The organism is Anaerotignum sp., assembly GCF_040307045.1.
Lineage (GTDB): Bacteria > Bacillota > Clostridia > Lachnospirales > Anaerotignaceae > Chakrabartyella.
This window is the reverse complement of the sequence record NZ_JAWRKF010000013.1, coordinates 1-48266: the sequence shown is the minus strand read 5'-3', so window position 1 is coordinate 48266 and position 48266 is coordinate 1. Positions and strand designations below refer to the sequence as shown.

Below are 48266 nucleotides of genomic sequence, written 5' to 3'. Positions count from 1 at the left end.
CCCCACACAGGTTGCAGCACCACCAAAGGGTTCGATTTCTGTGGGATGATTATGGGTTTCGTTTTTAAATAACAATAACCACTTCTCTGTTTTACCTTCAACATTCACATCTATTTTTACAGTACAAGCATTAATTTCCTCAGATTCGTCCAGTTTACTTAACTTGCCCTCTTGTTTTAAGAATTTAGCCACAATAGTACCCATATCCATAAGGTTAATTGGTTTTGTTCGACCAATCGCCTCCCTTGTTTTAAGGTATTCATTATAAGCAGACTGTAACAAGTTATCTTCAAACTTGATACTGTCAATCGTTGTTAAGAAAGTTGTATGACGGCAATGATCAGACCAATAAGTATCAATCATTTTGATTTCTGTGATAGTTGGATCCCTATCCTCTTCCTTAAAGTAAGCCTGACAAACCTTAATATCATCTAAATCCATAGCCAAGCCCATGTGCTTAACAAAAGCGTCTAAACCATCCTGGTCTAACGCAAGGAACCCATCAACTGTTTCTACCTCAGTGGGGATTGCATATTGTACCGCCAATGTATCAAAAGTATCAAGGCTTGCCTCCCTTGCTTCCACAGGGTTAATTAAATATTTTTTGATAGCGAATATTTCGTCTTCTGTTAATTTACCATATAATAAGTAAACCTTTGCAGTACGAACCAAGGGTCTTTCCTGTTTCGAGATAATCTGGATGCACTCGGCAGCAGAGTTTGCCCGTTGGTCAAACTGTCCAGGCAAATATTCCACCGCAAATACACTAGCTCCATCCTGTGGCAATTTATCATGTAAATGATCCAACTGCGGCTCGGAAAAAACAGTAGTTTTGCAAGCTTCGAATAACTCCTTTTCAATGTTCTCCACATCATAACGGTTGAAAAGGCGTAAATCTGTCAAATTATTAATATCCAACAAATTGACAATATCATGACGCAAGGAATCCGCCTCCGCTGTAAGCCCTTGTTTCTTCTCCACATATATTCTGTAAACCATGCTTACACCTCCGCTGCTAACGCTTTTTTACCAATATCATTTCGATAGTATGCATTTTCAAAATTAACAGTTTTCACTGTTTCATATGCCTTAGCGATGGCTTCTTCCAAAGAATCTGCAACCTCGCTAACACCTAATACGCGGCCGCCACCTGTTACCATAACGCCGTTCTTGTTTTTTGCCCCAGCAACATAAATCTGATTATTGTTCTCAGGCAATGTGATAGGGAAGCCTGTTTCATATTTTCCAGGGTATCCTGCTGATGCCATAATAACGCAACAGGCTGCTTTGTCACCAAATTTCACTTCTGCCTCTGCCAATGTGCCTTTTGCAATATGTTGCATAATCATCAAAAGGTCGCTTTCCAAAAGAGGCAATACCACCTGGGTTTCAGGGTCTCCAAATCGGCAGTTATATTCAATGACTTTGGGGCCATTGGCTGTAAGCATTAAACCGAAGTATAAGCAGCCTTTGAAGGTTCTATCCTCTTTGTTCATTGCATCCATCGTAGGCAAGAATATAGTTTCCATACATTCTTGGGCGATTTTTTCTGTATAATAAGGGTTTGGAGCAATGGTTCCCATACCCCCTGTATTCAAGCCCTTATCTCCATCAAGAGCTCTCTTATGATCCATAGAGGAAACCATGGGAATCATAGTTTTGCCATCAGTAAAGGCTAAAACAGAAACCTCAGGGCCTGTTAGGAACTCTTCAATTACGATATGGTCACCACTAGCGCCAAAAATTTTGTCTTCCATCATGGAACGAACGGCATCTTTTGCCTGTTCCCTTGTTTCTGCAATTACAACACCTTTGCCAAGAGCCAAACCATCCGCCTTAACAACGGTTGGGATTGGCGCTGTTTCTAGGTACTCCAAAGCCTTAGCCATATCATCAAAAACTTCATACTGTGCAGTAGGAATGTTATATTTTTTCATCAAGTCTTTTGAAAAAACTTTGCTGCCTTCCAAAATAGCCGCTCTTTTATTGGGTCCGAAACAAGGAACCCCAACTTCCTCCAATGCATCCACAACACCTATTACCAAAGGATCATCAGGTGCTACCACTGCAAATTCTATTTTATTTTCAACGGCAAAATTTACGATTTTTTCAATGTCTTTCGCACCAATTTCCACACACGTAGCATCCTGAGCGATGCCGCCATTACCGGGCAAAACAAAAAGTTCTTTTACATCAGGATTTTCTTTTATTTTTTTCACAATGGCATGTTCTCTGCCGCCACCACCAATTACCATAACCTTCATTCTTCATACCCTCCCGCTTCTTAATGGTGGAATAAACGCATTCCAGTAAACGCCATAACCATTTCATATTTATTGCAGGTTTCAATAACATTGTCGTCACGGATAGAACCGCCTGGCTGTGCAATATAAGTAACTCCACTTTTTGCCGCTCTTTCAATATTATCACCAAAGGGGAAGAACGCATCGCTGCCTAGAGCCACACCTGAAATTGTAGAAAGGTAGGCCTTCTTTTCTTCTGTTGTCAAAGGTTCTGGTTTCACAGAAAAGATTTCTTGCCAAACGCCATCTGCCAATACATCTTCATAATCGTCAGAAATATAAACGTCAATGGCGTTATCTCTATTGGGACGGCTCACCGTTGGTAAGAAAGGTAGATTCAAAACTTTTTCGCATTGACGCAAATGCCATATATCAGCTTTGCTACCTGCAAGACGGGTGCAATGGATACGGGACTGCTGACCGGCACCAACGCCAATAGCCTGTCCATCCTTTGCAAAACAAACGGAATTAGATTGGGTGTATTTCAAAGTAATAAGGGCTACAATTAAGTCTCTTTTTCCCTCTTCGGACAAGTTCTTATTTTCAGTCACGATATTTTCCAAAAGGGCTTTATCAATTTTGAAGTTATTTCTGCCCTGTTCAAAGGTAACACCAAAAACTTGTTTTAACTCTTTTTCATCGGGAACAAAGTGTGCATCAATTTCAACAACATTATAGTTGCCATTTCTCTTGCTTTTTAAAATTTCTAAAGCCTCTGCTGTATAACCAGGTGCAATGATACCATCGGATACTTCTCTTTTGATAAGGTTAGCTGTTACCTCATCACAAATGTCACTTAATGCAATCCAATCGCCAAAAGAACACATACGGTCTGTTCCTCTTGCTCTTGCATAAGCCAATGCAATGGGTGACTCGTCCAAACCTTCCATATCATCCACAAAGCAAGCTTTTTTTAAATCTGCACTCATAGGCGTCCCTACGGATGCAGAAGTAGGGCTAACGTGCTTAAAGGATGTTGCCGCAGGCATACCCAAAGCCTCCTTCAACTCTTTTACCAACTGCCAGCTGTTAAAAGCATCTAAAAAATTGATATAACCAGGCTTGCCGTTTAAAATACGGATAGGCAATTCACAGCCATCAGCCATATAAATTCTTGCTGGTTTTTGATTGGGATTACAGCCATACTTTAATTCAAATTCTTTCATTTTCTAAATCCCCCCGTCAAAGATTCACATTTATAAATAAAGGAAAAAACCTCGGGAAGCTGCCCCCGAACCCCTGCAAGGATTGGCCCTTGACCCACTTAAAACCCCCACTACCATGGGGTTTTGGAAACAAATTTGGATACATCATACATTTTCAAAGTCTTAGCACAAGTAGATAAACCAAAGGGTAACTCATCCTAAAGAAAATAAAGTTCCAATAAAGTTCTTTGGCCAACTTTCTTGAAAGAAAGTTGGTGGGTTTGGGCAACGCTCAAGGTCTTAGCTATCATACTTTTAATTCCGCTTGAATTTCACCTTCATACCATTTTGCAATAATAGGCTCAGCCACTTCTTTTACAAATTCATCAACTTGAGATGCACTTCTACCGATATACAAAGATGGGTCTAATTCTGCTTTGATTTCCTCTAACGATAAGGGGAATGCATCATCGCCAGCAATTCTTTCGATTAAGTCATTCTGTCCGCCTTCCAGTTTCACTTTCGCTGCTGCAGCATGGGAATGGGTGCGCAGTCTTTCATGCAATTCCTGTCTGTTGCCACCTTTTTTTACAGATTTCATCATGATATTTTCTGTTGCCATAAAAGGCAGTTTTTCCATCACACGACGTTCCACAACCTTATTGTATACAACCAAACCTGCTGTTACGTTCATATAAATATTTAAAATAGAATCCACTGCCAAAAAAGCTTCGGCAACGGAGATACGTTTATTTGCAGAGTCATCCAAGGTTCTTTCAAACCACTGGGTACCAGCTGTTAATGCTGGATTTAAGGAATCTACGATTACATATCGCGCTAGAGCAGAAATTCTTTCGCTTCTCATGGGGTTTCTCTTATAGGGCATTGCAGAAGAACCAATCTGATTTTTTTCAAAGGGCTCTTCCATTTCTTCAAAGGACTGCAAAATACGCATATCATTGGAAAATTTGTATGCACTTTGAGCAAAGCCTGAGAGTACAGATAAGAAGTAGGCATCAACCTTACGGGAATATGTCTGTCCAGACACAGGAACACAGCCTCTAAAGCCCATATCCTCTGCAATCATGGCTTCCATCTTCTTAATTTTATCCTCATCACCCTCAAACAACTCCATAAAGCTTGCCTGTGTGCCTGTTGTACCCTTAGAGCCTAATAAAAGCAATTCTTCCAAGCGATGTTCTAGCTCTTGAATATCCTGACACAATTCATAAATCCAAAGTGTTGCTCTTTTACCCACCGTTGTTAACTGAGCAGGCTGAAGATGGGTGTATGCTAAGCAAGGAAGACTCTTATATTCCACTGCAAAAGCAGAAAGGTTTTTCACCACCTGGGCTGCCTTTTGCAAAATAATGTGAGATGCTTCTTTCAGAATAATTACATCTGTATTATCCCCAACATAGCAAGACGTTGCGCCTAAGTGAATAATAGGCTCAGCTTTAGGGCATTGCTTGCCATAAGCATAAACATGGCTCATTACATCGTGACGAACGACTTTTTCTCTTTCCTCGGCCACTTCAAAGTTAATTTCATCCTTAAAAGCTTCCAATTCAGCAATCTGCTCATCACTAATTTCTAGGCCTAGTGCCTTTTCTGCTTTTGCCAAGGCAATCCATAGCTTACGCCAAGTACGGAACTTGAAGTCCTCGGAAAATACAGCCTGCATCTCTTTGCTAGCGTATCTTGTGGAAAATGGGGAAAGATAAATCTCCTTTGTACTATTCATATTTCAATCTCCTTACTTGTTTTTATTCATCATACGATTTTCAATATTACCTGTTTTCAAGTCAATATATCTAACGTAAAGAGAAATTTTATTCTCCTCATTCAGGTTTTCCCAAATATCCTGAACCAAATCATCAATTTGATCAGGAACTGCCACTCTTTCTGGCTCACCTTGGAATGTAGGCAATGGATTACCATCGCAAGCGTAAGTATGAATAAAGTGACCCAAGCCTTTTACAGCGGAATATGCAAAAGTGTAGCGGCTACAAGCACTACCCTCAGCGTCTGCACTTTTTAAAATACTCATTTTATAAGTAAAATCTGCCTCACCAAATGTTAACATACCACTGATTCTTGGTGTAAAGTTTGGAGCATCTGGTTCAAACTGTCTTGTTTCCAAACCTCCTTCAAAAGTTTTACCTATCTTAATATAGTCAAAAATAGTATCTGTCTGATCACCATTTGTTACAATCAACTTGTTTTCAAATTTCTTGATGGGTGAATAGATAATCAAAGATGGATCCTCTACTTTAGATTCATCAAAAGGCTTGATAATTACCTCATCGCCATTTTCAATAAAAATGCGGTTGCGGCTGTTTTCACTACGTCCCATAATGAAGTAGGCAACAGCAGCCTTACTTCCATCTGCCGTTTTACCGATTACAATACCTCTACCTACATAAGCATTTTCTCTTATTAACTCCCCCATGGGGTCCATTTTATAGATATTCATATCAGTTTCCTTTCTTTAATGTTTGGGCTACCATTTCTACAGCCTTGGGTAACAGCACCCATTCCGCTTCTTCCATCACTCGTCTTTGTAACGCTTCAGGAGTATCTCCCTCCAAAATATCCACTGCCTTTTGTAAAATAATTTCGCCACCATCAGGAATTTCATTTACATAATGTACCGTTGCACCGGTTACCTTTACGCCGTATTCCAGCGCTGCCTCGTGCACATGCAAACCATAAAACCCTTTGCCACAGAAAGAGGGAATGAGAGATGGATGGATATTCACAATTCTCTTGGGGTATGCAAAAGTAAAGTCTTCACTTAACAAAGACATAAATCCTGCCAAAACAATCATTTCAATTCCGTTTTTCATCAAGACCTGTTTCATCTTTGTTTCATAAAGCTCTTGTGAGGGGAATTCTTTTCTTTTGACAACCACGCTTTTGATGCCATTTTGGGCAGCTCTAGTTAATGCATAGGCCTTATCGTTGCTAGCCAAAACCAAAGTTATTTCGCCACTGGGAATCTCCCCTCGTTTTTCAGCATCAATCAACGCCTGCAAATTTGTGCCACCACCAGAAACAAAAACTGCAATTTTTGTTTTTAGCATATTACTACGCCCTCCTCGGAGGCAACAATTTCGCCCATAACATATGCATCTTCGCCATTTGTTTTTAAAATTTCTAATGTTTTTTCAACATCTTCTTTTGCAACAACAACACTCATGCCAACGCCCATGTTAAAGGTATTAAACATATCTCTTTCAGGAATATTTCCTTTTTTTCCAATCAAATCAAAGATAGGCAAAATTCGCAATGCACTTTTGTCAATCTTTGCCCCAAAACCTTTGGGGATGCTTCTCGGGATGTTTTCATAGAAACCACCACCTGTAATATGCGAAACAGCTTTTACTGTCACTTCTTCAAAAACAGCAAGCATTGGCTTCACATAAATTTTTGTAGGTGTCAACAATGTTTCACCCAAAGATTTACCTCCCAGTTCTTCCACTGGAGCCATCATATCTATATTTTCTACATCAAACACACGGCGAACCAAGGAGAAACCATTGGAATGAACACCGCTGGAAGGCAATGCAATGATTGCATCCCCTGCTCTGATGGTTGTGTTATCTAAAATCTTTGCTTTATCCACAACGCCAACGGAAAAACCAGCCAAATCGTATTCATGTTCGGGATAGAACCCTGGCATTTCTGCTGTTTCGCCGCCAATTAAGGATGCGCCAGATTGAACACAACCTTCAGCTACACCAGATACGATTGATGCAATTTTTTCTGGGAAGTTTTTTCCCACTGCAATATAGTCCAAAAAGAATAAAGGTTTTGCGCCAACACAGATAATATCATTCACGCACATAGCGACACAATCGATACCAACGGTATCATGCTGATCCATCAAAAAAGCCAACTTCAGCTTTGTACCCACGCCATCAGTGCCACTTACCAAAACAGGCTTGGTAATCCCTGTCATATCCAATTCAAACAAACCGCCAAAACCACCAATATCGGACATTGCTCCCCCAGTTATTGTTTTAGCAATATGCTGTTTCATCAGCTCAACCGCTTGATAACCCGCTACAATATCAACACCTGCTGCTTTATAGCTCTCACTGTGACTCTTCATCTTTATTTTTTCTCCTCTCGCTGAGCTTATATTCAAATCTGTTTTTATCGGATTCCGTTGGTGTTTCTGTTGGATACTTTCCGTCGAAACATGATGCGCAATAACCTTCACCGTTAGGAGTCCCAATCAGCATACTTAAGTGGTCCAGGCTTAAATAACCCAAACTATCAACACCAATAATATCTCTGATTTCTTCTATGGTATGGTTACAAGCAATGAGATTTTCCTGTGAGTCTACGTCAGTGCCGTAGAAACAAGGATACAAGAATGGAGGTGCAGAAGAACGCATATGTACTTCTGTTGCTCCAGCATCACGCAAAAGCTTTACAATTCTCGCAGAGGTTGTTCCTCTTACAATAGAATCATCAACCAATACCACTCTTTTGCCTCTCACTGTATCAGCAATAACATTTAGCTTGATTTTAACCTTATCTTCACGCACCTGTTGTCCTGGTGCAATAAAAGTACGGCCAATATATTTATTTTTGATAAACCCAATGCCATAGGGAATACCCGACTGCCTTGCATAACCAATGGCAGCATCCAAGCCAGAGTCTGGAACACCAATTACAACATCAGCCTGAACGGGGTGCTCCATTGCTAAGCAAGCACCTGCCTTCACTCTTGCGTCATGAACACTTCTGCCTTCTACGCGAGAGTCAGGTCTGGAGAAATAAATGTATTCAAAAATACAAATTGTAGGTTTCACTTTTTCACAATGATCTGTAATAGTACGAATACCATCCTGATCAAAAACAACAATTTCACCAGGGCGAATATCACGAATGAAACTCGCTCCCACTGCATCCAGTGCACAGCTTTCCGATGCTACAACATAGCTGCCATCGGCAGTTTGTCCATAGCATAAGGGCCTAAAGCCATTTTCATCTCTTGCAGCTATCATTTTAGATGCAGACATCACCACTAAGGAGTATGCCCCCTTAATGCGATTCATTGCACGGTTAACCGCATCTTCAATAGAGGACGCGTGGAGCCTTTCCTTTGTAATTACATAAGAAATAACCTCAGTATCGCTGGTTGTGTGGAAAATAGAACCCTGCATTTCTAGCTCCTGGCGTAATTCAAAAGAATTTACTAGGTTTCCATTATGAGCCAGGGCTAATTTGCCCTTAATATGGTTTACTACGATTGGCTGGGCATTTGAACGATCATTCACACCTGTTGTGCCATAGCGAACATGACCAATTGCCATGTTGCCCTCTCCCAATGAAGCCATAACCTGAGGCGTAAAAACATCATTAACCAAACCTGGGTCCTTATGAAAACGAAACACGCCATCGTCGTTTACAACAATGCCACAGCTTTCCTGACCTCTATGCTGCAAAGCAAACAGGCCATAATAGGTGGTTGCTGCAACTGTGGCTGTTTCTTTCCCAAAAACGCCGAATACACCACATTCTTCATGAATTTCATTCATACACATTTTAGCACCTCTTCTATTCGCTTCCCAATTGTGATGTGAATTATTCGCCCATTAAACGTTTCAAAACTTCCTGATACGCATCTTCAACGTTGCCTAAATCACGACGGAATCTGTCTTTATCAAGCTTTTCACCTGTTACAGTATCCCAGAAGCGGCAAGTATCGGGAGAAATTTCATCTGCCAATACAATCTGACCATCCGCTGTTTTACCGAATTCCAGCTTAAAGTCAATTAGTTCAATATTTACATCTTTCAAATAGCTACCCAAAATTTCATTGACCTTGAAGGAGTAATTTGAAATCAATTCCAGTTCTTCCTTGGTTGCAAATTCCATTGCCAGAATATGATATTCATTTATCATAGGATCGCCCAAGGCATCATCTTTGTAACAGAATTCAAGAACGGTACGTTTCATTTTTGTGCCTTCTTCTAAACCAAGGCGTTTCGCCAAAGAGCCCGCTGCAATATTTCTAACAATGACTTCCAGAGGAACAATAGTAACTTTTTTTACCACGGTTTCTCTATCTGAAAGTTCTTCTACAAAGTGAGTAGGCACTCCATTGTTTTCCAAAAGCTTCATCAGGTGGTTCGTTACACGGTTGTTGATGGCACCTTTACCCATAATTGTGCCTTTTTTCAGACCATTGAACGCAGTTGCATCATCTTTGTAGGATACGATGCAGTAGTTTTCGTCGTTGGTTGCAAATACCTTCTTCGCCTTGCCTTCATACATCTGAATTGTTTTTTCCATGATACTTAATTCCTCCTAAGAATAATCTTTTCGCCTTTTGGGCTTTTTGGGTTAATTGATAAAATGGTGATTAAATCTATTCTCTGAAAAGGCTTTTTCTGCTCTTTTCTTATTTCCAATTGTGACTAATACCAAAGATACTTTGCTTTAACCAATGGTTTTATCTCATTACTTGTTATATTTGTCTGCAATCATGCGGTCTTTTTCCAACACTTTTTTTGCATTTTCAACTCGTGCAGCATTTAATTTTTCTGCCAATGCTTCATCCGCCACAGCCAAAATTTGAATTGCCAGCAAAGCCGCATTTTCTGCTCCATCAATAGCAACTGTTGCCACAGGCAACCCTCCGGGCATCTGCACTGTGGAGAGGAGGGCATCCAAACCGTCTAAGGTTGAAGACTTAATGGGGATGCCAATTACAGGCAATGTAGTATTTGCCGCCATAGCCCCCGCCAAATGAGCCGCTTTTCCAGCTGCTGCAATGATTGCACCAAATCCATTTTCTCTGGCATTCATTGCAAAAGTTCTTGCTTCCTCTGGTGTTCTGTGAGCGGAATAAACGTGAACCTCAAAAGGAACTTGGTACTTGTCCAATGTTGTTAATGCTTTTTCTACAACGGGAAAATCACTGTCACTGCCCATAAGAATTGCGATTTTTTTCATGGATAACCTCCTGATAAATGTAAAGAATTAATTTGAACACAAAAAAGGGCATTCCTATTCCTTTGTCAGAAATAGGACTGCCCAGACGGTCGACAAAAGCAGTATCTTTCTCCTGACACAAAATCACTAATCAGGCTCAGCTAAAAGGACGCTGATTGTTTCCCCACTGCTTAATTCCAGACTTTCTACTCCCTTGTGGTCTCCCACTTATCCGTCAGTTATAAAAAGCCTCTTAAATTTACACACTCAGTCTAACACATTAAATTTGATTCTGTCAATTCATGCCTTGTCAAAAAAGCTCTAAATATTTTCTTGACACATTAAAAACCGTATGCTATACTACTGACAATTTGTAAAGAAATACTCACCACCCACTAGCGAATTGAAAGGAGCTGAATCACTTGAACTACATTTTACCTAATGTTAACGTATTTGTTCAGGGCAGATTTGTCAAATCCAACGTATTTGTTATGGATGGTCTCATTTCCGAAATTTCTACAACAAAGCCTTCCTCCTCTTGTGAGAATATTCTCTCTGATCTGGAAGGTTGTTTTGTGTTTCCCGGTTTTATTGATGTTCACGTACATCTAAGAGAACCGGGCTTTTTTTATAAAGAGACCATTGAAACAGGCACAAAGGCAGCGGCCCACGGTGGTTATACCACAGTTTGCACTATGCCAAACCTGAATCCTACCCCGGATTCTTGGGAAAACTTAGCACCCCAATTAGAAATTATCAAAAAAAATGCTTGCATTCATGTCCACCCCTACGGTACAATCACTGTCGGCCAAAAAGGGCAGGAGTTAGCATTTTATGATGAGATCGTACAGGATGTATGTGCCTTTACCGACGATGGTCGAGGTGTACAAAATGACGACTTGATGCGGGATGCAATGAAAAAAATCAGTCAATACGGTAAAATCATTGCAGCCCATTGCGAAGACAATACATTGCTTCATGGGGGCTATATCCACCATGGAGAGTATGCCGCCCTCAACGGACATAAAGGCATCTGCTCCGAAAGCGAATGGAAACAAGTGGAACGAGATTTAGCCTTGGTAAAAGAAACAGGCTGTAAATATCACGTTTGCCATATCTCCACAAAGGAAACGGTAGCCCTTATCCGCAAGGCAAAAGCCCAAGGGATTGACGTTACTTGTGAAACAGGGCCTCACTACTTGGTCATGAACGATATGATGCTTGAAGATGATGGTCGATTTAAAATGAATCCACCCATCCGTAGTGAGGCTGACAGACTAGCCCTAATAGAAGGTATTCAGGATGGCACAATAGATATGATTGCCACCGACCACGCCCCCCATTCTGCCGAAGAAAAATCAAGGGGATTGGCAGGGAGTATGATGGGTATTGTCGGATTGGAAACTGCTTTCCCAGTCCTGTACACCGAGTTGGTACAAACAGGAATTATCTCTCTAGAAAAATTGATTGACTTGCTTCATACCAACCCTAGAAAGCGATTTGGCATCGGCACACCCTTCGAAGTTGGACAAAAGGCAGATTTCACTGTATTTGATCTCAGCAAAAGGTACACAATAAACTCAGAAGACTTTCTCTCTATGGGAAAAAGCACCCCCTTTACAGGCAAAATAGTTACCGGTGCTTGCCAGCTAACTTTATGTGGCGGCAAAATTGCTTACCAACGAGAAGATAAGTAGCAATAAAAGAAACACCTATGAAATTTGATAACACATTTACTTTTATATATATTTAAGGAGGATATTCAATGCCAAAAAGAACAGATCTCAAAAAAATCCTTATCATCGGTTCCGGCCCCATTGTCATCGGACAGGCTGCAGAATTTGATTATGCAGGTACACAGGCTTGCCTTGCTTTAAAAGAGGAAGGCTACGAAGTCGTTTTGGTTAACTCTAACCCCGCTACCATCATGACTGATACCACCATTGCTGATAAGGTTTATATGGAACCTTTGACATTAGAATATATTGCAAAAATTCTGAGATACGAACGTCCCGATGCCATCGTTCCTGGTATCGGCGGACAGACAGGCCTAAACCTAGCAATGCAGTTAGAAAAGAAAGGCATCTTGAAAGAATGCCAAGTTGAACTTTTAGGCACTAGCTGCGAAAGCATTGAAAGGGCAGAAGATAGAGAATTGTTTAAGGAGCTTTGCCAGGAAATCGGTGAGCCTGTTATTCCCTCTATCATTACTTATTCCATAGAAGAAGCAATCGTAGCCGCAAAAGAAATCGGCTATCCTGTGGTATTACGTCCAGCATTTACATTGGGCGGCACTGGGGGTGGATTTGCTGGAAACGAAGCAGAGTTGAAAACAATTATGAAAAATGCCCTTAGGCTTTCTCCTACCCATCAGGTATTGGTAGAAAAAAGTGTTAAGGGTTTCAAAGAAATCGAATTTGAAGTAATGAGAGATAAAACCGACAGAGCAATCACCATCTGCGGCATGGAAAATATTGACCCTGTTGGCGTTCATACAGGCGACTCCATCGTGGTTGCGCCAATCCTAACATTAAGTGATGATGACTTTACAATGCTTCGTGACAGTGCACTGAAAATCATCCGTGCATTAAAAATTGAAGGTGGCTGTAATGTTCAGTTTGCGCTAGATCCCGACTCCTCAAAGTACTACTTAATCGAAGTAAACCCTCGTGTATCCCGCTCCTCCGCTTTGGCATCCAAGGCAAGCGGTTATCCTATCGCCAGAGTTACAGCAAAAATTGCAGTAGGTATGACCTTAGAGGAGATTAAGGTCGCTCATGTTAATGCAAACTACGAGCCCGCTTTAGACTATATTGTGGCAAAATTCCCTAGATTCGCTTTTGACAAGTTTGCATCGGCAACCAACACCCTTGGCACACAGATGAAGGCAACAGGCGAAGTTATGGGCATTGGCCGCACCATCGAAGAATGTATCTTAAAATCGGTACGCTCCCTAGAAATCGGGGTTTCCCACCTTTATATGCCCAAATTTGACAACGTTAGCAACGAAGAATTGCTATCCTATATCGCTGAAAGCCCTGATGACAGAATTTATGCCATCGCTCAGTTAATCCGCAACGGTGTATCTCTGGATGAAATCTTCAACGCAACCATGATTACAAAATACTTCTTGGAAGTAATGAAAAATATCGTAGATTATGAAAAGGTACTTGCAAAAAACGTAGGCAACGAAGAAATCCTGAAAGTAGCGAAAAAAATGGGCTTCTCTGACAAAATAATTGCAAGCCTGTGGAACCAAAAGGAAGTTCAGGTGTTTGAGCAGCGTAAAGCCATGAATTTGTTCCCTGTTTATAAAATGATTGAAACAAGCGGTGTTGAGGGCTATATTCCTTACTTCTACTCAACCTACGAAGAAAAAAATGATTCCATCATTACCGATAAGAAAAAAATCATCGTTCTTGGTTCCGGTCCAATCCGAATTGGTCAGGGAGTAGAGTTTGATTACTCCACAGTTCACGCTGTAACAACCATCAAGGAATTTGGTTATGAATCCATCATCATCAATAACAACCCCGAAACTGTTTCAACCGACTATACAACCAGTGATAAGCTTTACTTTGAGCCTCTCACCGTTGAAGATGTTATGAACATCGTAGAGTTAGAAAAGCCCCTTGGCGTTATCGCTTCCTTAGGTGGCCAGACGGCAATCAACTTAGCACAGCCTTTGATGGAGCGTGGAGTTGAAATCATCGGTACCGATGTAGATGCCATCGAAAGGGCAGAAAACAGAGATGCCTTCGAGCATATTTTAAAAGATTTAGACATTCCTCAGCCAAAGGGGCGTGCCGTAACCAACATCGAGGATGGTGTGATGGCAGCCAATGAAATCGGTTACCCCGTTTTGGTTCGCCCCAGCTACGTTTTAGGCGGTCGTGCAATGCAGATTGTGGCCAACGAAAATGCTCTGCGCACCTACCTGAAAACAGCAGTACAGATTAATGAAGACCAACCCGTTTTGGTTGATAAATATATTCAAGGCAAGGAATTAGAAGTTGACGCAGTGTGCGACGGCTTCGACGTTTTCGTACCAGGCATCATGGAACACGTAGAGCGCACAGGGGTTCACTCAGGTGACTCTATCAGCGTTTACCCTACCTTCAGCGTATCCCAGAAAGCAAAGGGTAAAATTTTAGAATACACAAAGAAACTGGGCCTGGGTATCGGTATCCGCGGCTTGTTCAACATCCAGTTTATCGTTGATAGCCAGGATAACGTATTCGTAATAGAAGTAAACCCCAGATCCTCCAGAACGGTGCCTTTTCTTTCCAAGGCAACAGGCTACTCCCTTGCAGACATTGCAACACTGGTCATCTTGGGTAAAACATTAAAAGAACAGGGCATCTTTGGTATCTATCCCGATGAAAGCCCAAGATGGTATGTAAAGGTTCCAGCCTTCTCCTTCTCCAAATTAAGAGGTATGGACACCTACCTTTCCCCCGAAATGAAATCCACAGGGGAAGCAATTGGTTATGACAATAAGCTGAACAGAGCATTATACAAAGCTTTGCAGGCATCTGGTATGAACATCTTAAACTACGGCACTGTTCTGGCAACCATTACGGATAAAGATAAGGAAGAAGCATTGCCCCTTATCCGTCGCTTCTACGAATTGGGCTTCAATATCGAAGCAACGGCAGGTACGGCTGAATTCTTAAAAGAACACGGTATACGTACGCGTATCAAAAGAAAAGTAAGCGAAGGCAGCGAAGAAATTTTCGATTCCATCCGCTCCGGATATGTTAGTTATGTCATCAACACAAGGGATGTAAATTCTGAAGAAGGCATGAATGATGGTCAGGAAATTCGCCAGTGTGCCGTTGAAAACAACGTAACCATGTTCACCGCCCTTGATACTGTAAGAGTTCTGCTGGATGTTTTGGAAGAAACAACCCTTTGCATCTCTACTATCGACGCCTAAGGAGGACTTTTCTTGAAACAATCCGTATTTACAATCAGAAAAAATAATCCCCTAACAAGCACCGTGTACCGCATGGTGCTTGAGGGGGAAACCTCTGCCATTACAAGGGCAGGACAATTCTTAAATATAAAATTGGACGGGATGTTCCTACGGCGCCCTATCTCAATCTGCGACTATGATGATAACTCCATTACCATCCTATATAAAGTAGTGGGTAAAGGTACCGAAGCCATGAGTCAAATGACGCCATCCCAAAAGCTTGATATTTTAACAGGCTTAGGCAACGGCTATGATACCAGCAAAAGCGGTCATCGCCCCCTCCTAATCGGTGGTGGTGTGGGGATCCCCCCCATGTATCGTTTGGCAAAAAATCTTATTGGTGAAGGAAAAATGCCGATAGTTGTTTTAGGCTTTAATACAAAAGACGAGGCTTTTTATACGGAAGATTTTGAAAACCTGGGAGCTGAGGTTCTAATTACTACGGCAGACGGCAGCCTAGGAACAAAAGGATTCGTTACAGACATTGTAAACTCCTTGTCTGACTATACTTATTTTTACACTTGTGGTCCCGAGCCTATGCTCAAAGCGCTTTCTGACTGTACATCGTCCAGTGGACAGCTAAGCTTTGAAGAAAGAATGGGTTGCGGATTTGGTGCTTGCATGGGTTGTTCTTGCAAAACAAAATACGGCAACAAACGTATCTGTAAGGAAGGCCCTGTTTTAGAAAAGGAGGAAATCATATGGTGAATACAAAAGTAGCTTTAAGCGGTATTACCCTTGATAACCCCATAATCCCTGCTAGTGGCACCTTCGGCTACGGCTATGAATTTGCTGAGCTTTATGACATCAATTTACTAGGTTCCTTCTCCTTTAAAGGAACCACAAAAGACCCACGCTTTGGCAACCCTACGCCAAGAATTGCAGAATGTACCGGCGGGCTAATTAACTCCGTAGGTTTGCAAAACCCAGGGATAGAAAAAGTAATTCATGAAGAATTGCCTAAGATGAGAAAGGTATTCCACAAGCCTGTGATTGCAAATATCAGCGGTTTCTCTGTGGAAGAATACGCCTACTGCTGTGAAAAAATCGATAAAGAGGGGCAGATTGGCATCATCGAGGTTAACGTGAGCTGCCCTAACGTACATCATGGTGGTATGAGCTTTGGCACAAGCCCTGAGGCGGCGGCAGAGGTGACCCGTTCCGTAAAAGCAGTAACCACAAAACCCGTCTACATCAAGCTTAGCCCTAACGTGTCCGATATCGTTTCCATTGCAAAAGCCTGTGAGGAAGCAGGTGCTGACGGTATCAGCTTAATCAACACCTTAATGGGAATGCGAATCAACTTAAAAACAGGTAAACCTGTCATAGCAAACAAAATGGGAGGTTTCTCCGGTAGTGCCATCTTCCCAGTAGCAGTGCGCATGGTTTACCAGGTTTATGAAGCAGTAAAAATCCCCATTATCGGCATGGGTGGTGTATCCTCAGCAGAGGATGTGCTTGAAATGATGCTTGCAGGAGCAACTGCCGTTCAGGTTGGTGCCGCAAACTTGGTGGACCCTTTTGTTTGCAAAAATATCATTGAGGACTTACCTAGGGTTATGAAGAAATACGGTATTACAGATTTAAACCATATCATTGGAGGTGCCCATAAATGAGTAAAGACGTCATTATCGCTTGTGATTTTAACAGCAAAGCTGATTTAATGGCTTTCTTAGAAAACTTTAAGGAAGAAAGACCATTCTTGAAAATCGGCATGGAGCTTTTCTATGCAGAAGGCCCTACTATCGTAAAAGAAATTAAGGCAAGAGGACATAAAGTATTTTTGGATTTAAAACTTCACGACATACCAAATACTGTTAAAAAAGCCATCTCCGTTTTGTCGGATTTGGATGTAGACCTATGTAATGTTCATGCCTCTGGCACCATTGCCATGATGGAAGCTGCACTCGAGGGATTCACAAAAAAGGATGGGAGCCGAGGCATCCTAATTGCTGTAACACAGCTGACTTCCACCAGTGAAGAAAGAATGCAAAATGACCTCCTTATTAACCACAGCCTAGAAGAAACTGTATTGCATTATGCAAAAAATACAAAGACCGCAGGCCTTGACGGCGTTGTCTGCTCCCCTTGGGAAGCAAACAGAGTAAAAGCAGTATGCGGAGATGAATTCTTAACAATCACCCCTGGCGTACGCTTTGCTGATGGTGAAGCGGGAGATCAGGTGCGTATTGCAACCCCTGAAAAAGCAAGAGAATTAGGCTCAGATTACATTGTAGTAGGTCGCCCTATTACCCAAGCGGCAGATCCCGTTGCCGCCTATAGAAGATGCTTGAAAGAATTTTTAGGAGGCGAAGCGTAATGAAAAATCTCATTGCAAAAGACTTATTATCCATTGGTGCCGTATTCCTGCGTACAGAAGACCCCTTTACATGGGCAAGCGGAATCAAAAGCCCAATTTATTGCGACAACCGCTTAACTCTAACTTCCCCTGTAGTCAGAAATCACATCGAGAATGCATTGGCCGAAACTATACACAAAGAATATCCCGAATGTGAAGTTCTCATGGGTACTAGCACCGCTGGGATCGCCCATGCAGCAATCACAGCGCATATTTTAGGCTTACCCATGGGCTACGTGCGTTCCGGTGCAAAGGATCATGGACGCAACAACCAGATTGAAGGTAGATTGGAAAAAGGCCAGCGAGTTGTTGTTGTGGAAGACTTGATATCCACTGGCGGGAGCGTCATCGAAGTTGTAAATGTACTTCGTGAGGCAGGCGCAGAGGTTCTTGGCGTAGTAAGCATCTTTACTTACGGCATGAAAAAAGGCCTAGAACGCTTAGCCGAAGCAAATGTAAAAAACATTAGCCTCTCTGATTTTGATGCAGTTGCTGAGGTTGCTGCAAAGGAAGGTTATATCAAGCAAGAGGATATTAAAAGATTAATGACTTTCCGCAATGATCCTAGCGACGAAAGCTGGAGGAGTGATAAATAATGAGAAGCTTAATCGATATTGTTGATCTTTCCATCGAAGAAATTGACGGCTTGATTAATACCGCAAATGATATTATTGAAAACCCCGTTAACTATAGAGATAAGTGCCGCTACAAAAAGCTTGCGACCCTGTTTTTTGAACCATCCACCCGCACAAGGCTTAGCTTTGAGGCAGCAATGATGGAATTGGGTGGCAATGTTTTAGGCTTTTCTGCAGCAAATAACAGTTCTGCCTCCAAAGGGGAGAGCGTTTCTGACACCGTTCGTACGGTAAGCTGTTACGCTGATATTATCGCAATGCGTCACCCAAAGGAAGGTGCGCCTATGGTGGCATCCATGCACGCATCTGTGCCCATCATTAACGCCGGGGACGGTGGCCATAACCACCCAACCCAAACCCTGACTGACCTTTTAACAATCCAAAGAGAAAAGGGTCACTTCGATAACTTAACCGTTGGGCTTTGTGGCGACTTAAAATTTGGCAGAACAGTACACTCATTGATTCATGCCTTATCCCGATATGAAAACATTCATTTTGTTCTAATTTCACCCGAGGAATTAAAGCTGCCCGGCTATATCATAAACGATGTATTAGATAAGAAAGGCATCAAATATACAATCACCAGCAGTTTGGATGAAGTCATGCCAACCTTGGATATACTCTATATGACTCGTGTGCAAAGAGAGCGATTCTTCAACGAAGCAGATTATGTGCGATTGAAAGACAGCTACATTCTAAATCAAGAAAAGCTGACCACCGCAAAGTCAGACCTTTGCATCATGCATCCCCTACCTCGTGTAAACGAAATTTCCGTCGATGTGGATGATGACCCTCGTGCTTGCTATTTCAAGCAAGTACTTTATGGAAAATTTATCCGCATGGCCTTAATTTTGAAGCTTTTGGAGGTGGAGTAATATGAATATAGATGCAATTCGAAACGGTATTGTGATCGACCATATCAAAGCTGGACAGGGAATGGAAATTTACCATCTATTAAATCTAGAAGCCTTAGACTGCTCCATTGCCTTAATTAAAAATGCGGGAAGTGGCAAAATTGGTAAAAAAGACATTATTAAGATAGATGCTGACCTCCATTTGAACCTGGAAGTTTTAGGTTATATCAACCCTGACATAACAATTAACATCATCAAAGACGGTCAAAGAATCAAAAAATTCCATCCCCAACTGCCGGAAAAATTGACAAATGTAATTAAATGCAGAAATCCTCGATGCATTACTTCTGTGGAACAGGAAATCAGTCATATTTTTAAGTTGACGGACCGTGAAAACAGGGTATATCGTTGTATTTACTGCGAGTCAAAAGCAAAGAGAACATAAAGATACACACCTTCATATATTAAAGCAGATACCCAGAATAGGTATCTGCTTTTTAACATGGATCTTCGCCACAAATGAAATACTTCTAACCTTTTCACCTGACTGCCATTGGATCTCTTGAGTTGAAAAGTAAGAACTTTTATAGCTTTTTTACGAATCTATTCCAAACATTCGCTACTCTAAGTTTTATTCAAATCTAGGGCAGTATCCAAACTTATTCGGTCATACCCTCAGATCAAATTTTTCATTGCCAATGGGCACTAATTTTGAGCTTCAAAAAAATTACCCGAAAAATTTTTGTCCAACCAAGGCAACAGATATGGATCATTATATCTGGTATATCAAGGTTCCCTGAGATTTCTTAGTATTCCTTTGGCTTGTTTTTTCAAATCCTCACTAAGCCAAAGGCACCTATCAGATTTTCCAGATGCCCTAAACCCATCTTTGAAGTTGATATGGGCTATTTTCATGATAAATTGTTCTCCCATTTTCCCTGATCTTTGTAAATCATTATTGTTTTATCATCCTTTCATATATTTACTATTTTCACACAAATAAAGCTTCTTTTCGAGGCACAAACACATACATTCTTTTCCCACGTATTCTTTTTCCCTTTCCCCTTGCATAAACTGATAAAAAATTCAAGGGAGCGTTCATATGCAAAATCCCAATATAAAATATTTAAAAATGCCTAATGGCAATTTTTGTCTGTTTTACCATGAAAACACTACCCTACTTCTACGAACATACTCAAACGCAGGTTGGTCAGGCCCACAAATTATAGCAGAGCATACTACCTCCACATTCTCAATCTGTCAATTCGGTGAAATCTGCTATATTCTTTATTCTACGATGGAGGGCAATCTATTTATGGCTTCCTCTATTGATTTTGTTAATTGGGATCATAGGCCAATGATGGGGGGAACCCCCTCCTCAGGCAGAACAAAATTTTTCATGATCCCAAGTGAAGATACGTTTCATATCGTCTATCACCTACCAACAGAATCAACAGGGATAGACTCTTTGGTGTATACGGCCTTTCGTAACGGGCAATGGGAAAAGCCCTATCAAATCGATCGTTTTATGCCTTTTGGTAAAACTGTTTTTCTTGCTCGGCGCTTGAGTAGAGAGCACATCATCCTTTATTACAGAACCTCCAGAAACATTTGGAGTGCACGAGAAATGCTACTTTCTCCATATACAATGGGTAGCCTTACCCCAATGATTCAGTCACCGTCAAACTATGTAGACATCTCCATTGTAAATGATGCAGAGCGAATTCATATTTTATATATTGTTCGGGGAATGTTTCGCACCCAAGTTGTCTACCAATATAAACAAACCTCGGCAATCAGTACCCCCCGTGTGCTGTGGGAGGACTCCAATTGTGATAACTGCTTGGCTTTTTTAGAAGATGGTAATTTGGTTTTAATGTGGACAGTAAACGGCCAACCTTTGCGTTGTTCCTCTGAAAACAATGGTGCAACATTCGGTCCCGTTGAGCGTTATACAGGTAACTTCCCTGCTCAATGCACCAAAGGGGAATTTATCGGAGCTGAAGAAGGCCAGCTAAATGCAACAGAAACCTACGGGGATATGTCTAGAAACTATAACCCCTTCCTAGTTTTAAACAATGTTTCTGTAAAGCCCCAATCTCAGCCCAAACCCCAACAACAAACACTGCATTTCCAAAAAGACGACCAAACCCAACCCATACATTTTCAGCAAGAGAAACAACCCCTGAGATTTCAACAGGAGGCACAGCCCCTAAGATTTCAACAGGAGGCACAGCCCCAACCCATTCATTTTACACAAGAAGTGCCACCCCAAAGTAAGGTGGCAAAAGCCTATGTACCTCCCCAGGATATTCAAAAACAGCAGATGGAAGAATTAACTGCCCTTCTTGCCCAACGAAGCGATGAGATTGCCTCTGTAAATGCGCGTTGGAAAGCACAAGTATCTCGCATGGAGTCTGAACTTGCATCTCTAAAAAAAGAAAACGAGCAACTAAGGCAGGCACAAATCTCTCACCAAGCACAACTGCAACAATTGCAAAGCCAAGAAAATAAAAAAATTCAGATTGCTGAAAATACATTCCACCCAGCACAAGAATTTGAAGTTGAGGTAGCAACACCAGGGGACGAAACTCTAAAATCACAAGAATAATAAAAAACGGCATGACAGAAATACTGTTCATGCCGTTTTTATTATTCATCAATAATCTCTTCTAAAATTTCTGAAATTTCCCCAATCAAATCGTCGCAGTTCATTCTGTTGGCAGAAAGTCTGCAACAATCAATACAATGCCATCGTGCCCTTACCCTACAAAACAAAATTAAACTTTTCTGTTTTGCCTCCTCCGTAGGAAATAAAATGCCAAGCACCATAACTGCAGCAACTAATGAGCTGCACATACCGCCAATACCGAAACCCGCACTGATTGCATTACAGCTATCCAATATTTCTTGGGAAAGAGGGAAACCGTATTGTTCTGCTGCTGCCCGTAAAACAGCCCTAGAGCAATTTTCTCCTTCAGCACAAAGGGCCATTGCTCGTTCCTTCATAATTATCATCCCCTTTCTCTCATAATATGAAGAAAAGGGACAATGGTTCAGCCTATTAAAATTAATATTTTGCCAAAGCTTTCAATTAAGGAGGAAGTAAAATAAAGCTTTCAAAACACTAAACTGAAAAAAAGCTATTATTGATTTAAGGCACAAAGTTCTCAGTTATGTTTATCACAATAGTCGTCCTTTGTCTCAACATGAAGAGAATATTTACCCAAAAATCCGATCTATTTATAATATTGGGGGACTCTTTTGTTATTTTTGGGGTATAGTTTTAAGTATCTTCCCGTTTGGATTCTTTTAAAAAACTCATTGCATGCATTGCGGTTCGTTTCCTAGCAAACAACTGATTGGATACCTCCCTTAGGCTATTGGTTACTATAGCTTACAGATGCCCAATCATATGGGATAATTTCTACACCCGTTCACCTTATGTTTATTTTTCTAAGATAACCACCTAATGTATAATAACAAAAGATACTTTCAATTGTAATTCTGGTAGACACATCTGTAAATTATTTCTCCACAAAAAAAGCAACCTTTTAAAGATTGCTTTTTCACTTCATATAGAAAATTATCTCATTTGTTCTTCTGCAACACCATATCCTTCTGATGTCAGTTTTACAGCCATGGGCATATATTTGCCGCCTTCCCATCTGGGATTCTGGCTTTTAATCCACCCATAGCAAAGTAACACACCAATAACACCTAACCCGAAGGAAACCAAACTCTCAGGCAGAGGAACCAGGGGGCTCACCACAAAGTAACCTAAAAATATTCCTGCCAAAAACCCAATTAGAGGGATGCCGTAGCTAATTAAAACAGCATTCATAAATGCATTATCCTGCAATTTTAGCTCAACCCAGTCACCCACTTCTGCATCACAAAGGTTTTGGGCATCTATATCCATATCAGCCTCCATATAGCCAGACAAACAAGCCTTACATCTGCCACAAGCCTCCTGACGGATGATATGAACTTTTACCATCTTTCCGCTCTCTTCTGTAACCAAACCTCTCATCGCTTAAACCGCCTTTCTATTCTTTCCTCTAACCGAGGCTCACTCCAATCTATACAGCAACTATTATACACGATTTATGTCGTAAAAAAAAGTGATTTTTCACAGAAATCACTGCCAATCTTCATTTTGTTCTTGTTTCTTATTCATCAACCAAAAGAATAAATTCTTTATTAACGCTCCTAAAGGTACAGCTACCAAAAGTCCCCAAAAACCAAAAAGCCTGCCAAATATGGCCAATGAGAGTAACACCAAAACTGGATGCATCTCAACCTTTTTCCCAACTACCCTCGGCACTATAAACATACTATCTATTTGTTGCAAAATCAAAATCAAAATAGAAGCATACAACGCTCGAATGGGCTCACCACTTAAAAGTCCCGCAAGAATAGCCAGAATAAAAGCCATAATTGCACCAAAGTATGGAATTAGGTTTGAAAACCCAGAAATTAACCCCAAAACAACGCCGTAGGGCAGTCTCACCACCGTAAAGGCAATGGAAAATAGGACAGCCATAATGCCTGCATCTGTCAGCTGACCCCCTAAATAGCCCATTACTACATTGTCAATTTCCCTTGTCACCCTACGTATTCGCCTTGTTACCTTTTGACCAAAGAATAACGTAGAAGCATCTTTGCAAAAGCCCAGAATCCGTTCTTTCTCCATTAGAAAATAAAATGCTGCAGTCAATCCTACAACAATATCCACCAATCTGCTTCCAATCTTTGGAATATAACCTGTAATGCCCATTACCTTCTCCTGTATCCAAAAGGTTGCGCTTTCCGTCCAAGCAGACAAAATACCCTCCACATTTTGCAGTATGCCAAGCTCTGCAAGTTTTAGATTTAGCAATACTAACAGATCTCCCATTTTTTGTACAAAAGCAGATAATTGTTCCGCCAGCCCCTCTAAATCTGCAGTGCCCAAACTTTTAGCAGCCCATCCACCGCCAATAACCAATACCACAATGACGGTCAAGTATGCTCCTGCTGTTCCAACTTTCCTATTTTTGATTTTGCTTCGTTGCAAAGCTGTCAAGCGGGCTTCATACTGATGCTGAAAAAAATTTGTTACGGGTTCTAATAAAACTGCAAAAAATATAGCCAATATAAGGGGTGCAAAAACGGCGAGGGTCCCCCTCGCCGTCTCAATTATGACATTTTTCGCCTCGGAAAGTTTAAAAAGCAACATTCCCAATACTACCAGAATACCAACTGTAAAAATTATATGGAAGGATATTACCAAATATTTTTTATTCCAAGGCAATCTCATCGCTTCACCATTCCTTTTGAATTAGTGATCCATCTGTTTTAAAACTTCTTTCAAAAACTCCCAAACCCGAATTGTGGAAGAAATAGACAAACGCTCATCAGGTGTGTGTACGTCATACATTTCTGGCCCAATGGAAACCATATCTAGGTTCGGAATTTTCTCTGAAAAAAGACCGCATTCTAATCCAGCATGAATTGCAGAAATAGTAGCCTCTTTCCCAAACATTTTTCCATAACACTTAGCAAAAAGCTTTAATAAGGGTGAGTCTGGGTTAAACCTCCACCCCGGGTAATCATTAACACACTCAACACTGGCCCCACAAAGACTAGCTACCGATTCAATCTTTTGGGTTATCAACGCTTTTCTGCTTTCAATAGAGCTTCTTACCGCATTATCAAAATAAATATGATCAGATGTTGTTTTTAAAATCCCAATATTGCTGGAACTTTCTACTAGTCCTTGCATTTCCATACTCATCGTTTGCACACCATAAGGCAAAAGCATTAAAAGAGAGACCACTTTACTTTTTGTATCGTTCGTCAAAACTTTGAAAACTTTTTCCTTTAAAGCTTCCATTGTTATAGTTATAGACGTCTCACTTGTTTTATATTCCACCTGAAAATCTTTTTCTATCTTTGCTAAAAGGGATCTTACCTTTCCCTCATTATTTTGATCTATTAATACAATTGCCTCCGCCTCACGACAAATAGCATTATCCATATTCCCACCATCTACACTAGCCAGTAGATAATCAACTTCTTTACCTAATTGAAATAACACTCTACCAATCAAACGGTTGGCACTGGCTCTTTGCAAGTGGATATCTGCACCGGAATGACCGCCTTTTAAGCCATGAATGGCAATTTGAAAGGCTTCTTTTCCCTCTGGGCTATCCTTTCGCTGAGTTGGTAAATACACCCTAACTCTGCATCCCCCAGCACAACCGGAAAGAAGCACCCCTTCCTCCTCTGTATCCATATTCAAAAAGCGCTTACCTTCAACATCAAAAGTTTCAAAAGTTCTGGCTCCCCCCATACCGATTTCTTCCTCAACGGTAAAAATAGCTTCTAAAGGAGGGTGCTCTAATGTATTATCATCCAATAAAGCCAGCATATAGGCAACGGCAATTCCATTATCCGCACCCAGAGTTGTTCCTTCTGCATGAATGAAATCATCTTTAACATATATTTGAATAGGATCTGTTAAAAAATCCAAATCAGTTCCTGCATTTTTTTCACAGACCATATCGATATGCCCTTGAATAATCATGGGAGCAACATTTTCATATCCCTTTGATCCTGGTTTTTTAATTAATACATTATAATGCTCATCCTGACGGCAATATAACCCTCTTTCCTTGGCAAATTCAGCAATATAATTGCTCAAAGCCATTTCGTTTTCACTGCCATGGGGAATTTTGCAAATTTCTTCGAAATAATAAAAAACCTTATCCCCACCTAAACCATTTAACTTACTCATTTTTTGTTCCTCCCTTCGGCACTGTCTTTCCATCATATTCCCACCAGCAATAGATGTCAATGCCGTTTTACAAGGTTATTATGTGTTAAAAACGCTAAACCAATGCTTGTTTTAGTTTCACAAAAAAAAACTATACCAGTGGTAGCAAAACTCTGTTCCATGATAAAAGGTAAAAATCTGCTGCCCGCCTCATTCTTCCAAGATTTTAGTAAAGTCACCACAAGTAAAATTAAAATAAAAACTCCGAAAGAACTTTCGTCTCTCGGAGTCTTAATACAGCGCCCTCGAGCATATGCCGATGTTAGCCGTTCATATGCTCCAATGCGTTATTTGCGGCATTTTGTTCTGCCTCTTTTTTGCTTCTTCCGCTGCCCTTACCCAGCAAACGGCCATCATGGTTCACCTCAGCGACAAAAAGCTTATTGTGATCAGGCCCTTGCTCATCTATAATTTTATATTGCAGGGGAACTTTGCTTATTTTTTGTATTACCTCTTGCAAATGGGTTTTTCCATCTAAACTTTTAAAATTACTCTTTGTTTGCTCAATCTGCTCCTCCATAAAGCGCATAACATAGCGATTTGCTGACTCTATGCCGCCATCGATACAAACTGCCCCTATAATCGCCTCAAAAGCATCCGCTAAAATAGAATCTCTGTTTCTTCCGCCTGTGCTTTCTTCGCCCCTGCCTAATAAAATACAGCGACCCAATCCTAGTTTACGAGATAAGGATGCCAACGATGCTTCACACACCACTGCAGCACGCAATTTTGTTAACTCACCTTCTGGCATCTTTGGAAAACAGCGATACATATATTCACTGACAATCATATCTAATACTGCATCACCTAAAAATTCCAGCCGTTCGTTATTTTCATGGCTGCCCTTTTTCATTTCATTGGCATAAGAGCTATGGGTCAAAGCTAAAACCAATAGGCTTTTATCCGAAAAAGAGTACTCTATCTTTCGTTCGAACTCCTCCAGATTTAAATGATTCATATTTAGTTCTCCAATACATTTTTAATATAAGTGATAGCATCACCAATGGTTTTGATTTTTTCCGCTTCATCATTTTCAAATTCCATATCGAAAGTTTCTTCTAACGCCGAAATAATCTGAAACAAATCCAAAGAGTCTGCACCCAAATCTGCAAAAGCCGTATCCTGTGTTAATGTTTCCACCCCTACGTTCAACTGCTCCGCAATTACATTCATTACTAATGATTCATCCATATTTAAACCTCCTAATAATACATCATTTTCTTTCAATACTATAACCCATTTGTCCCAATTTGTCAGTAGTAAACTGAAAAAATTTATAAAACATTTCAAGTGCTTTTTCGGCAAAAAAATACCCATCGTAGTGGCTAGGATTTTCATATAGTTATGATTTATAATTACGATGTACTTAAATAATATTCTTCATACTAACATATCTTAAATTCCTTCATCTCATCTACCTGCTATAAATTAAATGCACTACTATTTCGTTGCAGTATATCAAAACTTCATGACTCACAAAAATGAAGTACTATTAACAGTATTTTACTTTATGATGAAATAAAAACCATGAACCATCAAAAAAAGCCACAAAAAAATTGCGACTTTTTTACCACAAAAGATTTATTGTTTTCTCAAGGATATCTGGAGTTCACCATATATTTGCTTATCAATTTATTGAGGCTTATTCTTAGCGGCCGAATTACAGTTTATCCTTAATTTTTTCCACAATATCCGCTTCCGTAAACAACACACACTGGCGTATGGCATTTTTAATTGCCCTCGCATTTGAGCTGCCATGAGCCTTAACAACAAGTGATTTCAAACCAATAAAAGGCGCACCACCAACTTCATCGGAGTCAAAACGTTTTTTTACATTTTTAAAAGGCTTCTTGAGCATCGCAGCTGCTACCTTATATGCACCCGCTGTGATTTCCTCTTTGATAATATCGATCATTGTTTTGCTCAATCCTTCGCAAAGCTTCAAAATCGTGTTACCAACAAAACCATCACAAACGGTGACGTCAGACTCACCAAAAGGAATGTTCCTTGGTTCAATATTTCCTATAAAGTTAATACCCTCACTAACCTCCAGCAGTTCATATGCCTCTTTGGTCAGAGCATTTCCTTTTTCTTTTTCTGCCCCAATATTTACTAAGGCAACTGTGGGCTGCTTTTTACCAAAGATATTTTCAACATAAACTGAACCCATTTTTGCAAACTGTTCCAGGTATTTTGCCTTGCAATCAACATTTGCACCACTATCCAAAAGGAATGTAAAGCCTGTTTTTGTTGGCAAGCAAGTACCCAGAGCTGGTCGTTCAACCCCTTCGATACGTCCAACAATTAATAGGGCTCCCGTCAAAAGAGCCCCCGTACTCCCTGCGGAAACAAAGGCATCTGCCTCCCCATTTTTTACTAAGTTTAACCCTACAACCAACGAGGAGTCTTTCTTTCTTCTGATTGCAGAGGTAGGAACCTCATCCGTTCCAATTACCTCTTCTGCGTGAACAACCTGAATGCGCTCTTTGGCGTAATCGTACTTCGCCAATTCAGCATTTACCGCATCTTGACGACCAACTAGCTTAATATCTACATTCAATTCTTTCACTGCATCCACAGCACCCTTAATAATTTCAACAGGTGCCAAGTCGCCGCCCATAGCATCCAATGCTACGATTACTTTTTTATCCATGAAATCACCTGATTCCTTTCTTCTCCCTGACGTTCTATAAAATAAAGCCTTTGAGTCAAAAACAACTATTTGTATTTTGCTTTAAAAAAATTTATAACCAACTTCTTTCGGCAGATGCCTATCTATTTAGCACACTCATACTTATATCCGCTGTAAATAGATTTCTCATATCATAATCTCATTTGTAGCTTATCTAGCTAATAAGCAAAAAAAGAATAGCTAGCAAGAGGAAGATTTACCCAGATTGGTTAATCAATTTGTGAATTATTTTTATTTTACCCACATTGGAAGAAATTTTCAATAGCTTTGTATCCAATCCAGTTCACCATTTAAAAAAGTCATCCTATTAAATGCATAACCTCAAACAAGGGTAAAAGATGAAATTTTCATTAAAAAATCAGCACATAAGAAGAAAAGACAGCATATATGCTGTCTTTTCGAGTTTGACATTAGTCAACTTTGATGATTGTTTTCTTGTTATATGCACCGCAAGCTTTGCAAACCTGATGAGGAGTCATCAGTTCGCCGCACTTGCTGCATTTTACCAAGCTAGGAGTTGCAATTTTCCAACTCTGTGCTTTTCTCTTATCTCTTTTAGATTTAGACACTCGTCCCTTGGGTACAGCCATTTCTACACCTCCTCGTCAACATTGAAAAGAGCCCTTAAACTTTCAAACCTCGGATCTATATAGGTAGTATCACATTGGCACTCTCCCTGATTTAAGTCTCTACCACAAGCAGAGCAAAGCCCCTTGCATTCTTCATGGCAAAGAATTTTCATTGGTATAGCACTAATGATACCCCTTTTGACAAAGTCCGTAAGATCAATTTGATCTCCCGAAAAAGTTTCTGTCTCTTCGTTTCCTCTGCCTGTATGAGCAAAACGTTCCTTGATCTCGAAGCAAAGCTCTTTTCTGACAGGTGCAAGACAACGGTCACACCTAAGGTTGACCTCTGTATTGCCCTTTGCTTCAAAAACGAAAATTTCTTCTTCGTTTTTAAGAGTTCCCTCTATCTTTACAGGCTGCAAAAATTCCACAACATCGGGATAATCCGATGTATCATTGATTTGCTCCGTCAGCGTAACAGGCATTGATGCACCGTTTTTGCCAAACAACTGAGCCATTCCAAGTAACATTCAAATCACCCCATAGTCGTACCTAAAATATTATACTGAAAGGGCTCTTATTTGTCAAGAAGTTCCTTAGTATCTCTTGCAATTACCAATTCTTCGTTTGTAGGAATAACCAATACTCTTACTCTAGAATCAGAAGCAGAGATTTCCATTGCTTTTCCTCTTAAAGAATTATTGTAAGAATCAATGTGAACACCCAAGTAACCCAAGTAATCACAAATCAATCTTCTTGTAGAGCCGGAGTTTTCACCTAAACCAGCTGTAAATACGATACAGTCAACGCCATTCATAGCTGCTGCATATGCACCGATTCTTTTTGCTACTTTATAAGCAAATACATCTAAAGCTGCTTCCGCTCTTGTATTGCCGTGTTCGCTTGCATCTTCAATATCACGGAAGTCACTGGATACGCCGGAAATACCCAAAACACCGGATTTTTTATTTAAGATGTTATCCATTTCCTGAGGAGTTAATTTTTCTTTTTCCATTAAGAATGTGATAACAGCAGCGTCAACGTCACCAGCTCTAGTACCCATTACGAGGCCTTCCAAAGGTGTGAAGCCCATTGTAGTATCAATAGACTTGCCGTTTCTTACTGCACAGATGGAACCACCATTACCCAAGTGGCAAGTGATTGTTTTTGTCTGGTCATAAGGTCTTTCTAACATTCTTGCAGCTTCTTCAGATACATATCTATGGCTTGTACCATGGAAACCGTATCTTCTGATTTTGTATTTTTCGTAGTATTCATAAGGAATTGCATACAGGTATGCTCTTTCAGGCATTGTCTGATGGAAAGCTGTATCAAACACACCAACCTGAGGTACACCTGGCATAAGTTTTTCACAAGCTGCAATACCGATTAAGTTTGCAGGGTTGTGCAAAGGTGCCAATTCACTACATTTTTCCAAAGCATCTTTTACTGCATCATCGATGATTACAGAACCAGCAAAATACTCACCACCATGTACAACACGGTGACCAACTGCATTGATTTCCTTCATGCTCTTAACAACGCCATATTCAGGGTTAGTCAAAGCTTCCATAACTTTTTGAACAGCTACGTCATGATCTTCCAGATAGTCTTCAAAAACTACATCATCCTTATCAGCAGGCTGATGTTTCAATCTGGAACCTTCGATACCGATTCTTTCGCAAAGACCTTTTGCCAATACAGCTTCATTTTCCATGTCGAAAAGCTGGTATTTCAAAGAGGAACTACCGCAGTTCAATACAAGAATTTTCATTGTTTTCTCTCCTTCGTAATGTACCTATTTCATAACTAATTTATACTTGTTATTTATACCGCCTTCAAATTTTGAAGGCGGTTAAGCATCAAATGGTGTTCTTATTTGCCCATTACTTCAGCCTGAACTGCTGTCATAGCTACTACCGCAACGATATCATTTGCAGAGCAACCTCTGGACAAATCATTTACAGGCTTTGCAATACCCTGTAATACAGGACCGAAAGCTTCTGCCTTACCAAATCTCTGTACCAATTTATAGCCAATATTACCAGCATCAATGTCAGGGAATACCAAGCAGTTTGCCTTACCAGCAACAGGGCTAGTAGGCGCTTTGAGTTCGCCAACTTCTTTTACAATTGCAGCATCCAACTGGATTTCGCCATCCAACTTAATTTCAGGATATTTTTCCTTTGCAATCTTAACAGCTTCGACTACTTTTGTTACATCAGCATGTTTTGCGGAGCCCATTGTGGAATGGCTCAACATAGCAACTCTTGCTTCTTTGCCAACAAATGCAGCATATGATTTTGCAGAGTCACCAGCAATGCAAGCCAATTCAGCAGGTGTAGGGTTCTGGTTGAGTGCACAATCGGCAAACAGTAAGATACCGTCATCGCCATATTCAGGTGTCTGTGTTACCATGATAAAGAAAGAGGATACCAATTCTGTACCAGGTGCAGTTTTTAAAATTTGCAGTGCAGGGCGCAGTGTATCAGCAGTAGAGTGAATAGCGCCAGAAACCATGCCATCAGCTACCCCCATCTTAACCAACATAACACCAACAAACATGGAGTCATCCATAAGAAGTTTCTTAGCTTCTTCTAATGTCATACCTTTGCTCTTTCTTGCTTCAGCAAGTCCAGCAACCATTTCGTCCATTCTATCATAGCTTTCTGGATCAACAAAAATGGCATCGGAAACATCAAAGCTACCAGCCGCTTCCATGATTTTATCTTTATTACCAATTAATACGATTTCAGCTAATCCATCTTTTAAGCATTCTGCCGCTGCTTCCAAGTTTCTTTTTTCATAAGATTCAGGTAAAACAATTACTTTCTTATTGGCTTTCGCCTTTTCTTTCATTAATGCCAAAAAGTCCACAGTTAAAAACCTCCTAGTTGATTGTAGAATTTTCTTTTGTTACCCACATCTATATTATTATAAACAAAATGTCCCACCGGTACAAGGGAAAAGACATAAAAAAATGGCTGAAATTTACTCTTTTTTTCAGCCATCTGCCCACTTATTGTTAGAAAATATCAGTTTAAACAGCAATAATGATGAGTATGATTCCTTTATGAAATTACTGGAAATTCCATAAAAAATGTCGTGCCCATATATTCTCGGCTCTCAATTCTAATGCTACCTCCCAAGGAAGACACAGCTGCATTAACCACATCCAACCCTACCCCTCTCCCGGAAAACATGGTTGCACTACTTTTTGTTGTAAAGCCTGGTCTTAGTAAAAATGCAAAAATTTCGTTATCCTCATATTCTTCTTCCGGTTTTTTCAAAAGTCCCCTAGTCTTTGCCATGTGTAAGATGCTATGTTTATCTAAACCACGTCCGTCATCTCTAAAAATCACATAAACTCTTTGCCCAGCCTTCTGAATCTCCACCGAAATCTCACCGACGGGGGTTTTTCCCATTTTCTCACGCAGAGCTGTATTTTCTAACCCATGGTCCATGCTATTTTTCATCATTTGTAACACAGCCATGGAAATTTTATCATAGATATCTCGGGGCACTTCCGTTTCCGCTCCCGAAATTTTCACCATAAATTCTTTTGATAATTCTCTGCCCATGATATTTGCCAAACGCTCCATTTGAGGGATGAGCATGCTAAAATTTGTATAGGGAATTTTTTGTTTTCCCTTACGGGTATAGGCTATTTGATAACTGGGACCCTCTGGTTCGTTTTCATTATCAACATGGGCTAAGAAATTTTTAATTCTTCGCACAACGGCCCATCCAAAATCCGTAACTTCATCGTCTGTTTCCATACGACGTAGCTCTCTTTTTAAAAATCCTGAAACCATGCGCAATAGCTGTAGTATTGCCTTTAGGTCTTTTTGGGCTGGCCTTTCTTCCTCACGCAAATAAGAGAACAAGTCCTCCGCACTATGGGCAGTTTCTGAAATAGAGGGGTATCCCATCATAGACGCAGAGCCCTTAATGCTATGCATCGTTCGAAATAAACCATCTACTTCCTCCCTTGACACAGAAAATTCTTCTTCTTTCGCTTTCTCTTCTATGAAGTTGTCGATTTTATCAATATTTTTCCAAGTTTCTTCTAAAAATATATCTTGCAAGAAATCCGGATTATCCACAAACTTCTCCACATCATCAGCCTCTAATCATGAACTATTATATAAAAAGTATATCCTTTTTTCGGAAATTTTTCCAGATAAATTTTTAACGATTTTATAATAATTCTTTTGTTTTTTTTCGTTACATCACATATAACCCCATAAAACCAAAATTTGTATGTTTCTTTCAATTTAGTCTATTGATATCTTTAAACCTTTTCATACTACTTTTCTGCTTAAAGATAAAAACATCTAGTCATATTTTGTTTCTAAATATTTCCCTTTATCACTTTTGTGGTATAATATAAGTTATTTAGGAAAGATTTTGAAACAATGACTTCTTCCATATTGGATAAAAGAATGCCAAAAAACACAATGGTTCTGGCAAAATCAAAAGTTTTACCTCTGGTATTCTAGAATACATTTCATCAATTAAGTATTATAAATGTTAGATGAGGAAACGTACAAACGGTTTTATTTCCTTAAGTATTGCTTTTATTCTAAATTTCTATTAAGTTAATGAAAGAAAAGGAGATGGAAACATGAAAACCCTTGGCATCATAACAGAATATAATCCTTTTCATCTTGGACATCGGTATATGATAGAAGAGGCCAAGAAAAAAAGTTGCGCTGATCGTGTTGTAGTTGTAATAAGCGGCAGTTTCGTCCAAAGAGGAGAGCCCGCCTTTTTTGATAAATGGACAAGAGCAAAAGCTGCCTTATTAAACGGCGTAGATATGGTCTTAGAGCTGCCTGTACTTTTTGCCACTGCAAACGCAGAAACTTTTGCATCAGCTGCTGTTCGTATCTTGGAGGAAACTGGAATTGTCGACGTCCTTTGTTTCGGCTCTGAAAGCGGAAACCTTTCTAATTTACAAGAGGCAGCCAAGCTAATGACCGATGAAACGGAAGAATTTCGTACCCTTTTAAAATCCCACTTGGACTTAGGGTTGTCCTACCCCACTGCTAGGTCTAAAGCATTAGAAACCATTTCAAATATCAACAGCAAAATTTTAAGCGAACCAAATGATATCCTAGCCTTAGAATATTTAAAAGCACTAGAACGATATAAATGCAACATGATACCAATGACAATTCGCCGAGAAGGCAGCGGCTACCATAGTACCTCACTTGAAAACAAATTTGCTTCTGCATCTGCCATAAGAAAAGGTATTTTGGAGGATCAAGTTGCCCAGGCATTCGCACAAGTCCCCGAAAATTGTTATGAGCTATACGGCAAAACCCTTTCCGTTGGAACTGCCCCCATTCTTTGGAAAAATTATGCCGGCCCGCTCAATTATAAGCTTAGAACTGTTTCTGCCCAATACCTGCAGGAGATTTTTGAAGTAACAGAAGGTTTGGAAAACCGAATTCTCCGCTCAGTCGACGATTGCTATGAAATTGATGACATCATTGATTTCATTAAATCCAAAAGGTATACACGAACAAAAATACAGCGTATAATACTGCATATTTTATTAGAAATCAAAGGGGCAGAAGTCTCTTATTTTACGAAGAAACTTCATATGCCTTATATTAGAGTTTTAGGTTTTCGAAAAGAAACAGCTGATATTTTGGGTGACCTTACTATGAATGCAAAATGCCCTGTGCTTACAAACTTAAAAAAAGCGCCGAATATATTAGATGAGGATGGACTCCATCTTTTGGCCTTAGAAAAAACTGCTACAGATCTCTACACAATGACGACACCCAACCCAATATATCGCAACACAAACCAAGATTTCACAGTACCCATGGTTATCCTCTAGGAATTACTAAAATATAGAATTAATATATTAAGCCATTCAATTTCAGGCTAAGTGAAATCTTCATTTTCATAGAACAACCTTTTCAGGCATAAATTATAACAATACATAATGGAAGAAGCTTTTCACCATGAAAAAAAATTCCTTAGTTATAATTTGTGCTTGCTTTTTAGTTTTTGCTTTATTACGCTATCCCCAAGCTATGCTTGCAGCTGGGGCAAAGAGTGTTACTCTATGGTTTAATCAGGTTTTGCCTTCCTTGTTTCCATTTATGGTCGCCTGCGGCCTATTGTTACGCATGGGTGCTGCCGAAATGGTAGGAGAATGGTTAAGACCCCTCATGAAACCTCTATTCGGTCTACCGGGAATTGCTGCATTTCCATTTTTTCTTGGTATTTTTTCAGGCTATCCTATGGGGGCGAAAATCACAGCCTCGTTATATGAAGAAAAGAAAATCTCAATTTCCCAGGCTGAACATATTTTATCATTTTGCAACAACCCGGGGCCATTATTTTTGGTGGGCACTGTGGCTGCTGCTTTTTTTCATGCACCTTTCTGGGGTTACCTATTTTTATTGTGTTGCTTTTTGGGAGCACTCACAACGGGAATTTTATTTCGTATTTTATATCATCAAAAAAACAGCATGGATTTTATCCCTTACCAAAAAACAGCAGCACCTTCTATCTCAGAATGCCTACCCAAAACCATAGCTGACTCCCTAGACACCATCGCCCAAATTGGGGGTTATATCATCCTTTTCGGTGTAGTGGTTGAAGCCTTTAAACAAACAGGTATCTTTGAATTTTTAGGACATGGACTTTCCTTCCTGCCCTTTTCAAATGAATACTTATGCGGCCTTTGTGGTGGGATATTAGAAATGACCAATGGCACATTTATATTAAGCACCGCCCCTGATGATCTTTTTTTAAGGCTCCTTGCATCCTGTATGTTGGTTGGTTTTGGTGGTCTTTCAATCCTGTGCCAAACTTTTGGCATACTCAGGAATGTGCCCATAAAAAAAAGCCGCTATGTTGCGGCTAAACTGTGTAATAGCGTATTCAGTGGTATTTTTTTCTTTATTATAGCCCCATTTGTTGAAAAATACGCACAAAAAACAGTCCCTACCCTTGCTGTGATGGCAGAAACTGCATTTTCCATTCCAAGTTTGTACATAAATTGTAGCCTATTGTTTTTTGTTTTTGCTCTCTTTTTTGGCTTTTTTCAAAGAAAATAACGATTATTTGCCTAAGCGCAACTCTTGAATATTTTCGGCCAAAACATTCAGCGTTTGGGCAAAATAATCATCGGTTTTTATACTTTCGCTATAAACCACAGTCTTTAGCTCTTTCAGCTTGCCCTCTGCATCGGCCAAAACGCCTTCAGCATACTCCATCGCACCTAAACGCATTTCTTTTGACGTTTTCTTTGCCGAATCAATGATTGCAGCCGCCTGTTCGTATGCTTTTTTTGTTACTTCATTATCATCAATCAAACGAACCATACGGTCTTCGGCATTCTTCATTAATTCGTCAGCTTCCCTTTGTGCATCAATCAAAATTTTATTTCTTTCTTCAATGACCCATTTAGATTGTTTTAATTCATTGGGAAGTTTCATACGAATTTCACTGATAATATCGTATATTTCCTCTTTGTCAACAGACACCTTATTGCTAAAAGGCACAGCTCTGCTACTATCTAATATTTCTTCTAGTTCGTCTAATAACTGCAAAACAGAATCCATAAGCACTCCCTCACTTCTTGTATTTTTCTATAATAAAAGGTTTGATTTCCTGAGGAACCATAAAATCAATATTTCCACCAAAAACCGCAACTTCTTTTACATTTGTAGAACTTAAACTAAGATGCTCCTCATCAGCCGCCAGGAAAACAGTTTCCATTTCCTTTCCTAGCTTGCGATTAATCAGATACATCTGGTACTCAACTGCAAAATCCATGGTGTTACGAAGTCCTCTTACCGCGGCTGTTGCTCCAATTTCTTTTGCAAAGTCAGCCAAAAGTCCACTAAAAGAGGCAACTTCCACGTTTTCCATATCAGCTAGAACAAGTTCTAAGTGCTTTTTTCTTTCAGCAACAGTAAATAATGAACATTTATTGGGATTCTCCAAAACTGCCACTACTAATGTGTCAAATAGTTTAGCCGCCCTCTCAATGATATCTAAATGCCCCAGTGTGATAGGATCAAAACTTCCCGCATAAATTGCTTTTTTCATATATTTTCTTCCTCCAGGCACAGAAACGTCATTACCGTAGTTCTGTACTCCTTTTCACGCAAAACCCGAAGTCCCGGGATAGACGCCAGTGGAATTTGCGCCGAGCGTTCAACAATAATATAGCCATCTTTATTTAATAACCCACCCTGAACTATTTTTAACAACGTGGGCTCCGTTAATCCTGCTTCATATGGCGGATCCAAAAAAATTATATCAAACTTCCCTTTTTCTTTGGCAAGCTGATCCAAGGCCATTGGTACTTCTAAACCTATTACTCTTGACTGCTTGTCCAGCTTGGTATGCATAAGATTTTCCTTGATCACCCGTTGGCATCGGGGGTTATGCTCCACAAAAACTGCTTGTGTTGCACCACGGCTTAAGGCCTCAATACCTATTGCTCCACTTCCTGAAAATAAATCTAAAAAATTGCTCTGCGGCAAGTCAAATGCAATGATATTAAATAAAGTTTCCTTTATTCTATCTGTGGTAGGCCTAGTGGATAAACCTTCAATTGTTTGTAGCTTTCTCCCTTTTGCTGCCCCTGCGATCACTCTCATATGCGCATCACCTATTGCTTTCTAATTTGTTACATACATCATTACTATATCAAAAATTTGTATAAAATACAATATAAAACTCTTTCATATCTCTAAAGATTTGCCCTCCAAAAAATGGTCAAACTTAGCTTTAAGCCCTTGATGTACCTCTTGAGATAAGAATGGATCCATCTTTAATAGCTTGTCTGCCGCCTTTTGTGCCTCAATCAAAACAGTCATATCCTGATAAATATTTGCAATCTTCAATTCTGGTAAACCATGCTGACGGGTTCCAAAAAATTCACCTGGCCCTCGTAATTTCAAATCCATTTCCGAAATGACAAAACCATCGTCCGAGTCTACCAATGCCTTCAGTCTTTGCTTCGCAATTTTTGTTTTTGCATCGCTAACCAACACACAATACGATTTTTCTCTCCCCCGTCCCACTCGTCCCCTTAGCTGATGCAATTGGGCCAAACCAAAACGTTCTGCATTTTCAATTAGCATAATGACAGCATTTGGAACGTTTATCCCAACTTCAATTACAGTCGTAGATACAAGCACATGAATTGACCCATTTGCGAAGGCATTCATCATTTCTTGTTTTTCCTTTGGTTTCATTTTTCCATGAACGCATTGCACATTGCAACCATGTAGTTTATGCTGTAATTCCTGGGTATAATTTAATACTGATTGTACCTCTAGCTTCTCATTCTCCTCAATCATGGGGCAAATTACATAAGCCTGTCTACCCTCATGCACTTGTTTCTCAATGAAATTATAAATCCTTTCATGATAATTGCTTGTTACCGCCATTGTATCTATTTTCTGTCTACCTGGTGGCAATTCGTCGATAATAGAAACATCCAAATCACCATACAAAATCAGTGCCAAGGTTCTAGGTATTGGGGTTGCGGTCATGACTAACGTATGGGGATCTACACCTTTTTGATTCAATGCTCCCCTTTGGCGCACACCAAAGCGGTGTTGTTCATCGGTAATAGCTAGGCCTAGCTTATGATATTCCACACCTTTTTGTATGACTGCGTGGGTGCCAATAACCATGTTTGCTTGTCCCGATGCCACCTTTTCTAAGGTATTCCTTTTTTCTTTTACCGACTGACCACCTGTCAATAGCACTGTTTCAAGGCCTAGAGGACCAAAAACTGTAGAAAATGAATGATAATGCTGTTGTGCCAACACCTCTGTTGGTGCCATCAATACGGATTGATAGCCGTTTTGAATCACCCAATAGGAAGCGGTCATTGCAACTGCAGTCTTTCCGCTACCTACATCTCCTTGCACAAGTCGATTCATTTGCTTGCCCGTTGACATGTCTTTTACCAGCTCCCATAAAACCTTTTGCTGGGCATTGGTTAACTGGAAAGGCAAATGTTTTAGAAAGTCCTTCAAAGCCTTTTTCTTCTTCATGACAATGCCTTTATCCTCATGTTCCAGATAGGATTTTAGTGAAAAAAGAGCTCCCTGCAAAACAAAAAATTCTTCAAATACTAGCCTTCGTCTGGCGTCATAAAAACTTTCTTCCGTATTGGGAAAATGTATTTGCTCAATGGCAAAATTGCGCTCTGCAAGATGGTTCTCTTTACGTAGCCACAGTGGCAAATCCTCACCTAAGCCACCCCTTAGTTGACCCAAGGCATCTTCCATTAACCCTCTTAGCATCTTTTGGGAAATCCCCTCAACACTAGGGTACACGGGCACAATCCTTCCTCCTGCAAAGTGATCTCCGATTCGTTCCCATTCGGACACAGCAAATTCCTTTTTGCCATATTTATTTTGCAATTTACCTGTAAACAAATAGGACTCTCCAACTTTTAGAGCCGTTTTCATATAGGGCTGATTGTACCAAATAAGTCCAACCTCACCACTATCATCACTTACCCTAAGGCGGGTAAAGGTAAATCTTCCATGTCTGATTGTTTCACCACTGGCCTTACAACGAGCAATGAAAGTACTTTCCACATCCATTTCTAACTGGCAAATTTTTGTCAGCTTACTTCTGTCTTTATATTCTCTGGGATAATGAGTCAAAAGGTCTTCTAGAGTAAAAATACCAAGCCTATTCAACTTCTTTTCTCTCTGCTCCCCAACACCTTTAAGGATGGAAACTGGGTCATTCCACTCCATATTCTCACCTCTTTCTTCAAATCCCAAATTAATTTATATGAATTTTCGCTATATCTTTTTATTATAAAATTTTTATGGTCTATGTTAAAGCATATTTTAACAGCTTTTCAACCAAATTTCACCATACTCACGAAGAATCAGCACAAAAAAACCGTAGAGCTATATTTTGCCCTACGGAATGTTTGTTTTTATTCTATAGAAATGATATAGAAGTATAAAGGCTGATCCCCACTTTGAATTTCAACTTCACAATCGGGGTAGGTTTCTTCAATAAACGCTGCAATTTCTTGTGCATCATCTTCAGTTACATCAGCACCATAATAAATGCTAACCATTTCGTTATCTTCAGTAATGGTTTGCTTTAGCACTTCTTTTGTACCCTCTGCTACTTCCTTAGCAACAACAACAATTTCATCATTTAACATACAAAGAATATCACCCTCGGTAATTTCCTTATCCCCAAAGCAAGTATCCCTTACCGCATAAGTAACAGAAACTGTGGAAACCGCCTTAATTGCTTCTTTCATTTCTTCAGCCATTTCACCAGCCTCAAGCCCCTCTGCATTACAGAACATGGCACTGATGCCTTCGGGAACAGATCTTGTGGGTACCACAAATAAGTTTTTGTCTTCGCAAAGATCAACTGCCTGTTCCGCAGCCAAAATAATATTTTTATTATTTGGTAAAATAATAATATTATCTGCATGAATCTGCTCAACTGCATTCAAGATATCTTCTGTACTAGGGTTCATGGTTTGGCCACCTTCGATAATCTTATCCACGCCTAAGTTTCTAAAAATATCAGATAAACCTTTGCCCGCAGAAATAGAAACAAAACCGATATCCTTTTTAGGAGCATCTTCTTTCTTCTCTTCAGCAGCAGCCTTTTCAAATGCCTGCATAGGAGTAGCAGCATGAAAATCAATACGATTTGTATGCTGTTCTCTCATATTATCGATCTTCAGACCACTAAGGCTACCAATTGCCAATGCCTTTTCAATTGCCAAACCAGGATGGTCTGTATGCACATGTATTTTAATAATTTCTTCATCACTAACACAAACAATGGAATCGCCAATGGTTCCAAGGTATGATTTTAACTTCTGCACTGTTGCATCATCGGGGTGATTCACGTTGATGAAAAACTCTGTGCAATAGCCAAAAGTGATATCTTCATTCTCAATAGATGCCAATGCAGCAAAGTCTGTAGGCTCTGATTTCGTTGGCTCAGCAACAGTAATAGGACCTTCGTCATGAATATGTTTCAAAGCACCTTCCAAAACATAAAGCAAACCACGTCCACCCGCATCAACAACACCTGCCTGCTTTAACACAGGAAGCATTTCAGGTGTTTTTGCCAAAACCTCATGTCCGTACTCGATCACACCTTTTAGGAAAACCTCGATGTCATCTGTTTCCAAGGACAATTTAGCCCCCGCTTCCGCACAAGCTCTTGCAACTGTCAAAATTGTTCCCTCTTTGGGCTTCATAACTGCTTTATAGGCTGTTTGAACACCTTTATCCAAAGCCATTGCTAAGTCAACTACACCAGCTTCTTCTAAACCTTCCAAGCCTTTTGAAAAACCACGAAACAGTTGAGATGTAATAACACCAGAGTTCCCTCTCGCACCTCTTAATGCGCCGCCAGCCGCCAACTTAGATATTTCATCCACTCTCAAAGAACTGCTTTTTTCAGACTCTCTTGCAGCCGCTAAAACAGTAAGAGACATATTTGTGCCTGTATCCCCATCAGGAACAGGAAATACATTCATTGCATCTACCAACTGCTTATTTGCAGTTAATTCATTTGCTCCGGCAATAATCATTCTACTTAACCGAAGACCATTCAACTTCAAAATACTCACCGATAGTTCCTCCTCATGCTCAATTGTCGACCCTGACACCGTCAACAAAGATATTCACATCTTCTACCTCAAGCCCTGCATATTCTTCAACAGAATATTTCACAGTACTAATGATATTGTCTGCGATGGCAGAAATATTGGTGCCGTATTCTACAATAATATGCAAATCCAAACTAACTTTGTTTTGGTCTACTTGCATCTTAATTCCCTTTGTTAAACTTTCCAACTTCAAAAGCTGTACCAAGCCATCTTTCATATTCTTGGCTGCCATACCTACAATGCCGTAACACTCAATTGCAGCATAGCCTGCAATTCTAGCAATTACCTCACGATCAATGGTAATTACACCATACTCATTTTCCAATTTTGCTGCCATATCAACCAGCCTCCTATCTTAATCCTAATAAACTTAGGATATTTATTATCGATTGCATAGTTAGTTGTATTATACCACCCTTTTCATGTTTTTTAAAGAAAATTTTCTGAAAACACTCTTTTCCATCAATAAATTTATGGTAAAAAAAGATTAAAAAACTTATTTTTTTCTTATTTCTACTAATTTAATGCAAAACCCCCCTCCTAGTTAAAAGGAGAGGGATTTTTTTGGAAGGGGTATAAATAATTATGTAGAAAAATGAGATTATCTATTCCGTAAAATTTTATTGAATGAGGCTTGGCAACCACATGGTAATCTGAGGTATGAATGTTACCAACATCAAAACAATAATTGAAATGAGCAGCATAGGCAACATGGATTTTAAAGTTTGAACAAAGCTTGCCCTTGCTATCTGGTTTGTCATCAGTAAGCAAATCCCAACAGGTGGAGTAACCAAACCTATGCATAAATTGAAACTCATGATAATACCAAACTGCAACGGATCAATACCAAATGCTGATAACAAAGGCAACAAGATTGGAGTCATCATAATAATTGCCGCATTGGCCTCCATCAGCATTCCAATTACAAAGAACAGCACATTCAATAACAAAAGAATTACAATCTTGCTTGAAGTAATGGAGCTAAACACCTCCAAAACTTGCTGTGGTAAGCCCGAAGTGGTTACGACATAACTGGAAGCCTTGGATAGCCCGACTAACATCAAGATTGTAGCTGTACCAATTGCTCCCTCAACAAAGACTGTAAACATATCTTTTGCCTTCATATCTTTATAGATAAAAAGACTTACTGCCAGGGCATATACAACTGCAACAGCCGCAGATTCTGTAGGTGTAAAGATTCCACCAAAAATGCCCCCCAGAATTATAACTGGCATTAATAGAGCCCAAATACCGTCTTTAAAAGTTAGCGCAATCTCTTTTGGTGTTTTCTTTTCATGTGCAGGCAAATCATGCTTTTTACCATAAACCAAAGCATATAAGATTAGTCCGCCAGCCATTAAAACACCAGGAATTACAGAACCCATAAAGAGCTTGGAAACTGAAAGATCCGTAATACTTGCATAAACAATTAAGGTTATGGAAGGAGGAATAATTGGTCCTAAGATAGAAGCAATCCCTGTAATCGCTGCTGCAAAATGGGAAGGATATCCTTCTTCTTTCATGGCAGGAATTGTTGTACCACCTACTGCTGATGCAGTCGCAACACCAGAGCCAGAGATTGCACCAAAAAGCGCAGATGCCAAAACAGTAACCACTGCCAGGGAACCCTTAATCCAGCCGATTAATGCATTTGACACATCAATCAGTTTTCCCGTAATGCTCCGAGACATAATATTGCCCGCCAACATGAAGAATGGAATTGCTAATAAAGAGCTTGAGTTCATGCCTGCAAATAACTTTTGAGGTAAAACAATAAGGGGCATATCAGCAACATTCAAGGCAACTAGAGTGCCAATTCCCAATGCCAAGTAAATAGGTATCCCTAAGAAAGACAACCCCAGTAGCGCAAGAATAACAATCAAACCGGCATTCATCAGCCGCCCACCTCCTCTGTTCCCAACTCTCGAATTTGTGACACGTTTTTCAAAATTACTTCCATAGATGTTAAAATCATAAGGACTGCACCAAGAGGCATACACGCATAAGGGATAGACATGGAAATTTTTAGCCCTGCAGAGATATTACTTGCCGCTGTTTGGCAAAGTGTCAAGGAATATGTAAACAAAAATCCTAAAAATACGATACCAACTATGGTAGCACCAATGGTAAACATACATTTAATTTGGGGTTGAAAGAGATTTATCAAAAAGTCAACCTGTAAGTGGCTATTCTTCCTCGTTGCAATAGCAGCAGCAATCATCACATCATAGATAAATAAATATCTAGCCAATTCCTCACTCCACGAATTTGCTGAGGAAAAACAATATCTTAAAACTACCTGGTATACCATAACAATTATCATAATTGCAACGGTAACCGCTAAAAACAATTTTTCTACTGTTTCCAGCTTATCCAGAAACTTTGAGTAAGCCTTTATCAATGAAATCACCTCATTTTTCTTTTTATAACTTATTCCCCAGCATCCATAGCTTTAATTCTTTCAGTCCAATCTTTTAAATCGGGGAAATTCTGATCTGCAAAACCATCAAAATGCGCTTTAAATGCATCACGGTCAACATCAATGACTGTACAACCCTGTTCAACCAATTTCGCTTCTGCTGCCTCTTCTTTTTCTAACTGCTTCACGCTTACTTCTTGACCTGCAAATTCAGCAGCTTCTGTTACCGCTGCTTGAATGTCCTCAGGCAAGCCATTGTAGTAGTTTGCATCCATAATAAACAAGTTACAGCTATAAACATGGTTTGTTTTAATCCAATATTTGCATACTTCGTTAAATGCATAGTTCATTGAATCAGCCATAGGGTTTTCCTGTCCGGATACCGTTCCCTGCTGTAAAGCGGTATATGTTTCATTCATTGCCATTGGAGTAGGTGCTGCCCCCATCCACTGCCATGTTTTTAAGTACATCTCAAGGTTTGGTGCTCTTAGTTTAAAGCCTTTAAAATCATTAACATTATGCATTTCCTTTGTTGATGTTACAATTCTGGGACCTCTAAAAGTTCCCCCCATCAGCTTAAAACCAGATGCCTCACCAATGGTATCCTTCATTTCCTGTCCCAGGTCGCTATACCAAACATCCATAAAATGGTCATAATCGCTGTAAATATAAGGCATTGCATCAATATTAGCAAGGGGCGTAAATGTTGCCAATGTTCCTACAGATTCACAAATGATATCTGCAACACCGTAACTTAAGCCCTCCAAAACTTCTGATGTAGACCCTAGGCTTGCACCACCATAAAGTTCGACATTTACTTTACCGCTTGTCAATTCTTTTACCTTGTCTGCAAAAACTGCCGCAGTGTCGTATGCATTATCTCCTGCTGTTGAGTTTAATGCCATTTTCCAATTGTATGTATCTCCCCCAGCTTCACCTGCTGCGTCTACACTGTCTACGCTACTACTGCTTCCACCACCGCAGCCTACCAAACAGCCAGCAGCCACCATCATTGCCATTACACTTGCAAATAAACGTTTCTTCATACATTCTTCCTCCTTGTAATTTTAAGTTTTCAAATGGTCTCAGCCATCCATTGTTACGCCACCGTCAACATCACTTATCTCACCTGTTACAAAGCTTGCCAAATCAGATGCATAAAACAAAATTACATTTGCAATTTCCTTTGGATCAGCGCCTCTGCCCATGGGGATTGTAGCTATAATCTTTTCTTTCTTTTCTGCAGACATTCCTGCAGTCATTGGAGTTAATGTCAAACTTGGACACACACTATTGCAAGCAATACCAAAGGTTGCACCCTCTCTTGCTACTGCTTTTGTCAATCCAATTACACCAGCTTTTGATGCCGCATAAGCACTTGTACCTAGTAATCCACCGCCTCGCTTAGCTGCCACAGAAGCAACATTAACAATTCTGCCATACCCATTTTCTTTCATGGAAGGATACAATGTGCTGATTGCTGTATATACACCTGTCAAATTGATTGAAACTACTTTATCCCATTCGTTCTGGGTCACTTCTTCAAATGGCACTGTGCTTACTATGCCAGCATTGTTTACAAGCCCATGTATTTGACCAAAGTCTGCTAAAATTTGAGAGAAAACAGTTCGAATTTCTTGTGCATCAGCTAAGTTTACCTTGTAACAAGAAACATTGTTTTTTCCCAGCTCTTCTCTTACTTTCTCAGCAGTTTCCATATTTAAATCGACAATTATAGCATGTCCTCTACCTTCAACAATGCCTTCAGTAATAGCCTTTCCGATTCCACTTGCACCACCAGTTACAATTATTTTCTTGCCTGCGAAGTCCATTCCTCGCCCTCCAATTCTAAAGCATATTTTTGAATATATGTTCAATTATTTTGAACACATTTATATCAAAGTTTGAATTCAATTTTGATCTTGACTTAAAGCTATCACTATAACCCTATTCTGTCAATGCAAATTTCTAATATTTTTCACTTTTGTCGTTTTGCCATTTTTATTTTTTATTGTAATTCAACATATTTTTCAAAATAAATATATAGGCTATTTGAACACTTTTACTTTTTTTGAATTCAATATATTTACTTTTGTATTTTTAATTTAAATTCTCATTATGTGGTTAATACTTTCCATAAGTATAACATTGGATATTTTTTGTGATTAATTAGTGTTATTTTTATTTCACATAAACAAAATAAAGTAAAGCTTTATACAATTATGGAATTCTCATAACCATTTCTGGTAATACGACAGTATACGTAAGGAAACAACCAGGCGTTAAACCCGTAGTTGTTTATACTTTATTTTTTGCTCATGTATAACACGTTATATCAGTGAGCCACCTATATACTGTTAGTCATTCTTAGAGGATTTTTCTACTTAGTTCATAAATATTGTTTTAATTAATATCCCTTCTACAAATTTAATGAATACTCTGGCTATTTAATTTGTATTTTTTCTAATTTCCATTTAACATAACTATTTTTAAAATTTTGACTTTTTCTTTCCTTTTTCAATTTCAAATTGTTTATGCCCCATTGTGGTACTTGTCTCCTTGCCTAAAACTTAAACTTGATATTGTATCTGTGGGTATGTTAAAAATTTTGTGCATAAAATTTAGGTATACTTCTATTTTTTCAGTCTTCTTTGCAAACTATTGTGGCAACCTATAAAATTTAAATTTCATTAATAACAAATATTTTTTGCATAAATATTACGGGATATGTCCAATTGCACTGCTTATAGATAAACTATGTTTTGCTTTTGGACTACATAAAAAATGCCTTTGTTTTAATAAAATTCGTAGTAACTGACTACGAATTTTATTAAAACAAAGGCATTTTATTTATTTTTTATCGGCCATAAAAGTTTTTTAACTACGCACCAAATGCATAGTCTACTGATTGCAAATAAAAAAGCCTGTAATTACAGGCTTTTAAACTAGGGTAGCAGGATTCGAACCTGCGAATGACGGAATCAGAATCCGTTGCCTTACCACTTGGCGATACCCCATTAAACTAATTAATTTAGCTTAACTTGAGACCTGGGCTAGCTGGATTCGAACCAGCGAATGCAGGAGTCAAAGTCCTGTGCCTTACCGCTTGGCGATAGCCCACTATACGATAATGCAAAAGCTAAAAAGCGCGAAACGAGATTCGAACTCGCGACCCTCGCCTTGGCAAGGCGATGCTCTACCACTGAGCCATTCGCGCAAATTATATGCAGTCGAGGGGACTTGAACCCCTACCCAGAAACCCGGACTAGATCCTTAGTCTAGCGCGTATGCCAATTCCGCCACGACTGCAAAAATATGAGTCACTCGGGGCTCGAACCCGAGACACCTGGATTAAAAGTCCAGTGCTCTACCAACTGAGCTAGTGACCCACAATAGGGTGGATAATGGGATTCGAACCCACGGCCTCCAGAGCCACAATCTGGCGCGCTAACCAACTGCGCCATATCCACCATAAGGATTACAAATCCACTGATACAAGGCTCGGGGTGACAGGATTTGAACCTGCGACCTCCTGATCCCAAATCAGGCGCGCTAGCCAAGCTACGCTACACCCCGAAAACTTTAATTGAATTCTGGCAACCATCTACTTTCCCAGGCAGCTACCCACCAAGTATCATCGACCGCTTAGGTCTTAACCGACGTGTTCGGAATGGGAACGGGTGTGTCCCCTAAGCGCATCATCACCAGAAATTTTTCAGGCTAGCCATAACAAGCTTTCGCTTTTGACTTTGCCTTCAGATGTACTTTCATACACCTTCAAAACTGAACACAAGAACATTAGCATTTTCCTAAGCGTCTATCAAATTCCGACCAGGCACCCTAGGTGCAAAGAGGATTTTGATGCGAA

General features: G+C 39.8%; 43 protein-coding genes, 7 tRNA genes, 1 rRNA gene and 1 riboswitch. Of the genes, 11 read left to right on the top strand and 40 right to left on the bottom strand.

Annotated elements, in window-relative coordinates; translation table 11 throughout:
* From ABVZ64_RS07670 to purE, 10 genes are all read right to left on the bottom strand, one after another.
* Window positions 1–999, bottom strand: a 999-nt coding sequence (locus ABVZ64_RS07670; RefSeq protein WP_502892587.1) for a phosphoribosylformylglycinamidine synthase-related protein, incomplete at its 3' end; no start/stop codon positions are given.
* A gap of 2 nt (window positions 1000–1001) precedes the next feature.
* Window positions 1002–2264: a phosphoribosylamine--glycine ligase gene (purD, locus tag ABVZ64_RS07665; RefSeq protein ID WP_352400431.1), complete on the bottom strand. Its 1263-nt coding sequence runs from the start codon at window positions 2262–2264 to the stop codon at window positions 1002–1004.
* A 20-nt stretch (window positions 2265–2284) separates the two neighbouring features.
* On the bottom strand, window positions 2285–3469 hold the full coding sequence (locus ABVZ64_RS07660) for a phosphoribosylaminoimidazolecarboxamide formyltransferase (RefSeq protein ID WP_352400430.1): 1185 nt from the start codon (window positions 3467–3469) through the stop codon (window positions 2285–2287).
* 286 nt (window positions 3470–3755) lie between these two features.
* On the bottom strand, window positions 3756–5192 hold the full coding sequence (purB, locus tag ABVZ64_RS07655; RefSeq protein WP_352400429.1) for an adenylosuccinate lyase: 1437 nt from the start codon (window positions 5190–5192) through the stop codon (window positions 3756–3758).
* Window positions 5193–5204: 12 nt separating this feature from the next.
* The gene (locus ABVZ64_RS07650) at window positions 5205–5924 is read right to left on the bottom strand and encodes an IMP cyclohydrolase (protein WP_352400428.1); all 720 of its coding nucleotides are present in this window, start codon (window positions 5922–5924) and stop codon (window positions 5205–5207) included.
* 1 nt (window position 5925) lies between these two features.
* The gene (purN, locus tag ABVZ64_RS07645) at window positions 5926–6534 is read right to left on the bottom strand and encodes a phosphoribosylglycinamide formyltransferase (RefSeq protein ID WP_352400427.1); all 609 of its coding nucleotides are present in this window, start codon (window positions 6532–6534) and stop codon (window positions 5926–5928) included.
* Window positions 6528–7565 carry a phosphoribosylformylglycinamidine cyclo-ligase gene (gene purM / locus ABVZ64_RS07640; RefSeq protein WP_352400426.1) on the bottom strand — a complete coding sequence of 346 codons (1038 nt, stop codon included), beginning with the start codon at window positions 7563–7565 and terminating at the stop codon, window positions 6528–6530. The genes purN and purM overlap by 7 nt, the downstream gene beginning before the upstream one ends.
* Window positions 7549–9009, bottom strand: coding sequence for an amidophosphoribosyltransferase (purF, locus tag ABVZ64_RS07635; protein WP_352400425.1), 1461 nt, complete (start codon window positions 9007–9009; stop codon window positions 7549–7551). Before purF ends, purM begins: the two co-directional genes overlap by 17 nt.
* A 40-nt stretch (window positions 9010–9049) precedes the next feature.
* A complete protein-coding gene (purC, locus tag ABVZ64_RS07630) occupies window positions 9050–9760 on the bottom strand; it encodes a phosphoribosylaminoimidazolesuccinocarboxamide synthase (protein WP_352400424.1) in 711 nt (236 codons plus the stop codon).
* Window positions 9761–9928: 168 nt separating this feature from the next.
* The gene (purE, locus tag ABVZ64_RS07625) at window positions 9929–10423 is read right to left on the bottom strand and encodes a 5-(carboxyamino)imidazole ribonucleotide mutase (protein WP_352400423.1); all 495 of its coding nucleotides are present in this window, start codon (window positions 10421–10423) and stop codon (window positions 9929–9931) included.
* Window positions 10424–10495: 72 nt separating this feature from the next.
* A riboswitch (ZMP/ZTP riboswitch) is annotated at window positions 10496–10655 on the bottom strand.
* Between the two features lie 169 nt (window positions 10656–10824).
* On the opposite strand from purE, the gene ABVZ64_RS07620 reads away from it, so the two are divergent.
* The 9 genes from ABVZ64_RS07620 to ABVZ64_RS07580 all read left to right on the top strand — a co-directional run bounded on the left by ABVZ64_RS07620 (window position 10825) and on the right by ABVZ64_RS07580 (window position 21839).
* The gene (locus ABVZ64_RS07620; protein ID WP_352400422.1) at window positions 10825–12099 is read left to right on the top strand and encodes a dihydroorotase; all 1275 of its coding nucleotides are present in this window, start codon (window positions 10825–10827) and stop codon (window positions 12097–12099) included.
* A 68-nt stretch (window positions 12100–12167) separates the two neighbouring features.
* The gene (carB, locus tag ABVZ64_RS07615; RefSeq protein WP_352400421.1) at window positions 12168–15341 is read left to right on the top strand and encodes a carbamoyl-phosphate synthase large subunit; all 3174 of its coding nucleotides are present in this window, start codon (window positions 12168–12170) and stop codon (window positions 15339–15341) included.
* A 12-nt stretch (window positions 15342–15353) separates the two neighbouring features.
* Window positions 15354–16088 carry a dihydroorotate dehydrogenase electron transfer subunit gene (locus tag ABVZ64_RS07610; RefSeq protein ID WP_352400420.1) on the top strand — a complete coding sequence of 245 codons (735 nt, stop codon included), beginning with the start codon at window positions 15354–15356 and terminating at the stop codon, window positions 16086–16088.
* Window positions 16082–16996 (top strand): dihydroorotate dehydrogenase, encoded by a 915-nt coding sequence (locus ABVZ64_RS07605; RefSeq protein ID WP_352400419.1) that lies wholly within the window; start codon window positions 16082–16084, stop codon window positions 16994–16996. The genes ABVZ64_RS07610 and ABVZ64_RS07605 overlap by 7 nt, the downstream gene beginning before the upstream one ends.
* Window positions 16993–17700 (top strand): orotidine-5'-phosphate decarboxylase, encoded by a 708-nt coding sequence (pyrF, locus tag ABVZ64_RS07600; protein ID WP_352400418.1) that lies wholly within the window; start codon window positions 16993–16995, stop codon window positions 17698–17700. Before ABVZ64_RS07605 ends, pyrF begins: the two co-directional genes overlap by 4 nt.
* Window positions 17700–18335, top strand: coding sequence for an orotate phosphoribosyltransferase (pyrE, locus tag ABVZ64_RS07595; RefSeq protein WP_352400417.1), 636 nt, complete (start codon window positions 17700–17702; stop codon window positions 18333–18335). The genes pyrF and pyrE overlap by 1 nt, the downstream gene beginning before the upstream one ends.
* Complete coding sequence (pyrB, locus tag ABVZ64_RS07590) at window positions 18335–19249, top strand: aspartate carbamoyltransferase (RefSeq protein ID WP_352400416.1); 915 nt, start codon at window positions 18335–18337, stop codon at window positions 19247–19249. The genes pyrE and pyrB overlap by 1 nt, the downstream gene beginning before the upstream one ends.
* Before the next feature lies 1 nt (window position 19250).
* Window positions 19251–19673, top strand: a complete 423-nt coding sequence (locus ABVZ64_RS07585) for an aspartate carbamoyltransferase regulatory subunit (RefSeq protein WP_352400415.1) — start codon at window positions 19251–19253, stop codon at window positions 19671–19673.
* Window positions 19674–20330: 657 nt separating this feature from the next.
* The gene (locus tag ABVZ64_RS07580; protein ID WP_352400414.1) at window positions 20331–21839 is read left to right on the top strand and encodes a hypothetical protein; all 1509 of its coding nucleotides are present in this window, start codon (window positions 20331–20333) and stop codon (window positions 21837–21839) included.
* Between the two features lie 41 nt (window positions 21840–21880).
* On the opposite strand, the gene ABVZ64_RS07575 is transcribed toward ABVZ64_RS07580, so the two are convergent.
* From ABVZ64_RS07575 to ABVZ64_RS07520, 12 genes are all read right to left on the bottom strand, one after another.
* Window positions 21881–22237, bottom strand: coding sequence for a C-GCAxxG-C-C family (seleno)protein (locus ABVZ64_RS07575; protein WP_352400413.1), 357 nt, complete (start codon window positions 22235–22237; stop codon window positions 21881–21883).
* Between the two features lie 577 nt (window positions 22238–22814).
* Entirely contained in the window at window positions 22815–23261 is a 447-nt protein-coding gene (locus tag ABVZ64_RS07570; RefSeq protein WP_352400412.1) for a SoxR reducing system RseC family protein, read from the bottom strand.
* Window positions 23262–23369: 108 nt separating this feature from the next.
* On the bottom strand, window positions 23370–24530 hold the full coding sequence (locus ABVZ64_RS07565; RefSeq protein ID WP_352400411.1) for an AI-2E family transporter: 1161 nt from the start codon (window positions 24528–24530) through the stop codon (window positions 23370–23372).
* A 21-nt stretch (window positions 24531–24551) separates the two neighbouring features.
* Complete coding sequence (locus ABVZ64_RS07560) at window positions 24552–26009, bottom strand: aminoacyl-histidine dipeptidase (RefSeq protein WP_352400410.1); 1458 nt, start codon at window positions 26007–26009, stop codon at window positions 24552–24554.
* A 301-nt stretch (window positions 26010–26310) separates the two neighbouring features.
* Complete coding sequence (gene rnc / locus ABVZ64_RS07555) at window positions 26311–27006, bottom strand: ribonuclease III (protein WP_352400409.1); 696 nt, start codon at window positions 27004–27006, stop codon at window positions 26311–26313.
* A 2-nt stretch (window positions 27007–27008) separates the two neighbouring features.
* The gene (gene acpP, locus ABVZ64_RS07550; protein ID WP_352400408.1) at window positions 27009–27239 is read right to left on the bottom strand and encodes an acyl carrier protein; all 231 of its coding nucleotides are present in this window, start codon (window positions 27237–27239) and stop codon (window positions 27009–27011) included.
* A 469-nt stretch (window positions 27240–27708) separates the two neighbouring features.
* Window positions 27709–28701 carry a phosphate acyltransferase PlsX gene (plsX, locus tag ABVZ64_RS07545; protein ID WP_352400407.1) on the bottom strand — a complete coding sequence of 331 codons (993 nt, stop codon included), beginning with the start codon at window positions 28699–28701 and terminating at the stop codon, window positions 27709–27711.
* A gap of 449 nt (window positions 28702–29150) precedes the next feature.
* Window positions 29151–29330, bottom strand: coding sequence for a 50S ribosomal protein L32 (rpmF, locus tag ABVZ64_RS07540; protein ID WP_066051981.1), 180 nt, complete (start codon window positions 29328–29330; stop codon window positions 29151–29153).
* Window positions 29331–29332: 2 nt separating this feature from the next.
* The gene (locus ABVZ64_RS07535; RefSeq protein ID WP_352400406.1) at window positions 29333–29839 is read right to left on the bottom strand and encodes a YceD family protein; all 507 of its coding nucleotides are present in this window, start codon (window positions 29837–29839) and stop codon (window positions 29333–29335) included.
* 47 nt (window positions 29840–29886) lie between these two features.
* Entirely contained in the window at window positions 29887–31083 is a 1197-nt protein-coding gene (locus tag ABVZ64_RS07530) for an acetate/propionate family kinase (protein WP_352400405.1), read from the bottom strand.
* A 101-nt stretch (window positions 31084–31184) separates the two neighbouring features.
* Window positions 31185–32186 carry a phosphate acetyltransferase gene (pta, locus tag ABVZ64_RS07525; protein WP_352400404.1) on the bottom strand — a complete coding sequence of 334 codons (1002 nt, stop codon included), beginning with the start codon at window positions 32184–32186 and terminating at the stop codon, window positions 31185–31187.
* Window positions 32187–32380: 194 nt separating this feature from the next.
* Entirely contained in the window at window positions 32381–33427 is a 1047-nt protein-coding gene (locus tag ABVZ64_RS07520; RefSeq protein WP_352400403.1) for an ATP-binding protein, read from the bottom strand.
* 509 nt (window positions 33428–33936) lie between these two features.
* Between ABVZ64_RS07520 and ABVZ64_RS07515 the strand changes: the two genes are divergently transcribed.
* Window positions 33937–35163: a nucleotidyltransferase gene (locus ABVZ64_RS07515; protein WP_352400402.1), complete on the top strand. Its 1227-nt coding sequence runs from the start codon at window positions 33937–33939 to the stop codon at window positions 35161–35163.
* Window positions 35164–35290: 127 nt separating this feature from the next.
* Window positions 35291–36394 carry a nucleoside recognition domain-containing protein gene (locus tag ABVZ64_RS07510; RefSeq protein WP_352400401.1) on the top strand — a complete coding sequence of 368 codons (1104 nt, stop codon included), beginning with the start codon at window positions 35291–35293 and terminating at the stop codon, window positions 36392–36394.
* A 3-nt stretch (window positions 36395–36397) separates the two neighbouring features.
* On the opposite strand, the gene ABVZ64_RS07505 is transcribed toward ABVZ64_RS07510, so the two are convergent.
* The 18 genes from ABVZ64_RS07505 to rrf form a co-directional block, all read right to left on the bottom strand.
* Window positions 36398–36901 (bottom strand): hypothetical protein, encoded by a 504-nt coding sequence (locus ABVZ64_RS07505; protein ID WP_352400400.1) that lies wholly within the window; start codon window positions 36899–36901, stop codon window positions 36398–36400.
* A 10-nt stretch (window positions 36902–36911) separates the two neighbouring features.
* Complete coding sequence (gene coaD, locus ABVZ64_RS07500; RefSeq protein WP_313530151.1) at window positions 36912–37391, bottom strand: pantetheine-phosphate adenylyltransferase; 480 nt, start codon at window positions 37389–37391, stop codon at window positions 36912–36914.
* On the bottom strand, window positions 37388–37948 hold the full coding sequence (rsmD, locus tag ABVZ64_RS07495) for a 16S rRNA (guanine(966)-N(2))-methyltransferase RsmD (protein ID WP_352400399.1): 561 nt from the start codon (window positions 37946–37948) through the stop codon (window positions 37388–37390). Before rsmD ends, coaD begins: the two co-directional genes overlap by 4 nt.
* A gap of 84 nt (window positions 37949–38032) precedes the next feature.
* Window positions 38033–40075 carry an ATP-dependent DNA helicase RecG gene (gene recG, locus ABVZ64_RS07490; protein WP_352400398.1) on the bottom strand — a complete coding sequence of 681 codons (2043 nt, stop codon included), beginning with the start codon at window positions 40073–40075 and terminating at the stop codon, window positions 38033–38035.
* Window positions 40076–40263: 188 nt separating this feature from the next.
* Window positions 40264–41940: a DAK2 domain-containing protein gene (locus tag ABVZ64_RS07485; RefSeq protein ID WP_502892586.1), complete on the bottom strand. Its 1677-nt coding sequence runs from the start codon at window positions 41938–41940 to the stop codon at window positions 40264–40266.
* A gap of 19 nt (window positions 41941–41959) precedes the next feature.
* Entirely contained in the window at window positions 41960–42316 is a 357-nt protein-coding gene (locus tag ABVZ64_RS07480) for an Asp23/Gls24 family envelope stress response protein (RefSeq protein WP_352400397.1), read from the bottom strand.
* 283 nt (window positions 42317–42599) lie between these two features.
* Window positions 42600–43874, bottom strand: coding sequence for a TRAP transporter large permease (locus ABVZ64_RS07475; RefSeq protein ID WP_352400396.1), 1275 nt, complete (start codon window positions 43872–43874; stop codon window positions 42600–42602).
* A complete protein-coding gene (locus ABVZ64_RS07470) occupies window positions 43874–44380 on the bottom strand; it encodes a TRAP transporter small permease (RefSeq protein ID WP_352400395.1) in 507 nt (168 codons plus the stop codon). Before ABVZ64_RS07470 ends, ABVZ64_RS07475 begins: the two co-directional genes overlap by 1 nt.
* 29 nt (window positions 44381–44409) lie before the next feature.
* A complete protein-coding gene (locus tag ABVZ64_RS07465; protein WP_352400394.1) occupies window positions 44410–45444 on the bottom strand; it encodes a TRAP transporter substrate-binding protein in 1035 nt (344 codons plus the stop codon).
* 39 nt (window positions 45445–45483) lie between these two features.
* The gene (locus tag ABVZ64_RS07460) at window positions 45484–46230 is read right to left on the bottom strand and encodes an SDR family NAD(P)-dependent oxidoreductase (RefSeq protein WP_352400393.1); all 747 of its coding nucleotides are present in this window, start codon (window positions 46228–46230) and stop codon (window positions 45484–45486) included.
* A gap of 1113 nt (window positions 46231–47343) precedes the next feature.
* Window positions 47344–47415, bottom strand: a tRNA-Gln gene (locus ABVZ64_RS07455).
* Between the two features lie 31 nt (window positions 47416–47446).
* A tRNA-Gln gene (locus ABVZ64_RS07450) sits at window positions 47447–47518 on the bottom strand.
* Between the two features lie 25 nt (window positions 47519–47543).
* Window positions 47544–47615 (bottom strand) — tRNA-Gly (locus tag ABVZ64_RS07445).
* An 8-nt stretch (window positions 47616–47623) separates the two neighbouring features.
* Window positions 47624–47707 (bottom strand) — tRNA-Leu (locus tag ABVZ64_RS07440).
* Window positions 47708–47714: 7 nt separating this feature from the next.
* Window positions 47715–47787, bottom strand: a tRNA-Lys gene (locus ABVZ64_RS07435).
* A gap of 7 nt (window positions 47788–47794) precedes the next feature.
* A tRNA-His gene (locus tag ABVZ64_RS07430) sits at window positions 47795–47868 on the bottom strand.
* 31 nt (window positions 47869–47899) lie between these two features.
* Window positions 47900–47974 (bottom strand) — tRNA-Pro (locus tag ABVZ64_RS07425).
* A 15-nt stretch (window positions 47975–47989) separates the two neighbouring features.
* A 5S ribosomal RNA gene (rrf, locus tag ABVZ64_RS07420) occupies window positions 47990–48107 on the bottom strand.
* Between the last annotated feature and the right edge of the window lie 159 nt (window positions 48108–48266).

What these genes read in the sequence shown, in the direction of transcription:
- plsX (WP_352400407.1), bottom strand. Translation starts at nt 28,701, where the DNA reads ATGGATAAAAAAGTAATCGTAGCATTGGATGCTATGGGCGGCGACTTG.
- ABVZ64_RS07560 (WP_352400410.1), bottom strand. Translation starts at nt 26,009, where the DNA reads ATGAGTAAGTTAAATGGTTTAGGTGGGGATAAGGTTTTTTATTATTTC.
- recG (WP_352400398.1), bottom strand. Translation starts at nt 40,075, where the DNA reads ATGGAGTGGAATGACCCAGTTTCCATCCTTAAAGGTGTTGGGGAGCAG.
- purF (WP_352400425.1), bottom strand. Translation starts at nt 9,009, where the DNA reads ATGTGTATGAATGAAATTCATGAAGAATGTGGTGTATTCGGCGTTTTT.
- ABVZ64_RS07650 (WP_352400428.1), bottom strand. Translation starts at nt 5,924, where the DNA reads ATGAATATCTATAAAATGGACCCCATGGGGGAGTTAATAAGAGAAAAT.
- pyrF (WP_352400418.1), top strand. Translation starts at nt 16,993, where the DNA reads ATGAGTAAAGACGTCATTATCGCTTGTGATTTTAACAGCAAAGCTGAT.
- ABVZ64_RS07475 (WP_352400396.1), bottom strand. Translation starts at nt 43,874, where the DNA reads ATGAATGCCGGTTTGATTGTTATTCTTGCGCTACTGGGGTTGTCTTTC.
- ABVZ64_RS07530 (WP_352400405.1), bottom strand. Translation starts at nt 31,083, where the DNA reads ATGAAAATTCTTGTATTGAACTGCGGTAGTTCCTCTTTGAAATACCAG.
- ABVZ64_RS07510 (WP_352400401.1), top strand. Translation starts at nt 35,291, where the DNA reads ATGAAAAAAAATTCCTTAGTTATAATTTGTGCTTGCTTTTTAGTTTTT.
- ABVZ64_RS07605 (WP_352400419.1), top strand. Translation starts at nt 16,082, where the DNA reads ATGGTGAATACAAAAGTAGCTTTAAGCGGTATTACCCTTGATAACCCC.
- carB (WP_352400421.1), top strand. Translation starts at nt 12,168, where the DNA reads ATGCCAAAAAGAACAGATCTCAAAAAAATCCTTATCATCGGTTCCGGC.
- purB (WP_352400429.1), bottom strand. Translation starts at nt 5,192, where the DNA reads ATGAATAGTACAAAGGAGATTTATCTTTCCCCATTTTCCACAAGATAC.
- pyrE (WP_352400417.1), top strand. Translation starts at nt 17,700, where the DNA reads ATGAAAAATCTCATTGCAAAAGACTTATTATCCATTGGTGCCGTATTC.
- purC (WP_352400424.1), bottom strand. Translation starts at nt 9,760, where the DNA reads ATGGAAAAAACAATTCAGATGTATGAAGGCAAGGCGAAGAAGGTATTT.
- ABVZ64_RS07575 (WP_352400413.1), bottom strand. Translation starts at nt 22,237, where the DNA reads ATGAAGGAACGAGCAATGGCCCTTTGTGCTGAAGGAGAAAATTGCTCT.
- ABVZ64_RS07585 (WP_352400415.1), top strand. Translation starts at nt 19,251, where the DNA reads ATGAATATAGATGCAATTCGAAACGGTATTGTGATCGACCATATCAAA.
- purM (WP_352400426.1), bottom strand. Translation starts at nt 7,565, where the DNA reads ATGAAGAGTCACAGTGAGAGCTATAAAGCAGCAGGTGTTGATATTGTA.
- acpP (WP_352400408.1), bottom strand. Translation starts at nt 27,239, where the DNA reads ATGGATGAATCATTAGTAATGAATGTAATTGCGGAGCAGTTGAACGTA.
- ABVZ64_RS07505 (WP_352400400.1), bottom strand. Translation starts at nt 36,901, where the DNA reads ATGGATTCTGTTTTGCAGTTATTAGACGAACTAGAAGAAATATTAGAT.
- ABVZ64_RS07480 (WP_352400397.1), bottom strand. Translation starts at nt 42,316, where the DNA reads ATGGCAGCAAAATTGGAAAATGAGTATGGTGTAATTACCATTGATCGT.
- rpmF (WP_066051981.1), bottom strand. Translation starts at nt 29,330, where the DNA reads ATGGCTGTACCCAAGGGACGAGTGTCTAAATCTAAAAGAGATAAGAGA.
- ABVZ64_RS07460 (WP_352400393.1), bottom strand. Translation starts at nt 46,230, where the DNA reads ATGGACTTCGCAGGCAAGAAAATAATTGTAACTGGTGGTGCAAGTGGA.
- purD (WP_352400431.1), bottom strand. Translation starts at nt 2,264, where the DNA reads ATGAAGGTTATGGTAATTGGTGGTGGCGGCAGAGAACATGCCATTGTG.
- rsmD (WP_352400399.1), bottom strand. Translation starts at nt 37,948, where the DNA reads ATGAGAGTGATCGCAGGGGCAGCAAAAGGGAGAAAGCTACAAACAATT.
- ABVZ64_RS07660 (WP_352400430.1), bottom strand. Translation starts at nt 3,469, where the DNA reads ATGAAAGAATTTGAATTAAAGTATGGCTGTAATCCCAATCAAAAACCA.
- purE (WP_352400423.1), bottom strand. Translation starts at nt 10,423, where the DNA reads ATGAAAAAAATCGCAATTCTTATGGGCAGTGACAGTGATTTTCCCGTT.
- coaD (WP_313530151.1), bottom strand. Translation starts at nt 37,391, where the DNA reads ATGAAAAAAGCAATTTATGCGGGAAGTTTTGATCCTATCACACTGGGG.
- rnc (WP_352400409.1), bottom strand. Translation starts at nt 27,006, where the DNA reads ATGAATCATTTAAATCTGGAGGAGTTCGAACGAAAGATAGAGTACTCT.
- ABVZ64_RS07570 (WP_352400412.1), bottom strand. Translation starts at nt 23,261, where the DNA reads ATGAGAGGTTTGGTTACAGAAGAGAGCGGAAAGATGGTAAAAGTTCAT.
- ABVZ64_RS07565 (WP_352400411.1), bottom strand. Translation starts at nt 24,530, where the DNA reads ATGAGATTGCCTTGGAATAAAAAATATTTGGTAATATCCTTCCATATA.
- ABVZ64_RS07515 (WP_352400402.1), top strand. Translation starts at nt 33,937, where the DNA reads ATGAAAACCCTTGGCATCATAACAGAATATAATCCTTTTCATCTTGGA.
- purN (WP_352400427.1), bottom strand. Translation starts at nt 6,534, where the DNA reads ATGCTAAAAACAAAAATTGCAGTTTTTGTTTCTGGTGGTGGCACAAAT.
- ABVZ64_RS07465 (WP_352400394.1), bottom strand. Translation starts at nt 45,444, where the DNA reads ATGAAGAAACGTTTATTTGCAAGTGTAATGGCAATGATGGTGGCTGCT.
- ABVZ64_RS07535 (WP_352400406.1), bottom strand. Translation starts at nt 29,839, where the DNA reads ATGTTACTTGGAATGGCTCAGTTGTTTGGCAAAAACGGTGCATCAATG.
- pyrB (WP_352400416.1), top strand. Translation starts at nt 18,335, where the DNA reads ATGAGAAGCTTAATCGATATTGTTGATCTTTCCATCGAAGAAATTGAC.
- ABVZ64_RS07580 (WP_352400414.1), top strand. Translation starts at nt 20,331, where the DNA reads ATGCAAAATCCCAATATAAAATATTTAAAAATGCCTAATGGCAATTTT.